The organism is Halobacillus sp. ABH2_015 (assembly GCF_056158945.1).
This window is the reverse complement of sequence record NZ_JBSWUG010000002.1, coordinates 125,001-182,671: the sequence shown is the minus strand read 5'-3', so window position 1 is coordinate 182,671 and position 57,671 is coordinate 125,001. Positions and strand designations below refer to the sequence as shown.

The window sequence follows — 57,671 nt, the reverse complement described above, 5'->3', positions numbered from 1 at the left end:
TAGGAACCTACAGCTTCAGCTCCTGGAAACTGTGAATCAATGAGTGCGGTATTCCGCGGAGAATATCGGTGAAACTTTCCCATAAAGTCTAGATATTCTTTCATTTGTTCAGGTGAATGAAAGTGATTCGAAATACTTTCTTCCATCCCCTCTGTCAGTCGATTGATCTCCTCTTTAACCTTTTCCGGTGATTTCTGTTTATAGGATCGCTTAGTCTTCGCCATGATCCCCAGCTCCCACACCCATGTTCATGAGTTCTTCCATTTCTTCCTCATCGTAATTGGGTTCTGTATTTAATATTAGCACCTTTGTTTTCTTATGAAAGGGAATGAGTAGGTTCTCTTGATTCACTAAATGCTGCTCAAGATCATCCATTTCCTCATCACTTAACGTTAAGGTATATTCCTTCTGTCCCACGTCCATCACAAGCTCATTATTTTCATCTAAACGCTTAAACACGCCTACTTCATAATTGCTATTAAACAAAAGCATTCCTTTCACTCCTTTGTTGGATCATTCCTCATGCATACCATTAGCTTGATGCTGGTTGAGTCTCTCCGGCACTTATTCTCTTCTGACGCTGATGACTGATTCTTTCATCGACCGCTTCTCTCGCATCTTTCATCGCTGGACTTTCAAAGATTGGTGTCGTAACACAATTTTCTAAGTTTTGATCCATCGCAAAACCGTTCATTAATTCAAGGAGTACCTGCGTATTTTTATCGCTTCGATTGGCTGCTAACCGCAGTCGTTTCATCTCTTCAGAAAACATGTCTTGAAAACGTTGAGCCATTAAACTCATTACATATTCCTGAGAGTTGTCCTTCGATTTTTGCGTTTCCCACTCTTCAATCATTCTATCTAAGGCTTCACCAGGATAACGAATATGATGCTGTTCCTGATACTCTTTAATTAAAGCTAAAGTTTCTTCATGAAGCGTGACATTTTGCCGCCTTCCCATATATATCCCTACCCTTCTCTTTCGATTTCTCGTTCTAACTTCTGGTGATCTAAGTCATTAATGAACTGATCATAGGTTTGTCCCATTGAGCGTTGAATGCTTCTCAAGGAACGTTGTAATTTAACTCCTGAAGGCATGGATTTATAAGGAACATTGGTGTGGGTCGTTTGTCTAGGATACTGCTGGTTATCGTACCGTTTCATTTCTTGTAAGAACGCATTGCCCATTCGTTTATAGAGATTATCCAACTTGTTTTGTTTGTAATGTTGGTATCGCTTTTTATCCTTAGGTCCATCCCCATAGGTTTGTTTTAGTTCGTTCACTTCTTGATCCAACTTATCATGCAGCTGCTTCATATCTTTGCCATGATACTTATTTAAATACCTTGTCGTTATTTCATCAATCTTGGGTCGAATAGGATTCAGCGTTTGATAGCCATAGTGCCACTGTCGCTTATCCTTAGGCAAGTGATTATATACTTCGAGAAACAAAGGTTTCATTTCTCTATTGCTCCATTTCATGCTGCTATTCTCTTTCTTTTCATTCACCATATGGTCACGAATCAACGAGTTAATTTGATTTCGTTCTTGCGTTCGATTTAACAATCCATTCACGACTTCACTTTTCATCGCGTCTAGAGTTTTCGGCTTTCGCTTTCCACGGTCACGAGTCGGGTTTGGTTCAACTGTGGCCACATGAATATGAATGTTATCAGTGTTATAGTGAATGGCCGCCGACCAAATAGCACTCTTTTGTAACCCCTCTTTTTTCATCATCGACTGCATAGATTTCCGTGTCGCTTGCTTCAAAGCATCTTCATCTAATGTGTGTGTCTTGGAATCATAAACCCCACGTTTTTGAAGCCAATCATTATCAAATGTAATGACATCTTGCCACATGATACTGTTCTTCTTTTGAGCCTGTTCGAATAATGATTTAATACCCTTTTTTCCTTCCACCGATAAACGATCCGACTGCTGAGTAAACAAGGCAGATGTTTTATCTGGATCGTCCATATAGTGATTATATAAACTAAACATGGACCGATGAGCTTCCCTTTTTCCTTTAGCTTCTTCACGGTCCACGTATTGCACATAATCTTGAAATCCTTTCTTATTCGCTGTCACGAATTTTGTTTTTAAAACCACTCCAGGTGTTACGGTTTCACTCATGCTTCTTCACCTGGTTCTTCAATCTGTAAGAGATCGTTCATTTCTCGAATGGCTGTATAACAATGAGCCATTGTTTGAATGTTACGATCGACTAATTGCTGGAGTCTTTGTTCACGATTGTTCTCTTCTCGAAAGACCGCCAACTGATGCAACTGAGCATGTAAAAACTCTTGCCGACTTAACCCTTTTTCTTCCGCAAGTTCGTCAATTCGTTGAACGGTTTTCGGATCCATATAACGAATTCTTACTTCCATTACAATCACTCCTTTTAATGAAGTCCCTAAAACTAGTGAATAAAGAGAAGAGCATAAGGGGTTTTTGTTCCCACTTGGCGTGTGAATCCCGGCAGAGCCGGGCAAAACGAGGGAACAAGAAAATCTCCAGATGTGCGGTCGCTGTGCGGCTAAAATAGGAACGTTCATTAGTGTATTCACCTTGATGTGTGGCCCCTGCACAGAAGATGTGTGGTCCGTGTGTTGACCTTTTTCACAACCTACACCCCATTTAGTTCGAAATCATCTCCCGTTTCTCTTGCAACATCTCAACTTTTTCAACGATGGTTTGGATAGTTAATTCATGTTCAGCTGCCTCTTGATTGATCTGATCATTTTCATTTTCTAGCTGATGAATTCTAGCCTCCGTTTGCGTTTTCTCCTCCTCTGTTTCGTAAAGAAGCTCTGACTCTAATTCAACGGTTTTCTGATCAATTTCTTTGATTCGTTCATTGATCGTTTGAATGCTTTCCTTCTTCTCTTTTATAGTTTCTTTCGCCTCTTCGATCTCTTCAGATACAGCAGCAACTTCATATTTCTGCTCCGTTAAAATGGTTAGTTTTTTGTCCATTTCCACTTTCCGTTGATCTGTATAAATACGTGCCAGCTCTTTCTTTTCCTCACCCCCTTTCAAGGAATTTTGAGTACTCTCTTTCGTTAAAAGCGGATTGGTATTTTCCTTATTTACATCTAAGGCCATGACATCAAAGGAAGGACTTACCTGTTGGATACTAATGACATATCTACTTTCATCGCTGTACTCTACGTGCGTTGGAAGATCACGTTTTGGATGCTCTTTTTCCTGAGCCGTGAAGCTTAATTTTTCATCTAATAAAGTGGTTGATTTATTGAGATTTAAGGTTACAACCATCAACTCTTTCCTTGGATTATAAACCCAGTTCTTAATGGTCAGTTCGCCTGATCCTTGTAAGTTTAAAGGTTCATTGATGGGTGTTTGCTGAACTTTGCTCTGCTCTTCATCACCAAAGATAAAACCAGAAGACAAGAAAAAAAGAAGCGCCATAGCCATGACGCTTAATCCCATAAGATATTTTTTTGAGGTCCCTTCCGTGATATGTTTCGTTTGTTTTTTCATGAATAGCCTCCCTCTTCTACGTCTTGGAAATCTGTTATCTTCCACTCACCTTCTTCCCTATGAACATTTATATGGAGAAATACAGGAGACACCTGTTTTTGGTCACCCTGCAAAGAAAAAAGCGTGTGTTTAAACTTTACTAATACGCTTGCTTGATTGTTTGTGAGATTACCTGTTCCAACGAATATTTCTAATTCATCTACCTCCGTTTTCCTCTCTCCTTTATAGGTAGATGCAGGAAAAAAGATGGCAGCTAAATCGTTGCTCATCACCTCTTTGGCTTTCTTTTTCATTTCTTGATAGCTTTCTTTATCCTGTTGAAAGGCTACCTCAATAAACGTAGAAACCTGCTTCACTAAAGCGTTATATCTCGCTTGAATGTCCGCAGGTTTCTGTTTTTGTAACGTCTTCTTTAATTCCTTTTTTTCTTCCATAATCGTCTCGTTTTTCTCTTCTAATTGGTGCACTTCCTTCTGTAGATCGTCATTCGCTATCGTTTGTGCAGCATATATATTCATCGATGTGAGAATGATTAACAGAGCGACAAACACACCAAAAAGAACCCGTCTTTTCATCCATGTTCTCCTTTCTTAAAGCCCCAGATAAGGAGCAGGGTCCACGTCCGAACGATACTGGTTTTTGGTCATGACTTCGAAATGAAGATGGGGGCCTGTAGAGTTTCCTGTCGTACCACACTTGCCTACCTCTGAACCTTTTTGGATCATCTCTCCGTTTTGTACACTTATCGCATACAAATGAGCGTAGTGACTATAAAGTCCCTCTTCATGTTTCACGAGAACGTTATTTCCGTAACCAGAATTTTTTCTTACCACCTCTACTACTTGACCGTTATCGACGCTTTGAATAGGCGTTACGGCATTGGTACAAGCAAAGTCAATTCCTCTATGCATATCCGGTGTTCCATCAAAGGGATCTGAGCGCATTCCGTAATCAGATGTTTGTGTGAGTGCTCCTTCAATGGGCATCACCCATTCTCCCGTTGGTTGTAAATCGGCTTCAATAATTCCGCCTTTAAGGTAACTTAAAACAGCCTCCACATAACCAATATCGCCATAACAAGCGCCCGTTTCTGCCGACTCTGGTCGAATACACGAATACATGCCTGTATGCTTCAATTCCTGGTATTTCATTCTTGAAAATTCGATGGCTAACTCTTCGCTGTACTCCCCATTGTTGTGTTCGTTGGCATAATCTATAAAGCCTCCACCAAAGTTATAAGCTTGAAGGGTTAGCTTAATATCTCCTCCGGCTTTTTCCAGCATCTCCGAGAAGTATCGGATACCCACCTTGATACTTCTTTCTGGATCTTCAATCGTGTTTGGAGGTAGACCAAGAGACTCACTTGCTTGCATGACATCATCTAAACGTCCACCTGATTCCTGCATGGTTTTGGCCAAGAGAAGCTCCACATACTTGGACACTCCATACTGTTCGGCGTACTCTTCAAACAAAGGCCGATACTCTTCTAATGCAGCTGAAACTTGCGCTGTACCATTCACTACATCCACCGACCTCACATCATCACTAGAGGAAGAATTTTGATAACCAATCACTCCTGTAATGACGGATGCATACAAAAGCATTTGTAGAAAGAAAAGAGCTACCAGAATACCTATTAACCATAGCCAGACTTTCCGAGGAACTAACCCAAGGAGAAGGGACCAAGGCATCCTTAAGCACCTCCTCCAAACAACGCTAACTCTTCGTCCGATACCTCCACCTTGAAGCGAATGTTTTCCACCGCACGAATGCTTAACATGGTCTCTCCTGTTTGGAGGTAAGGGATATCTTTTAATTCACTTTGGCTCAATTGCCCCATGAATATTTGTTGCATCATCTCTAAGTTGTTACTATCCTGCTGCATAATAATTTTGTATTGGGTCAGTTCAAAAAGCTTCTTGATCTCCTCTACCATACTTTGATCCGAACCCTCAGGAACAAAATCGCGAATCGTGTGACTGGCATAGAGAAGAGCACCAAAATACTTCCTGGCTTCTCGGCTAAACTTTGTTAGAAAATCGAGAGCACTCTCACTCTTTTTCTTTGTGTTTATAATATGGTGAGCTTCATCCATTAAAATGAGATATCGTACAGCATCTTCAAAAGCCAATTCTCCTCGATTATAAGCATCAAATTGGGGAGAACCATTCGTTAGCATGGAGTCCCATAAGAGATTGAGTACGTTAAACAATTGAGCCTGAAAAACCTCGGCTCTCATTTGAGATAGGCCCCTCAAGGTAAACGTAACGACCTGTTGCTCATCAAAAAGTTCGATGGTGGATAGGCCATTGAATAGATGCGCGTAAGTCTCTACAAGGTTACGAATGTTTAACTCGATGCTCTCTAGACGTCGTTTCCTTTCCTGACTCAACTTCTCTCTTTGTTTTCCTTCCTTGATATTTTCATAGAGTTGTTCTTCGATAAAGGTAAGAAAATCGGTAAAGATCGGGTACTCATGAACAGAAAGTTCGGTTATATTTGATTTTGAATCGTCGTTCCATAAGCCAAGATTTTCATACAGCTTTCTTAATAGATTTTCATATTCTTTCAATTCACTATCATTCGCTTCAGGGGCTAAGAATTTATAGAATGTCGTCAACTTGGATAAATGCTGAGTAAAGGAGGTATATTCATCCTCTGCCGTCCGATATACCTGCAACGGGTTGATGACCCCATCTGACCCGTCTAACGCAATTTGTTTTCCGCCTAAAGCTTCCGTTAACTCCACAAACTCTCCGGTTACATCAAACGTCCGAACCTTATATCCTTTAATCGCGTTATCCAGCATAATTTTCTTAAGCGTGGTGGACTTCCCTGCTCCCATTGCTCCGACCATGACTCCGTTGTAACTCTTACGCTGCTGATCTCTATGAAAAAGATCAAAGACCACATTTCCTCCCGTAAGTGTCGTACCATAGAAGGTCCCAAAGGGATCGTTTAAGCTAGTAAAATGAAAAGGAAAGCCACCAGCTAACCCTAAAGCGGGTATCGGATGACCTTCCCTCTTGTTTCGATAAGTCGATTGTTCGGTATAATTGGTGAGAAGTGATTTCCATTCAAATTCCTGTTCATTTAAGAAAATAGATCCTCTGAAATTCTCATCCTGTAACGTTGATAAGACGACTTTCACTTTATCTTCCAGCTCTTCTCTTGTTGGCGCACTTACATAATGTCTTAAGTGAACACGTTTAATGATTTCTCCTTCCTCAGAGACCTGGTTGTATAACTCCCTCAAATCATCGTAGTTATTTTGCGCCTCTATAATGCCAGCATTATCTTTTTCATTAATCATTCTGGAACTTTGTTCAGCCATCCCTTTGTTTAAACCATCCCGGACTTTGTAACGATCGTCCGAGACAATATCCATCGTTGTAATGACATTCTCCATATTGAAAATAGGTTCTAGCCAAAAGTCCGCAACGTTTTTAGGGAAGGCATACACATGGACACAAACTTCATAACCATCTCCTTTACGAATAAAGGATTCTTGGAACTTAACCCCTCCTTGGGGTTGGATATGAGCAAGCAAGAAAGGGTTATAGCCTTTTTCTTGAGTCTCTTCTGTATCACTTTTCTTTTTGAGAAATGAGAACAATATTTAACCCCTCTTTTCTAACTTGGAATTTTGATTATAAAGTTTATAGAGCAAATCGAGCTTCTTTTCATCGGTTAACTCCATAGTGGGAGCGACGCGTCCGAGATAGCGCCTACAATTGTTTCTGTATTCAGCAAGCTGTTTAAGGCTAGTTGCATAAATAAATAGATAAAACTCTCTATTCGTCCGGTAGGTCTCCAAAAATTGAAGTTCCTCTCGTTTTCGAATTAAAAAGCGCTCATAGAGAGGCGCTTTGTTTTGAGCAATCTTGTAATTAATCGAATCCAGTTGCTTTTTCATATTAACCGGAAAATTCATGGAGACGATCTTGATATCGGGCGCATACGATTGGAAGAACTTGGCCATCTTCATGATGTCATATTCGGTTTCCTGGGTAGATGGTGAATATATATCTTTACTCTGCAGCTGCATCACGTCCATATAGCCCATTTCCCCCTGTAGATGAAAGGATCCTTCCTCAGTCATGTCCTGAATGGGAAGAATCTCCGCTATGGATGGAATGGCCACCTCTCTTTTTTTCTTATTAGCTTTCAAACTTATTTGTTTCTTCTTTTTCTCAGCAGTTTTTCGTTCATCAAAAAGAGCCATTTTTTCGGGACTGTTTTCTTTGAAGAAAGGGTGGTGTTTCTTCTTATTTTTCATGTAAAGTCCTCCCCTCGTAACTCCTCATCTTTTGAATACTCGTTTTCTTTTTTATCGATAGCACAATAAGTCGCTCGGTCTCTCGTCACGGCTAAGAACAATGCTTTGGCCATCCGCAGCTTTGGATTGGTTTTGGGTCGGATCAACCAAGCAACCATCAATACGGTCCAGAAGATCGCATAATACCAAACGAAAGAAGAATGGACGACATACCGGAAGGTAAACCCTATGCCTCCCAGAATGAGTACTACCAGTAAATCTGTAAGGTAGAAGAGACGGTTGATCTTCAACTCACTTCCTATTTCAGAGGGAATTTTGTATTGCAATAAAATCACTCCTTCATAAACAAAACGCGAACTAAGTTATCCCTTAGGTCCGCGTTTCTTCATTTTATTTATCCAGTTCTCCGTGGTGTTTCGAGATAAGTTATACGTCCGCTTTGCACTTTGAACCTTCGGATTATGATTAAATCGTTCCCTAAATCGATCTTTCATATATCCTCCAATGGTTCGTTGCTCTGTCCTATATTGATTTGGCATAGGAATATCCTCTGTACTTTCTGGCGTTTTAACCTCAGATGTTTCTGGTTTCCTGCTTGTTGCTATTTGGTCTGTCCCCCCCTTAGGTTTATTATCGTTCGCACCTAAACGTTCGCTTCCTGTTTCACTACTACCTATATCTTTCTCTTGTTTTTTATCTTTCTTAGGTTGAGTAGATATAGGTTGCTCATTGCTTTGGTTAGAAGACGGTATGTCAAACCCTCCTGGGGAATCTTCTTTTGTAGTGTTCATAGAGGACTCTTTCTGATAAGAAGGATGGGACTGACCCTGAGTTGAACGACTTCCTGTCTCTGGACTTCTCGTTTCTTTTCCTCCCAATGAACCTTTTTGTCCTTCCTGATTGGATGTCATTGGACTTGGCTCTTGTTTTTTCTGGTTTCCTTGACTTCTATTTCCTTGGGTTGAAGATGGATCATTTTTTCCATTCGTCTTAGAATTTCCCTCATCCTTGCGCCCATAGATACCAGCGACCGCACCAGCTGTCCCGGCCCCTGTATTCATTAGGGCTGATGTTCCACCACTTGTAATAGCTCCTGCAGCTTTCTTCACCGGAGGTCCGAGGGTTTTAGAGGCTAGGTAACCACCCATCGCAACATGCCAAGCATTTTTCAATCCAGCATCAATCCCAAAGAGCTTCTGTACAATATTAGGACCATCAATAACGGCTAAACTTCCGGCGATCAAAGCAATCAAGTACCCAAGTCCTTCAAGGTTATTATCTATAAAGGTTGTGTAATACATATACACCCGTAAACTTAAGAAAATCATGATAAGAGAAGCAAAAATGCTCCCAATATTCTTAATGATCGCTTTCAAGCGCTGACCCGTGGAAATATCCGCATAGGCCATGATTAAGGCTACGATATGATTAAAGCCAAGCTCAAAACAGATTTTAGCCACTTTAATGGATATTAATATCATGGTAAAAGCCATAACAGAAAGGGTTACGATAGCCGTAAACCAATCCACATGCCACCGGTAATAATTTTCTGGAAGGAAATCAAACAGACCACTTTTTCCTAACTCCACAAGTCCTTCTTCACCATTTGATTCTAATCCCACTTTGTTCATTACGATCTCTTTCCCTTTAGATGTCAGTTGGTCTCCATTTGCTTTTTCAAATTCCTTAGTTATCGTTTCATTAATAGAAATTTTATCAATGTTACTAGGAGCAACATAGTGTCGATTTTCAACTTCTGGATCTTCCCATCCATATTCATCATAAACAGAAATATCTGTAATATAGTTTTCCATTACTCGGTCAGAAGTGGTAAAAGAATCGGTCTGTACCTTTGCTACATCCATGGCATCGCCAGTAAAGTCATTCACTTTCCCCATTCCAAATGACAATAGAGTAATCGTCATGATGGATATAAATAGGTTCATGGGTATATCAGCTCGATTCTTTTCTTTATTAAAAACTAATCGAAAGCCGATCATTCCCAATGAAATGGCTAACAGAATATAAAGAACAGGCTGGATGGTTTCGAGAAAGTTAATCACAGGATCGCTCGAAAAGAAATCCGTTAAGATTAAAACCTTATCGACCATGCCTTCCAGGCCATCGACAATCATTTTCAAGAATAGGATCGTTCCCCACCCCATGATCCTTAACCCAGAGGTGAAAATGTTATTGGTCGATAAGACGTCCGAAAACCTTAATAATATCTCTAACAACTCTTCATCGGACATTCCATCACCCCCTTTAAGATTTTTCGCTTAATCATCCCTGCTCTACTGGCGTTTCCTGTTCTTCAATTAGCTTATCTATTTGTTTGCGAATGTGACTATACACTTGTCGGTTAATTTCTTGGTGATCGCCTAAAAGCTTTAAGTTGTAGAGAAAAGCTTCCATAGGTTCATCATTCATTTCCTCCTCACTGTGTTCTAAATGAGGAGCAATTTGCTGATGAATCAGGGCAAATGTACTTTTATCAAAGAAATCTCCGACTTTTTCCTTCTGCCACCATTCCGTTGATGGTTCTGCAGCACTGAATGGCCCGTTTTGTGAGAGACTTTCCATTTCTTCTGCTACCTCGTCTGTCTTTTGTTTATAAGATTCGTCAATTTGGAAATCGATCACTAAGTCTGATGGATGAACATGGCGGTGCGGAGTCAAAATTTCTTCTTCCGTAATCGACCGCCCTGGTCGAAATTCTGCACTGAGATACGTATGGGCATATTTCATACTGTGCTTTCCTGTATTATAAATAGGAAAAGCACGAATCTTTCGCCCTCTTTTATCACGACGTAATAATACACGACGCACGACCGTATCCCCTTCCTCTAATTCCTGCAGTTCATTAGCCGTTAGTAGATCTCTTCCTTCCGTACTTTCCGTTTTCGACTTATCCAGGGAAAAAGTAGATCCAGACCGTGTTTGCGTATTCAATGTTTTCTTTCCTAACTTGGAAGAAAAATAGGAAGCTGAATCATAGTCAGCACTCAAAATATAAATTTCATTCCCACAGTTTCCACGAATGGTCGCTTGACCATCTTCTCCATACAAATCTTTTAATTGAGCATACGATTGAACCACTAAGTGAAAGCGAATGTTCCTTCCCAAACATACCGTGATTTTATTATCCATATCGGCTATCGCGGGCATATTACCAAACTCATCTAACATGAAGACCACTTCACGTAAGCATTTTTGTCCTTTCGCAATGGCTGCATTTTTGGATAGTACATAATACAGTTGGCTAACGAAAATCGACGGGATAGCATGAGTAGAGGTATCATAATCGGGTGTAACCATAAACACAGCGATAGGCTTATTTGAGTAAACAATTTCTTTTACTTCGATAGTGACGCTCTCAGAAAGATAAGTGAAGGAAACATTGCCGTTTCCCTCATTAACTTCGTCAATTCGAATGGTCGAGCTATCCTTTTGGCCTTCTTCATCTTCCGAAGAGACAGGTGTGGCTTCCTGAGACACAACGAGCTGATCTCCGACCTCTAAGGAGGTATTAAAGTTAATGGTCCATGTGCCACTTTCTCCTGATTGATTGGTCTCGGTTGTTCCATCTGGAAAGAAAACCTTTATTCTGGAAAAAGGATGACCTCGCCCCTTAATACTCTGACCGAAGCCCACTCTTTTTAAATCTAACGAGTTTTTAGATGTCATCTTTGCCGTTTCACTCATTGTAAATTTCGTCAAACCATTCATAGCTGTCGTAAAAATACTAGATCGAGTATTTCCTTTGGAAAAATTACTCGTGGCATATTGACCTTTGGCTACATGGGATTGAGGTAACTCTTGGAAAAACTGATCCAATGCGTTATATTCTTGACCATCTTCATCTACCTCATTTCTAGTTCCCAACTCAGAGAGCATATTAGCGACCGTGTACATCGTAATTTTTTCTTCTGTCTCTTCCGTTATGCTCTTCTCTGTAATGGCAAGGATCATGGCATTCACAAGGGATTTAGCTGAATCATCCCACATAGGTTCTTTAGCATTCGGATTATGGTAAAGCATATGAGTGATGGTTTCGCAAAGCGTCTGAGCTGTAGAATAATCGCCATCCTTATACGATTGTTTAACCAACTCCAGCAAATTAAAGCTCATGCTTTGCATCGGATTCATTAAGTTTAATACCTCCACTTCATATCCTCTTTTCTCTAATGTCTCCCGGCTAGAAGCGAATAACTCTCCTTTAGGGTCATTGATGACTAAAGAAGGCTGGTGTTCAGCGCGAGAGTAGGCATCGATGGTTGGAATCACATACGTTTGACCCTTACCACTTCTTGTCGTACCAATAATTAAATTATTGACAGGAGATGGATCTATAAATGCTTTGTCCCCCTTTCTCGATAATACAGGACCACCTTGACCTTCATAAGATTGCTTTCGATCAGGAATAGCTTTGTACTGTTGTTGAATTTCTTTTCTTGTGGCAAATCTCTGAGAACCCTTTTCATCCGTACCTACGGGTTTAAAGTTACTTCTAAGTTTGTAAATCATGTGAGCTATACCGACAAAACCAATTAAAGCAGCTATTCCGTAGTAGAGTGATTGCTCCTTGAAATGAAAATCTGTCCAATACGAAAATTTAAACTCTATGAGTTTACTGAATTCCGGGAAGGTCTTTAAGCTTTCCCACATGGCCTCTCCTAGATTCCATAGAAAAGTACTGACCAGCATCGTGGTTATAAAAAAACAGATGCTTAATACCATAAGCACCTGTTTCTTAGCAATGACTGATTTCAAATGAATCACCCTCTTATATACTGTTCTTTTGACTCTCCAGATCTTCTTGTTGTTCTTTAAGCGAATCGATTTTAGATTCATTTTGATCTTCTGACTTCTTCTCTGCTTCTATTTGACTGTTAATCTTCATCAACTGCTTCTCAATTTCTTGATATTCATTAATCTTTTTATTCAGTTTAACGTCTTTCGCTTCACTGGCCATTTTTTTGGCATTTTCTAATTCCTCAAGTCTCAGATAGGCGATTCCCTTTTGTTTATAAAGTTGAGGGGACATCGGCATATCTCGAATATCTACCGCCTGTTTGTATTCGCCATGATGAAAAGCTAATTTAAATTCACCTAAAGGGCTCGGATAAGATTCATTGAACGAACTCAATTCTTCCAGTCCATGAACTTCCATGACTTGGGCAGCTAGAGACGAAGTATTTTCCTTTCCTACATACTGCAAAGCTCGATCATATTTTTTAAGGTCCACTAGAAAATGAAGCACTGCTTGGCGCTCCGATTCCGATAAATTTTCCATTCCTAATAATTGTTGAACAGCTTGTTCCTGCTCACCCATCCAGTACCCTTCGTAAGCCATTTTGACATTCTCCATTTTTTCCATCTCTTGAGATGTGGCTTTTAGATCCCTGCCTTGATTGTGTAAGAGTATAAAGAGAGTGATGGATGTAATGATGGCTACCATTAACGTGGTGCTGATCACACTCACAAAAATTCTGCCACGCTTACCAAGCTGCTTCCAACTCGACTTTTGTCCTTCTTTCTCTTTCCATACTTCTGTCAGATCTATTTGATAAGATGTTGGGGTGTGAGAAGTTAATTGTTGAAGAAAAACATCCCTTTTGGTTTCTTCATTTTTATTTTTCATAGGTAAGTCTAAAAGCTTTTGACAAACATGGTCATAAATATTTGAGGTTCCCTCTCCTCCCACGTCATAGGAGCCGTTGTACAACTTATCTCCTTCTTCATTAAAAATCATAAAATCAAGCATCATTGGTTCAGCATTTTTCTTTTTTAATTTAGCATCCAAATCTGCGGTTAGCACGACAACTTCTTGAAAGGAGTAAGGGTGAAAGCTGAAAATTTCACCCTCCACTTTTGATGTGAATAATACCCTCATGGTCCTACACTCCTTTAAAAGATCACCTGACTGTCAATGTATTCAGCGATAGCCGTAGCTCCCATTAGAACGACAAGCCCAACAGCACCACCAATAAACCAAACAATAGAGCTCTGACGACCTCTCACTCCACCCCAAATAAGGTGGTAGGCTCCGATACCAAAAGCAATGGCAGCCGAAACAATACCTAATAGTTGCATGGCCGATAAAATCGAGGCCCCTGTAGATTGTAAATTACTAATGGCAGCAAGCATGGAATGATCTGCAAAGTATTTCATTAATATCTCTCCTCATTAAATATTTTGGTTCTTGTTTTCTTCACCAACCCCTTTGTAATGAAGCAATGACTTCATAACGACATCTTGGTTTTCTTGGATGTACTCTTGATGTTTTTCATGAAGCCACTCATTGTAAGAAATATCCTGGATGGTTAGCAGCGTCTGAACTAAGTCTTTGGATTGCTTAAGTTCACGATTGGTAACGCTCATTTCCATTCACCCCCTTTCAAGGTTTTTGTCCATAAAAAAAGAAGCGATCTATTAAAAGATCACTTCTTTCACGATTGATTATTTTTTATGAATTTTTCTAATGCATCTTCTTTCTCATCAGATGAGGAGTAATCAACATCCCTTAGAGAAACATACTTCTTCAAAATTCCATTTTCATAAAAACCTAGAGTCTCAAATTGAATATCCTTGAGTCCTAAGTCTTTAGGTTTCAAATCCTTATCCAACATTTCATCTGACTTAGCATTAATTTCTTTTACACTAATTTTATCAATTTCTTTCTCTACTAATGAAATATTATCTGTTCGCTCTGTTTTATCTTCAGTATTATTAAGCAATATAAAAGCTTCATCATTGCCTTCAATATATTCGCTTAGTTCCTCTGGTGATAAAGACTCAACTTGACCTGTGGCTCCTTGTGACCCGCAACCAACTAGGATTAAAACTATAACAAATCCAGTCAAACCACCGATCCAACGCTTTGCCATCAGATCAATCTCCTCTCAAGTGATTTGTATAACGATTCTAACACCTACTTAAATATAAATCCATGATTTGGTAGATCATCTTAATGGTATAATGATTGTTTTTGGCAAGATAAAATCAACCCTATGCAGCATTCACTAATAATTATAGTGTACTGCAAAGCACAACGTTTCTAGCATATACGAAGAACTTTATGTATCTAGTTCTTACTATTTAAAGTTTCATCAGTAGTCCCCTCACTTTAAATAGAAAAACCATCGTTGATACAACGCTTATCCGGTCACTAGATGCGTTTCGCGTAACACGCACCCAACACTTATCAACAGCTAGGAAAATTCTGTGACCTTTCTTTTCCTAGCATAGCTATGTAGTTTTCAAGGATCTAAGTGTGCTATTTAAGCACGTATTAAAATCGTTATCTTTACTTAACAGGTTTCAATTCACTCATAGGATTTTTACGTTTAGCAATGGTTCTAAATTGACCATCCTTTACCGTTCGAATTCGATAATAGATACTGGACAGCTTTTCAGCATTACCATGGCGATCCACCGCCCAAATGCCATGCACATTATACCTTTTTCCTTCAAAGGTTTTTACATTGTCAGCTTGTGAAGAAATATCATAATAGGCAAAATGCTTTTTATTGGATTTCAACTTACCACCTCCCATGTTTATGGCTCGCCTGCTCTAAGCTTTAATTGTTCTAATAAAACCTCTTTAGCTGAGCATTTACCTTCCTTAATAGAAGCTATTTCTTCTTCAGAAAGGTTATAACGATCATTAATAGAAGCAAGAATATTCTTCCTCGATCTTTTTAGCTTAATCGCTAACTCAATGGTTCGAGCTGTATCATCAATGCTAGGTTGTTTATTTATATCCTGCTTTTCTTGTTCTTCGCGGTCATTGAACCATTCAGGAATCACTTCCTTTTGAGAAGGGCTTTTAGTAGCTGGTCCATTTCTAATCTTTTTATTTTTATATTCAACTTCTTCTGCCTCTGCTTGTTCGATTGTTCGAATTCCTTTATTGATCCAAGACTGAAGAATACTCTTCACATACCCCCACGTTGGTTTATTACGATCCAGAGAGCGCCTCATGGCTTCCAAGATTAACGGTTCTCCAAGGTCTTCACTCCAGCTTGCTATTTCTTCTGAGATTTTAGGACGTATAGCACCAAAGTTATTTTGATAAAATTGAATGGGACAGTCTGTTCGTTCTGAAGTGGTTGTAGTAACAAATTCTTTTACATTCTTAACTTCTTTAAGTTCTCTACCATTCTTGTATGTGTCTTTCTGCTGTCTTTCTGATGGTGAATTGCTGATATTTTGCTGGTTATCTGCTGTAGATTTGTTGTCGTATTCTTCATCGTTAGATTGATAAATTGCCCAATTATCAACGGTTATGACACTATATTTGTTGGTGGAGTAAATAGAAATCGCTCCATCTTCTTCGAGTATTTTCAAGTAATCACGAACAGTTGACTCATTCATATTCAATTCAGAAGCAGCTTTCTTTCTACCAAATATAAACTGGCCAGGTTCAAGTTTTACATTTTGCCTCCCCACCCTTGATTCGGTACTTTTATGACTTGATTTTGTAAGACAATATATGAAGATTTTTAGCATCTTTTCATTTTCAAAAATCTCACTGTGAAGGATTTTTCGATGAAGCTTTAGCCACCCTTGCATTATTTCACCTTCTTCCTATACATCTAATAATCAGACGACATAGCCTTTAGATTTTAAACAGCTGTGGTGTTTTTCCCATATTTTCAACCAACTTATATTGTACTCTTCACACAAAGTTGCTAGGTACACAGTAGAGAAGTGAACTACACTAGCCATTATATCTGCAGATCTATGGATATCTTGCAAGTCCATAGAGTGAATACTATATAAGTCTTCTGTCCATTTCACTTGAGAAATGAGTTTAAGTGCTTCCTTTAACTCTTTCTCTACTATCAATTGGAGAAAATATTTATCGTTATTGGATCTAGGAGTATTATCTAACTGTGTAATCCCCCATCCGATATATTCATTGACTGCTTCCAGAGCTAGCCATGGACTATTATATTTTTCGATAAAGTATTTGGTGGTTACAGGGGGGATCTTCCGTTCTCCCCTTTCTTGCTTAGAGATATACTCCCTAGATTGAAACATATCAATTGCCAATTGCTGTTGCGTTTTATTAATACTTTTTCTCTCTTTCTTCATATAATTTGCAGACTTACTATAATTAATTGAACTCCCCCCTTGTTTTGTACCATCAGCAATATTCTGGTTAATTTATGATAGATTTATAGAGTTATATCACACCAAAACTTCTTTCTGGTGCTGTTTTTTCGGAGATCTCAACATGATCTCTAATCCAGCTCATAACTAAATCTTTAGGGTAAAGTGTTCTACCTCCAACATGAATCTTCGGAAAGTCTTCTCGCTTTAGAATATGAGCGTCTAATGACTGTACACTTACATTAAAGATATATTCGGCTAACTTAGTGCGATCCAATAAATACGGCAGCTCTGCTTCTTTTTGAACATCTTCTTGAGCCTTTTTTGCAATATCATAAAAGATATCATACACCTTATTATTAAAATCGGCTTCAGGTTGTAATTTTGCTTCAAACAATTAAACCATTTCCTTTCTTCAATTAGATTTTAATACCTTAGATTTCATTGTATAAGATTCTTGTACTTTTGACCAAATAAATAACGTATATCTTTTCCCAAAAGTTCTGATAAACAAATAGCTACTTTAAGAGTTGGTGTTGAATATCCATTTTCCCAATTAGCTACACTTTGTTTTCCCTTATACCCCAAACATTCAGAAAGTTGGGTTTGACTCATGTTAGCTTTAATCCTCGCTTCTTTCAAACGTGTATTTTTCATTATTTCACCTCCTTTGTATGAATAACTTGTACTTAAAAGTATATGTACAAGTTACTTGTATGTCAACAGATAAAAACAAGATTCTTGTACTTTAACTAAAAACATCAATAAATACCTCTAAAGATGGTACAATAATCTTGTACCTAAAAAAGTGAAAGGATTCTAAAAATGCTCTCACAAAGACTTAAATACTCCAGAAAAAACAAAGGACTAACACAAAGTGAATTAGCAAATAGAATAAAAACTACAAAGGGTACTATTAGCAACTATGAAAATGGCTATAGTACGCCCTCTAATGAAATGCTTATTAGTCTCGCAAATGCGTTGGGTGTAAGTGTTGATTACTTATTAGGCAGGTCTGATACTACGCTAAAAGAATCTGAAGAAAAAGAATTTGATACCATCAAGGAAATAAATAAGCTCATGGATAAATACGGCATAGAAGATGCTGCGTTTTTTGATTTAGAAAAATGGAAAGCTATGGGCCCCGAGCAAATACGGGAATTGGAAAGTTACTTTCAATACTTACTGAGAAGATCCAAGGAGCTCGAAAACAAGAACAAGGAATAAACCATGTCATAGTAGGTTGCACTTATATATAAACAAAAGCAGATAACTTATAAAAGTTACCTGCTTTTTGTTTGTTTAAGAATTTCTTTTACATATACCCCAATATTCTTTATTATAGATAAGCCTCCGTTAGTAAAAGTAATGATAGTTTCACCATACAAATTAAGATGGTATAAACCATTAATTTCTAATGTTCCTGTAAAGACACACATTCGCAAGTTGTGATAAATCGTCCAACGAAGAAAATGTTCTCTCAGTTATTAATTTTGTCTTAAAGTCCTAGAGACTTACTCTCCAACCATCCCATCTCCATCATTATCTCTCATGTATTGATATAACCAATGATCACTCGTAATCGGCATACTGAAACCAGCATCTTTTGCTTCCTGGATCGTCACTTGACCATTACCATTTGCATCAACGCTAGAAACATCCACTTCTTCAGTGAACCCGGTGGAACCATTGGAATCGGATGAATCGGAGGAGTCGTCACCGGTGAGTCCAAGTGATTCATTGACGTCATCCGGATTGAGATTATCGAAGGTATCGACAACCTCATTGCCTTGTATCGTATAAGTATATTCATAATGGGAAGGAATCTGTGTGTTCGTATCAGGATATGTGATAATGGCTTCAAAATTAGTAGCGCCCCCGGCGTCCCGGATGGCATCTTCCATGTAGGCTTGATCCCCGTGGCGATTCAGCGTACTTTCCTGAGGCGTAATGTTATAAGCATTGGAGACGCCTCCGAGAGAGTCCGCAATGACATGTCCTTGATCTAACTGGTCACTCTCGACCCCAGGCACTTGAGCTTCGTCCCAGTAGTATCTTCCGGATGAGACGACCGGCTCTGTATCGTCGTCCTGCAGGATGATTTCCTCCGCCACGACTTTCACTAACTGTCCGTATTCATTCGTAAAGGCCCAGTACTCCCTGTCTCCGTAACCTATATCTACTACTACATTAGAGGCTCGATCTCCACTGAGGTCCCCACCATCTACTTCCAGTCGTTCATATCCTGAGAATAGGTCTTCCTCTGTTTGTGTTTGGGTTGAGTCTTCCTCTCTGGGTTCCTCCTCAACCGCAGTGCTTTCTTCTTTTTCACTCCTAGTAGTGGTATCAGCAGATGAATTTCCTTCTTGTATATCTGTATCTACGTCTGATTCATTATCTTTCGTTGCATCATCTGTGGTCACTTCTTGTGTTTCTATTTCCACCTCTCCTTCTGAAGTGGCTGTATCTTCAGCATTGGTGCAACCAATCATAAAAAAGATCATCAAAAGTAAAGTTAAATAGTTTATTTTCTTTTTCATTTTGGACACTCCTACATAGTTTTTCCGCACTGTACCTTCATTCATTAAAATCTAATTAAACTAACATGTCCTACTTGTTCTTATTATACATTTGTAGGAAAAAAATTAAGTTAATCGCTTTTTATTTAACACAATTCTATGCCTAATATTATTTTACAGTAAATGCTTATTTTTTGGTGATTTTTTACTGAAAAATACTACCCATTAATAAAAAAGCGATTGCTCTTATTGAACAATCGCCCTCTATTCATGAAGACTCAATTTCGCGATAAAGTAAAAAATTGATGGCGTTAGAACACAAAATCCATATGTAAAATTAATGAGTGTCCAAAACTGTACTTTTACTTACCTGAAAAAACAAAAGTAAAGGAATTTGATACTTAGCGTTGTAAATCCTCATTTTCCTGACGCTACCCCTTCAGGATCGTCTTCATCATTTATGTCCGTAAAATCTATATCAATTATATCGGGGAAGTATTCTTTCATAGCCTTAAATTCATCATATAATCCTTCTTCAGACAGCACTAATGCTTCAGATAGTGCTTTATACAGCCTGTTTCCCATTGGGCGCATACTTATATAGGTTAAGGTTCCACCAACTGCTCCTCCTAGTACTGGTACAGCTTTTGCGACGCCCTTAGCAAATACATCTTTATTCACTTTTATCCCAATGTATAAAAGTGATTTCTTAATTATAGGATAGTAAAGCGTTTTTGTAAGAGCCTTTTGCGGTAACTTCTTTAGCAATTGTTTCGATAATCCGTTCGAAATAAACTTTAAGGCATTTGCTGTTCCTGCAACGCTAAACATAACTCCTAAAAACATGATTATTTCATTACGAGCTTCTTCCATATCGGTATGTTCATCAAGCCATAAGTCATCATGCCCATATAAATAAGCCAATTCTTGCGCTAAAACCATCGAATTTCCGAAAAATTGATATAAGTCTGCCGGAATTGTCCCCGCCATTGCCAATCCACCTGGAACACCTGCAGCAAATCCAAGCCCAGCACTTTTTAATGATCTTTTATGAATTACAGCTTTTGCAATATTATCGAGCTCAGATCTATTAATCCCAGCTTTGTATGGTCCTAATGCTAAAATTTGATTCAACTGTTCCTTAGATACACGATCTGCAAATCTTTTCGTTAAGAAGTCTTTTCTGTTAACTTTCACAGTCGGGACTTTTAAAGTTAGGTCAATTAGTGAGGTTAAGTCAATATGCTTCTTTTTAAGTTTATTGGCCATATGTTCACCTTCTCTCTTCAATTTGGAGTTAATACCAACTTTTTACCCCATAACTCACTTTAAGTAATTTATTTTCAATTAAAGTAGAAAAAATTACGTGAGTATTGCGTTAATATACTGGCTAGAGGTAAAAGAGCACACATAAAAAGATGCTTTTTAAATCATTGGTTTATATGCCTGCTTGAATAGATTTTCAATATCTTTTTCCCCAAAGTATAAATCACGTTGGGTATCTTTATAACGGATAAAAGAAAACCCATCATTAAAGAGAATTTCAGCAAGGATGGTCCTCTGTACCTCACTTGAAGTTTTTGATTCATCCCGTGCTACTACTCTGATAAAATGGCCTTCATCAATCAAACACAAAGCATGTTTATTGATATAAAAGTAAGTATTTCCTTTGTGATTTCTTTCAGGGAAGAGTGAGGGTTCAGATTTTCTGAAACCATCTGTTAATTCATTAAACTTACATCTAAATTCGTTTACAGTTTTATCGTAATTAGATACTTTTTTGCTAAGCACAAGTGTATTTAAAGTCTCTTGCAAATCATCTTTCCAATCTTCCATTTTAGTGCCCCTTTCGTCAATATAAGTAATTAATTCGACTAAAGGAATTATTTTCCTCCTTTTAAAGGCAATTCACCTTTATAGAAAAACTCTTATTTATTATTGGTTAACGTTATCCCTTTGATGTGCGAGAAGAAATCATTGAAGATATTACAACTAATTCATTTCAATTATCAAACATCGAGAAATCCGCAAAGGTATGCTTATTTTTAGGTGCTCAATACATAAAATAATTTATGTCGTATGAGAAATAACGCATTTCTGGAGGCGAACACTATCCTTTCCTCAAAAACAATCCGTGTAGGATGTTATTTATACTAGTCTCAGTGTTAAACTACTTATTTTACTTAGGAATACGCCTGGGTTTGATCGTTTGTAACCATCTAACTTCTTTACCATAAATTCAAAGAGCATAATACTTTTAACGGAATTTTCTACATTTCCGTATTTTATATCCCCACTATGAAGTATCGCATGCCTACTAAAAACAGAAATTTTCGTGGTTTGTCTGGTTAAATAGTTCGTTATACGATAGTTTTATAGACAAAAGGTGTTAAGTTGGCCATAACCCAGAATCATTTAACACAACCAGAAAATAGTTAATTTTATTTTAGACTAAAAAAAACAGGGTGCCTCTACTGAGGTGCCCTATTTCGTAAAATCGATTTTCCTGAAAGGATTATCTATATATTAATTCTCTAATATTTATGTATGAGCTGATGATCGAAGGACCATCAACCTTTCTAAGGTCAATAATAATTAATTAGGTGTAGAACGGTAATGTGGCTTAACAGTTTTACCACCTCTCTTATGAGCTGGAACGTAAACTTTTTTGTTGCCTTTAGTTGTTTTCGCCAATATTTTTCACCTCACTTTCTTTATATGATTATACCATATCTAGAACGATTAATTCAATATATTGCGCAGTTATCATTAATACACCACTATATATAGTATTTAGTTGGATATATATACAAGCTCTGCCATTATTCTAAAAAGATATAGTATGTGTTTATAGGGGTAACGTCAGGAAAATGGGCATTTACAACGTTGAGCAAATTAGAGCATAGAAAAATCGGTTCCTTTACAACGTTTAGAAACCGATTTTCTGATTTAGCTTATTAAACTAAAGCCCCCGATACAGGAAGACTCGGAACCGAGATAATTTTGAATCCCGGTGGTGGAATGCTCCTGTTTAGTACTACGACTCCAATATGGGTGTGATCAAGAAAAATAGCGATTAACCACTAATAAATTACGGAATGACGTGTTTTTTAGATGCTCTTTTTTTTCATATGCAAAAGCTCTAAATCTGTTTTATTTCTCTAAACCCGGCATATTGAATTTAATAATCACTTATGTAAATATTAGAAAAGAGTTTTTGATACGCGCCTAACCACTTTGTAAAATGCGAAGTTAGTTCATTTAATTCTCTAGAATTTCATTCATATAAAGGAGACTCCTTGGTGGAAAACTACAGTGTACTTTATTTAAAACAAGAAAATAGATTTAGAAGCCAAAGCAAACATTATAGGCTTGCAAGTAACGAGAAGATTGTCGGTATAATTGAAGAAGACCTATCTAGTTCAAGAGACAAAATTAATATGCTACTAAAAAGCTTAAGTCTCTATGCTTTCACTGGGGTCAATTTAAATCTAATGACAAAGAAAAACAAACTTATTGGAGAATTAATAAAAACTAGAGGTTTTTCAAATACATATACGTATAAATCTTTTAATGAAGAAATCTACTCTATTGAAGCGAAAGCAGGGTTAAAGAACCCAAAAACATCCATCACTATCTATAAAGATCATGAAGAAATTATTAAAGGCACAGGAAACTTTAGTGGTTACAGTTTTGATTTTTTGGATAATAATGAAAAATTATTAATGAGAGTCAAAAAAACAACGATTCCATCAAGCCTTAAAAACTTTTTTGATTCTTTAGATGTATTTAAATTAGACATTAAAGACCCGTCCTCGGAATATTACAATCTATTTATAGCACTGGGACTTATTATAGACTTGAATTTCCATGAATAATTTAAGGCAAGATTAGTCTTTATCATTGAGTTGTGTTTATTTCAGAAAAGCCCCCAATTGTTGAAGACTCGAATTCAAGATACTTAAACCCTGGTGGTGCTTATGATTCTTCTAGGAACCTCTAGAACCGTTATCTAACTTCACACGTACCTTCATCTACTATGTTTAAAAACTCCCCCCTCCTATGACTCCTCAAATCACACTATGCTTTCTTAAGAGCGGAATTTAATCCTATCAGAGAATCCCTTTATGTTGGCATGATCATCACAGCTAACGAAAAGACCAAGTTCACCAATAAGAAGGCAGAACTACAAATCAATAAAATCAATTTCTTACTGCTTCTTTTCAATAAGAGCGCAAAAATCAAACTCATAAAAGCGTATATCAACGGAAGGCGCTTTACTCACCTCCCGCTCGATCTTTCTCTGTATCCCACTTGCTGGAGGTACCGCTTCAGTTCCTTATAAGCTTTCAGTTCGCCCGCCTGGTAGGGGTCTAAGCGTATGGTCTCAATCACATCTTCATACTTACCCTTGAGCTGTTTGTCTTTGACTTTTTTGAAGAAATTTTGGGCCGGGTTCTAGACCCTCAATTTCGCTTTGCCATGGCTATTCGTCCTCGTCAAACAGGTCAGACACAGATTCTACGTCCTCTGCGTTTTCCTGAGCGTCCTTGATCCATGCTTCGACCGCAGGGCGCATGTTGTTCTTCCGACGGTTGAATTCCTGGAGCAGTTCATCCCCTCCGTATCCTTCGTCGATCAGGTCTTTTAGAATACACTCCGAAAAGTCATCATTATTTTCTCGAACCGGGGTGATAACGATCTTATTTCCATCCAGCTCGATATTCGCTTCGGTCTCCATTTCGAGATAATCGTAATATCCTTTCGGGACGGTGATTTGACGTTTGTTGGAGATATCTATACGGCGCGATTTTTTTCTTGGTTCGTGGGCCATATCCCCATTCCTCCTTACCGTTGCTTTTATAAAATAATCAGGACCCTCCCTCTTTCACATATACACGCTTTCCTCAAAACGAATAAATAGTTCCTTTGTTTCTAAGATTCTTTGTGGTAATTATACTACGCATAGTTGATTATGCGAAAATTCAGTCCAGCTTGAAAAGATGTATGTAGAAGACGGTCAACTATGTATCAAGGCAAATACATAGAAAAATCGGTTCCTTTGTAACGTTCAGGAACCGACTTTCTACGTTCGTTTATAAAGCAGGGGAGGCTCCCCCTTTCTTTCACTTGTAATCAAGGGACATCATCATCCCCCCATGCCCCTCTGTCCCATTGTTCGCCATATGATGAGGAGTGTGGCAATGCAGAGGCCAGTTCCCTGGGTTATTGGTTTTGACTAGTACGTCAAATGTTTCCCCAGGAGACAAGGTGACACTATTTCTTTGCATTTTCATAGCTTCCGGCAGGGGGTTTCCATCCTGATTTTCGATTTCAAATTGGTGACCGTGAAGATGCATCGGATGAGGACTATGGCCAATACTTGCAAGACGAATCCTTACCGTATCCCCCTTTGTTGTTTCAAGAGAAGGAATATCAGGGAAGCATCTTCCGTTTATCGTAAAATAATTGAAAGCATGAGAGTGAGGGTCCACTTGAAAGCTTCCTTTTTCCACACTGCCATGCTCTACATCTTTCAACGCAAATTCTTGCAACAATAAAAAATAGTCATGATCGATTGGATCATTCTCTTCTTTGATGACCAATCCACCTGCAAGCCCCATCATTTGCTGTTTCATTGAATTATAATGAGTATGGTAAAGGTGAGTTCCGGGAGCGTTAATAATGGTGAACTGATAATCATAATAGTCCCCCGGCTCTATAGGAGGGGAAGGTTGCACACTGATTCCTCCATCCACTTTTTCAGGAATATCCAACCCATGCCAATGCACGCTCGTTGATTCCGGAAGATTGTTATATACACGGATGTTCACCTCATCCCCCGGGTTTAACACAAGGGTAGGGCCCGGTATGGAACCATTGTACCCCCATCCTTCTATGAACACTCCTTCTAAAATTTCCTGCTGTACGGGCTCTGCAATTAGTTCAAAATGTTTCCTCCCATTTTTCTTCACGCCAAAAAGTTGATTTTCCTCTCCTGTTGTCATTATGACTCTCCTCCCTTTCGAAGTATGTTTTGTAGTTCGTACAAAGCACCCTCAACCTCTTTTTCTACAATGAGCAAAGTTCATTTTATTCAATGGGAAGACTCTGCTTCTTTATTTCTCTTCAAAAACCAATGTTCCCCACCGAAAGTGGCTAAGATAAATAGAAGAGACACAATAACAATTAATAGATCAGACTGAATTTTCACGTAAACAAAGGCTCCAAGTACGATGGCATCCAGCAACAATGCCGTAACCACAATTGCTAGGTTTGCTCCGGTTTCTTTTTTGAGGTGTTTCCACACTCCCCAATGGACAATCATATCCATGACCAGGTATAGTATCGCACCTACCGATGCAATTCTGCTTAAATCAAACAACACGGCAAGAGCCATGGCCAGAACGACGGTATACACGAGCGTGTGCTTCTGAATACGTCCGGGCATTCCGAAATGACGATGCGGGATAAGACTCATATCTGTCAGCATCGCAAGCATTCGTGATACAGCAAAGACGCTGGCAATTATTCCTGATATAGTCGCAATGATCGCCAGTGCAACGGTGAACCATACCCCGTATTCTCCAAACGCAGGTCTCGCGGCTTCCGCGAGGGAATAATCCTTTGCTTCGATAATACGATCGATAGGAAGATTGGATGAAACGGCCCAGGCGATCATCAGGTAGACGAACAAGCTTATCGAAATGGAGGCGACAATCGCTCGTCCTACATTTTTCTTCGGGTTCTTGATTTCCGATCCACTGTTCGTGATAGTCGTAAATCCTTTGAATGACAAAATCGTAAGGGCGACCGCTGCAATAATCGAAGCAACCCCTGTATCTGCTGCGTTAGTTCTTGCATTACCGGCAGGGTCAAGTGTAAACCCAGCCACCCATAACCCACCTGTGGCAAACACAAGAAGACCAAGAATTTTCAACAAAGAGACAATAGATGTAAAGGTCTGAATGAACTCATTCCCGGATATATTTACTATAAAAGCGAATAGTAAAAGTCCCACCGCAAGTAAAGCTACTAACCATCCCGATGACTCACTTCCAAAAATCTGTAACGTATAGGTTCCGAACGTACGTGCCACGAGACTTTGGTTGATGACCATCGAAATCGCCATCAGCATGGCAGCTGAAGCAGTGATGGTCCCTTTTCCATATGCTTTCACGAGGAACATTCCAATGCCTCCGGCAGATGGGTATTGCTGACTCATCTTCACGTAGGAATAAGCACTAAACCCGGTGACCACCCCACCTATGATGAAAATAAGTGGAAACCATATTCCCGCCAGTTGCGCGACTTGACCAAGCAGGGCAAATATCCCTGCGCTGATCATAACGCCGGTACCAAGACCGACAGCACCAGTCAGTGTCAAGCTGTTCTTTCTATATTCACTCATCGCTCTTTCCTCCTTTTTGTCTGTAAAACAGTATCCCCGGAAATATGCAGAAAGTATGCATGATTGCTACCTATCAAACTTTTTTCTCACAAAAAAACCTCTATTTCACTGAACAATTTCAGTGAAATAGAGGTTTTGGCTCTATGTTCTACTACTTCATCCACTTATACCCCACGCCCCACACTGTTTTCAAATGGTCATCCACTGGAAATCCGGAGCGCCGGATCTTCTCCCGGATATTACGCACATGGGAATCAACGGTACGCCCCCCTGTATCGGATTCGAACCCCCACACAAGATCCAAAATATCATGGCGATCATACACATGGTTTGGTCGCTTCAAGAGAAGCCCAATCAATCGGAACTCCTTAGGGGTAAGTGCGATAGCATAGTCCTGATAGGATAACTCATACGTACTCTCATCCCATTGTAATCCATTGACTTCCATGGCAGAAGGAGCATTGCGGCGGAGGAGCGTTTCAACCCGTGCAAGAAGAATGTCTTCGTCGAATGGTTTCGTTACATAATCATCCGCTCCTGTCTTCAAGCCTTTGATCACGTCTTTTTTCTGGTCTTTCGCCGTCAGCATAAGGACAGGAACATCGCTGAACGTGCGAAGGCGCTGACACGTTTCAAAACCATCCATTTCCTTCATCATAATATCAAGGATGACAAGGTCAAAAGGGGTGGTCTTCACTACTTCCAGGGCCTTTGCTCCACTCCGCACCTTCGTTGTTTGATATCCATGAGGCAGCAAATACAATTCGATCAAATCGAGCATCCGTTGCTCATCATCCACGATGAGAATGTGTGTCATTAGCATCTTCCTCCGGCAGCGTTATAAGTATCGTCAATCCATTTTCATTTAATGCTTTCACTGTACCTCCGTGCATCTCGACAATTTCCTTCACGATGGCCAGACCTAGTCCTGAACCTCCCTGTTCCCGGGACCTCGCTTTATCTACCCGATATAAGCGTTCAAATAAATGAGGAAGAGACTCTTCTGGTACTCCCGGTCCCTGATCAGAAATATACAGCCTCACTCCTTGCTCCGTTGTCTCTCCTTCGACTTGAATAGCCGGAGGTTCCCCTCCATAAAGCAGCGCGTTTTGAATAATGTTAACCAGGACTTGCTTCATGCGGATTCGATCAGCAGTCACGTATAAATCATCCGGCATATGAATGGTCAGCTGTGCCTGCTTTTCCTCGATGAACGGTTCGACCTGGGTCGCCACTTCCTCGAGCAAAGAAGAGAGATGGGTTACAGATGGCTCGAGGACAAAAGCATTCTCTTCCATTTTGGCCAATTGGAAAAGCTGCCTTACCATCGAGGTTAACTGATCCGCTTCTTCCCGGATAATAGTGAGGTATTTTTCCCGTTCCGCCTCGGATATCCCCGGTCTGGAGGCTACATCCGCATACCCCTTCACATAAGTGAGAGGAGTTCTGAGTTCATGAGCCACGGAAGACAAAAAATCATTGCGTTCCTTCTTCAACCGCTCCAGATCTTCCGATAAACGATTAATAGAAAAAGCCAGAGTACCAAGTTCATCGTTATATCGCTCATCAAGTTCCATATCCGCCGTTCCCTCGCTCAATTTCTCCGTGACCCGCTGCATACGTATGAGAGGTCTGGTGATGATTTGAGAGAGTGCAAACACAAGCACAAGCGTAATAAATGTGATCATTCCCATGACTAGGAGGAATTGTTTCGACAATTGAGACAAAATATCCCGGATGGTCTCGGAAGGCGAAAACATATATACACTCCCTCTATATTCTCCATCAATCACAATAGGAGAAACCGTGGCTACATAAGGATTCTCTCTCCAATTGTCTTCGATAATTCTACTCCCGTTCTCCGGAGCAGCAGTAGTTTGTCTCACCACTTCCTCCTGAAAAGGCTTCCCTTCCGACGAACGATGGATGATATCTCCCTCTGTATTCGCAATAATCACATCGGTAGAAGCCTCCGCTTCCATGAGAGTGACGTGTCGAAGCGTGGAAGCGTCAAAATTATTTTCCAGAACATCCCTGTGTCCCGCTCCCCTTGCAAGAAGGCCATCCATCACTTCTGTGATCCGCTGAGTGGAAATCGACGTATAAAGAATAAAAAACAAAGATAGTTCAATCAAAAGCATCAGAATGAAAAACAGAAGTCCGAGTTTCACTGAAAGTTTCCGTCTCATAGCACCCCTCCGAATTTAAAAGCCGGTCCACCCGTTAAAGAATCGATACGTGAGAAAGGAAGTAAGATCCGACATCCAGCCGAAAAACAAGAATACTCCCATTAGAATCATCATATACCCTCCGAAGGTGACAATGCGATGATTATATTTCTTCAGCCATTCCATCTTCCCGATAAAGGAAGCCATCACAAAAAACGGAATAGAGAACCCAAGGACATAACTCACCATATAAAGAACCGCTTCATCGGGCGATGAAACCCCCAGAGCAATGACAGCAGCCAGGATAGGTCCTGTACACGGGGTCCATCCTGCAGCGAATGCCATCCCTACCGCACTTGATCCTATGTATCCCGGCGGCCGGTTCTTCAATGTCACCTGTCGTTGACGAAAAAAGAGTTTCGGCTTGAAAAAACCGATAACCACGAGTCCCAAAAGCACGATGAAAATAGCGCCAAGTTGACGTAATAGGTCATCATACTTCAAAAACCAACTTCCAATCCACGAGGTCGAAAAACCGATGGCGATGAAAATGATGGAAAATCCTATTAAAAAGAATAGCGTGTGAAGCATCGGTTGTTTTTGAAAAAAGGTTCGTTTCCCTTTCAGGTCGTCCACAGACATTCCTGTAATATAAGACAGAAAAGCAGGATAAAGAGGAAGGCAGCATGGAGAAATGAACGACAGAAAGCCTGCACCGAATGCAAGCACGATATTCACATCAGCCATCTAATCGCCCTCCCCTTCTGGCACGATACGTTCCATGTATCCGTTTATCTCCTGTTCCGTCATGCCTCCAGTAATTCTGTCCACGACGTATCCGTTCTCATCAATGAGGAAAGTGACAGGAATAGGACCGATGCCATACGTGTTCAGGAGAGCTTCTCCTTTATAGTCACTCAAGCGAACCGTTTCTCCTTCGAGGGTCTCTAATTCAAAATCCGGAGCTTTATCTCCAGCTTCGACAACCACAGATTCCCCGGAAATACTCTGATAAACAACAAAACCTGCGAGTCCAACGAATAAAAGAAGCACCGCTGATCGCATCCACAGACGTCTTTTCTTAGTTTTTGACATGTTGCTCCCCCCTTACTTAGCACTAGGATGTACGTAAAATAAAGACAAAAGCTGCGCGGAATCGTTACCCTGGCTCTCCCTCCGTGAGTATGCTTTTCCACGTTTCTCCCTCATCTTCCGTCATGTAGCTGCTTCCGTTCATCGTAAAAATCGTAAGTTCTTTCTTCTCCGGATGTACAGCTGAATACAGGACGGCGTCCTGCCCGAAATCAGGAAGGCGGATATCGGTGATCGTCTCCGACTCCAGGTCATAGGTTTGGTACGATGCTTCGTTTTGAAGCAGTCCAAAATATAGTTGATTACCTGTAAAAGTAAGACCGGACGCCTGCCCCGTTTTAGAAATCCTTTCGAACGTCTCTCCGGCATCGGTGCTCAGGAACACACCGGATTCCGCGGCAGCAGCTACCATCTCCTCATCGCTCGGGTGTACAGCTAATTGGAATAATTTTTCCGGAAGATTTTCAGCCGCCATCGCTTCAAAGGTGTCCCCTCCATCGAAACTCCGGTGGAATCCTGTATCGAGATTGTCATCCGGCTGGCTATTCAGGAGATAGATGGCTTCATTTTCATATCCGACACCCATAAGGTGAAAATCACTCTCTCCTGTAAATCCGAGAGATTCGAGTTCTTGCTTTTTCACTTTTCCTTTCTGAAGACCAAGAGGATTCGGCAAATCTGAAGATTCCCCCGGGTGACCGGACACATACATCCCTTCTTCTGTTGCGTTGAATCCCATATAATCATTTTTGTGGTGCGGACTCTCCATCCACCCGTTATCCTGGTACACTTTCAGACCGTCATGGGATGCAAATGTTATCCCTTCCACATCGGTATAGCCGATGCCATGAACATGCTCGATTGTACCTTCGAATTCCTCAAGCTGGACTTTCCCTTTCCCTGTGCTTCCTTGAGCTTCTTCTGTGTTGTCTCCCCCGGTCCCTTCCGTTTCTTCTCCACTGCAAGCCGCTAAGAATAGGGCCATCCCACTGAACGCAAGCGCTGTTTTTTTATGTTTCACTATCCATTCCTCCTACATTGAGCTTCTTCCACTCTGCCAGATAATTGTCGAGATTTTCTGCAGATATCCTTCCTAATTTCAGATTATCGTTACAACCAATACGTAATCGTATCCATGATACCAATCAGCAAAAGAAGTGCTCCGGCTATTTTTTGGATACGGCCACCTATTTTTCTTCCATTCTTCATCAATGACTTCTTATCGATACCGAACCAAGTAAATAGAAACAGAAAAAACAAAAGAGGCATGGAAGTACCTATCGCAAAAATCGGCGGTAGCGCTGCCCCATAAGAAGTTGTGAGCACCATGGGCATCAATGTCATGAAGAAGAGAACAAACATCGTCGGACAGAAGGCAAGCGTAATGCTAACGCCGAGAAGAAAACTTCCTGTTTTGCTGTTCCTTATAGACGGAAGGAGTTTGCTTCCGAGCGATAGCGTCCATTTCATAGAAAAGACTCCTATCATAAACAGTCCGATTCCAATAAGCATCGGGCCGATAGCTTTGCGGAGATAAGGAAACCATGAGGATAGTTCCCCCTGGACCTCCTTTCCAAATAGCCATACGGCCAGGCCAAGAACAGAGAAGACAAGCACCTTTCCAAGCATAAAATAAGTGACATGCCCCCACGGAACTTTATCCTTGAACGTCTGATTTCCATAAATGGTCATCGCCCCTACGTTCCCCGTCATTTGACACGGAGCCACGGCTCCGACAAGTCCCAGAAAAAAAGCTCCCAGTAATGGAACCCCTTCCTGTTGGGCTGCCAGTTCCATGAAAGGTTGACTAAAAAATCTGCTTACTTCATTAAACAATTGATACATACCTCTCCCCCCTATCTCTATTTGTTAGTGTACAAGGGAATTATGCAGATTTTGTGTATACGAGGTGGTGGGAGTCCGACTTTTGTAATTATGCGTCTCTTGGTTCTGGTCATCCTTTACAGTAACAGCTAATGTCTTTTCATTATGAGTGCCCATATACGCTGAGCTGGACAAAAAAAGAGAGAGGGATTCCCCTCTCTCTTACGAAGCCTTCAATAATTTAGCATTGACTGCAACAACTACAGTACTTAAACTCATCAGCACTGCTCCCACTGCCGGACTGAGCAGAATACCGATAGGTGCCAGAACACCAGCTGCGAGTGGGATGGCGAAGATGTTGTAGCCAGCCGCCCACCATAGGTTCTGCACCATTTTTTTGTACGTGTTCTCGGATAACTTCACCACGGAAACGATATCTTTCGGATCACTTTTCACGAGAACGATATCAGCCGTCTCGACCGCAACATCCGTTCCGCTCCCGATAGCGATTCCGACATCTGCAGTAGCAAGGGCAGGCGCATCATTGATTCCATCCCCGGTCATCCCCACCTTCAGTCCTTCTCCCTGCACTTTCTTCACCTGATCCGCCTTGTGATCCGGCATAACTTCTGCATATACTTCATCGATACCGATCTGTTTGGCCACCCAGTCGGCGACTTTCTTATTGTCACCGGTAAGCATGACAGATCGGATTCCTTGTGCTTTCAACTCCGCCACAGCTTCTTTGGCGGAGTCACGTATCATGTCAGCGAGGGCAATCATTCCGATGTATTCATCATTCACGAGTACGAATACCACCGTTTTCCCTTCCTCGGACATACGTCCGAAAGCTTCGGAATCATACGCGATGTCATTTTCTTTCATATAGCCAGGGCTCATGACCTGAACGTTCTTCTCATCCACATTGCCGCGCAGGCCACGTCCTGTGACTGATTCGAAATCTTCTACTTGACCAAGGGTTATCCCTCGTTCTTCCGCTTGTTCCAGGATCCCGTGTGCCAACGGGTGTTCGGACTTTTGTTCCAGGCTCGCTGCCCAATAAAGAACTTCCGTCTCCTCCACGTTTTCCGGGACAATATCCGTGACACCGAATTCTCCTTTGGTGAGGGTACCTGTTTTATCGAAGATGACGGCATCGACATTCCGCGCGTTCTCGAACTGGGTACGATTCCGGATAAGCAGCCCCTGCTTCGCAGATAAAGAGGTTGAGACAGCGACGACAAGCGGTGCTGCGAGCCCGAGTGCGTGAGGGCAGGTGATGACCATCACGGTAACCATCCGTTCCACCGCCATATCCACCGGATATCCGAGTGCAAGCCAAGTAATGAACGTAATGACACCAGCACTGAGAGCCAGGTAGAAAAGCCACTTCGCTGCACGGTTCGCAAAATCCTGCGCCCGTGATTTGGAATTCTGCGCTTTTTCGACGAGCGTGATGACTTGAGATAAGTAGGAATCTTCCCCGAGTTTCTTCACCTCAATCGTCAAGCTTCCTTCTTTGTTGATGGAACCTCCAATCACTTCTTCTTCCGTTCCTTTTTCTACAGGGACCGACTCGCCGGTCAGCATCGATTCGTCGATGGCAGATTTCCCTTCCGTGATTATTCCGTCCACCGGAATCTTTTCCCCGGGCTTCACGAGTACTTTATCCCCCGTTTGCAGATCATCCACTTTCACTTCTTCCGTCGATCCATCTTCGTTTACTTTATGTGCCTTATCCGGCATCAGTTTCACAAGCTCCTCAAGCGCATTGGATGCTCCCATCACCGAGCGCATTTCGATCCAGTGGCCGAGTAGCATGATGTCGATCAGCGTCGCCAGCTCCCAGAAGAAATTACGGCCTTCCCAGCCGAACACGACCAGGGAACTATATACATACGCAACGACGATGGCGAGACCAATCAGCATCATCATGCCTGGATTTTTGTTCTTCCCTTCGTCGATGGCTCCTGTAAGAAACGGCCATCCGCCGTAGAAGAATATGAGTGTCGCCAGACCGAAGAGGACGTATTTATCGAAAGGAAACGTAATACTGAATGCTAATAGATCCTGGATCATCGGTGACAATAGAAGAACCGGAAGAGTGATGATCAGGGAAATATAAAATCGCTTTTTGAAATCATCTACCATCGCTCCGTGGTCATGCCCCCCATGATCGTGGCCCTCGTGCCCGTCATGGTCGTGATGTTCCTGTTCTTCATGCTCATGATTATGGTGTTCATGTGCCATAGCTGCACTCCTTTCTATGGATTATTGACATCATTTAATTCGAACGGGGAGTAGACCCCTTGATAGTCGACAAACGTCACCATTCCTCTATCCGCATGGTTGTTGTCGTGACAATGGAACAGCCATTCTCCCTGGTTGTTCGCCTCAAAATAAATAGTGTAGGACTCCCCGGGCTTCACGTTGATCAGATCTTTGACGACGCCACCGCCAGACTCCGACTGGACCTGGAATCGGTGCCCATGAAGGTGCATCGGATGGTTGAGTCGTCCCTCATTCGTTATCTCCACTTTGACGACATCTCCTTCTTCCACCTGAATCGGAGGGGTATCCGGGAAAACTTCTTCATTGATCTGCCAGGTCATTCCTTCTCCCATATTCATGCCCATACTCAAATCCATGTCGTAGGAAACGTCCGCTTTCGGTACATCTTCAAAAAGCAGTTCTTCACTTGCATAAGATGTCCCTTTCACAGCTTCTGTATCCGTCTCCGGAGTAGAGGATATTGCCTGCTTCCCGCCCGGGGAAAGGACGGGGATTTTCATATCCGCTGCATGTTCCACGTCTGTGGTATGAGCGATCTGGTCTGCCCCCTCTCCTTTCGTGAATAAGATATCAATCCTTTCTCCGGAGGCAATTTCCAACACGTTTCGTTCAGAGGAACTTTCCACCTTTTCTGCATCTACCGCAAGCATTTCCATTGAACCCTCGGGAAAAACGAGGCGGTGCAGCTGATATCCCGCATTCACAAAACGCAGTCTCGCTGTTTCTCCCTCTTTCATCTCGAGGGGATCAATGGCCGATCCAGCTTTTCCATTGACGGTGAACGTGTCATACATCTGTTTCGTATCCGCTTCTCCGTCCCCGTTCATGGAGCCCATCATCATTCCGGCCATGTTCGTCCAGTTTTCCCGGTCCTGATTCACGGCCCATTCATCAAGAATGAACGTTTGATCCTCATCAACCGATGGACCGTCTCCTTCAACGACAAGAGGGCCATACAGACCTTTGTCTACCTGAAGAGAACTGTGCTGGTGGGAGTGATACCAATACGTCCCCGGGTTACCTGCCACAAATTCATACGTGAAGGACTCACCGGGTTCCACCGCGTCCTGTGTCACACCCGGGACTCCATCCATCCTGTTCTGAAGAACCACTCCGTGCCAGTGAATCGTCACCGGCACATCCAGCTCATTCGTCAATTCCACCCGGACGAAATCCCCTTTTTCTACTCGGATTGGCTCTCCTGGAACCGTTCCGTTGTACGTCCAGGCTTGGACAGACTCTTCTCCTTCTATCGTCCATGAGGTCTCTTCTGCCGTCAGATCAAATTCCTTCACCGGACGCTCGCCCGCTTCGACAGCCGGCAAATCCAAGATGCTCGTCCCATTTTCATCTGTATTGATTTCTCCATCTCCGGACTCCTGCATGAAAGGGGACTGGACAAATACCCATCCCCCGATTCCAAGCAGAAGAAGAATCATGATGGAACCTGTTATATACCGTTTCATATTCTTCGCCTCCACTACTTTTCCTTCAGTTTCTTTTTTAATCGGTCGTACTCTTCTTCAGAAATTTCTCCCCGGGCCAGCCGGTTTTTCAGTGTGTCTTCGTGATTCTCTGGAGAGGAGGTGTTCGTGTTCCTATTGTTCGAGTTCCCTCCCCCGGGTTTCACCATCCAGATCACGATGACGACAATCGCTGCGATAAGTAGCAGAAAAATCAGACCGAATCCGAAAAAATTTCCGAAGAATCCGCCTCCCATGCCACTTCCGTTCATCATTCCACCCATGGTTTTCATCTCCTTTTACCCATACCAGGTATGGTTTTCATTGCCTTAAAATTTTTTCTGCACTATTCCTGTTCCCCGAATTGTGCAGAAATTATGAATATCTGTGGAAAAAAGAAAAAAGATCGGCTTTTGCCGACCTTTTCCTTATTAAGCAATTTTACGGCATGCATCTGCACACTTGCGGCATGCATCTGCACATTCCTGGCAGTGGTCATGGTCATGTTTAGCACATTCTTCTGCGCAGTCATCGCAGATTTTCGCACAAACGGAAGCGAGTTCAGATACATAAGCACTACCTCGTGTAATCGCCGCTTCAAGATACCCACAGATATCTGCACATTCACGGTCGAGGCGGATACAGCCTGCCATCATTTTCACGTCGTCTTCTTTCAGACAGGAATCGAAACAGTGGTTACAAGCCTCCATGCATTCGTGCAATACGTTCAATGTTTCCTGATGTTGTTGATGAGCCATCTTTCATACCTCCTGAAAAATAGTATGTCGTCCGTGCAGTTCTTACGATAAGTGGAAAATCATAACGGACGCTTATGCAGTAGAGTGCCCAGCAAATGTGCAGAAATTGTGAAGAAAAGATTTCTTAAACGAAAGATAGTGATATTTTCTACCATAATATCATCTGAGTTTATTCAACAGGTGACAATTCTCTTTCTATTACCCATTTATGATTCTCCACTGAGTCTCCACCAGTTGTTGTTGTGAAGTCAATCATATATACAGTTGTTTCTACAGCAGATTCTATCTCGGCAGTAGCCCCATCCATGCCTTTCATGTGCTCCGCATCTAAGGTCACTTCAGTTCCGGGCTCCAGTGGTGCTTTTCCTGAACCTTCCAACTCTTCGTGGATGACCCATTTATGATTCTCCACCGGGTCTCCACCAGTTGTAGGGTTATAAGTGACACTATAAGCGACAGTATCAAAGGCACCTGCAATTGTTGCTTCGGCACCATACATACCTGGCATATGATTTGCTTCGATAATGGCTTGGCTGCCCACTTCATAAGTTGGATCTTCTGCCTCTTCCAGACTATCAGGGACTTCACCAGTACTGGACATCTGTTCAGCAAAAATGGAATGAATCGTTTCCTTCACCTCTAAAACACTGGCGCGGATATCACTGATTTCTGCTTCAGTTTCTTCAATGGATGCATCCTGGCTTTCTGATTTTTTAGCTGCAGCATCCAAATTGTTTCCAGTAGCGTCTAAGCGATTCAACAAAGAGTCCAGCTTGTCCAGATACTCTTTATAGAGCTGTACTTCATCCACCGTTATAGGGGCACCTTCGATAGATCCTTCGATCGCCTCCAGTTCCATTTGGATAGCGTTAGTTTTCTTTTCAATCTTATCTAGTCTCTTTTCAACTTTTGCTTCCCCTTGTGCTTGTCCATTGGCTTGGGGAGCTGCATTGATAGAATTTGCCGAGACTTGTCCCGCTGAGAAACTGATTCCGGTAACGGTGGCGAGTGTAACGACTATTTTTGTAAATCTGTTATTCATTTTATATTCCTCCTTAATATTTTTCTGAAAGATATTTACCTTAAACAGAGAAGGTGATTCAATCTCTTAGTGTCTTCTACTCATTCTGAATTTCTGTTACTCTCTCTTCGTGGAAAAGCATGGTTCCTTTTTACAACCATGACACCCTCCTCTCTCCCGAGATGGATCTAATCAGTCAGAGATGAGCTGGCTTTTTTATATTCGCTCATTATAATCACCTCATAAATAATAGCCTTTAAAAATGTGCCCATGGTTTGTGCAATTAATGTGCAGTTTTTATAATAGTTCCACTTAATTTTTACAACGTATTGATTCTCCCTAAACAAGGGTAATCCTATCTAGATATTGCTGAGAGGCTTTTGTCTAGAAACCTTCATAAGTTGTGTGCTTTTAACATTAAAAGTCCCCCAGAACTATAGTCTGAGGGTAAAGGCACTAATGGGAATGGTCGTGATAGTCCTTCTTATGAGCTGAGAATAGAATTCTCATGCGAATGTTCACTCGATTCTATTTACATTGTCATGTGATCCCTGGCTTCGTTTCTAATTCAAACCAAGTGGCTACATATTTAGCTATAATAGGGGTAGCGTCAGGAAAATGCAGATATACAACGTTAAGCAAATTAGAAAATCGGTTCCTTTACAACGTTTAGGAACCGATTTTCTGATTTAGTTTATTAAGCTAAAGTTAGCAATAGGTAAGCGTTTGAGATTATCTCCAGCTTTTCCCCTGCTCCACACCGAACGTGCTAGTTTCCCAGCATTCGGCGCTCCATCTAAAGGTATGTACTACATTATAAGTTCCTATGTTACTCTTCAAGACTGGACGCAACGATCCCTTCCACCCCACATACCTTTCGGTATTGATTGATTTTATCTAAGATCAATCGATTCTGTGGTAATTGGTTGAGATAAACCTTTATCTTCTCTATATCTTTTACATGAATCAGTCGATGAATATCCTTATGAAGAATACGCAGGTTTTGAAATTGATCACTTCCTCCAAGATTCTTTGGCACATAGTGGTGACAATGAACATCTGAAGCGTGAAGATATTCGCCTGTAATTTCGCATTTACCCATCTTCATACTATACCGACTAATACGATTATCCAGGTATTCAACACTTCGATTCGGTAAAGAAGACTTCATTAAATGTCCAATCTCTTTCTGGATATCAGGGCGAAGATTTTTGTGTATCTGTTCTCTGCCTTTCTTCGTCTAAAGCGAAAGTTTTGGACTGAAGCTCATCGCATGAAATGTTTTCACATTTCCGATGGGAAATAGATACGTACCATTGATATAGATCGTTTTTGTTCCTAAACTAAAGGTTCTCTTATAAAAAGGCGGTGGTTGAAAAGGATGTTTTAGCGTTCCAACCGGTCGAAGGCGGTTCACTAAAAATGGTTTAAGATCGTAAGCAAGACGTGAAAACACAAGATTTACATGAGTCGCTCGCTTGTAGTATTGGTGAAGTCCTAGAACAAAACTATTGTAACGATGAATATTCTCAGCAGAAGGTGAAGCTTTCATTCTTCGAATGAGTTTCTTCGCTTCCTGTTTGATTTTCTCGCTTTTTGAAGGAATGACCCCAGTATGGGCCACTCGTTTCTTCCCCTTTTTATTCGCACGAATGGTAAACCCTAAGAACTCAGATTCTCGTTTTCTTAAGTTCACAATTTGAGATTTCTCTGGAGAGATGTCCAGCTTCAAACGCTCTTTGAGGTAAAGACGTACCGCATGGTACCACCTTTGCGCTGTCTTTCCATCCCGACATAGAATTTTAAAATCATCCGCATATCGGACTAAGTACCCCTTTTTCAGGTTCGTTTGTTTTCTCGCTCGCCTTCTTGCATCATCTGAACTGTAGGATTTCGTCAGGGGAAATACTTCCCACTGGTCGGCAACCCATTGGTCTAGATCATTTAAGACGATATTGGAGAGTAATGGTGACAAGATACCACCCTGAGGCGAACCTTTTTCTGGCACACCTTCACCATCAATTTCCGATGTAATCATTTTAGAAATACAAGCTAGTACCTTGCGGTCTTGGATGCCGATATTCCAAAGTTGCTTCTTCAGTAGACGATGATTCACATTATCAAAGAAACTTTTAATGTCTACATCAACGACGTAATGAAGTTGACTATGGTTAATCAAAAACTGTATCCTTGCCATAGCATGATGAGCAGACCGCAAGGGTCTGAATCCGTAGCTATGTTTGAAGAATTGAGATTCTACAATCGGTTCGAGAACTTGTTTAAAGCATTGTTGGATCACTCGATCCAAGATGCATGGAATCCCAAGAGGTCTCCATTTTCCGTTCTCTTTTTCAATCCATTCTCTTCGAACTTTCTTCGGGCGATAGTTTTGAAGTTTATCTCGGACTTCATTTACCAGATCTTTTTCAGTTAGCTCTTTCATGTCATCGATGGTTCTTCCATCAGTTCCTGGTGTTTTAGAACCTTTATTGGTTTTAATCATGCGAAAAGCGAGCAGGATGTTTTCTCTCGATATGATGGTTTCATATAGATGAGAGAATGTACTTCCCTGGCTCGCTTTTTCATAAAGATCCGTAAAGGTCCCCGTCATATTATAGTAATCCCAGTTTCGCAGCGTTGACACTGTGGCATCCCTCCTTTGGAGTGATGTTCCCACGTTCCTACCCGATCGGTGCCATTCACGTTAGGAAAATAATCGTTTCATACTCTAGACTTGGGGCTATTCCTTCACTTCCATTACAGAAGTTTCATCAGTCATTCCCCTACCCTCACAAGGATAAATGCTTTTCAGCATGGCTTTATAGCAAACGTTTCGGGTGACAGTCCTTGATTCAACGTTCCTTGCTTTCCAAGTACCATACAACATAGCTATCCATACTAGACGTAGATGCTTCCTTTAAGCCTGTGAGCTGGATACCGCCATGGTTCGGTATAGCGTCTTTCAGAGGGGGCAGTTTTACTCCACACCACTCACGTCATCGTAAGATGACACGTAAGTTTCCTTACGTTTGAAACTATAGACCCTTACCTTCGGAAGTTCGTCAGTTCCTATCTCAAAGAACCATTCTCATCCTATCTAGTTTTTCAGCCGTGGGGCATATTCGTCGGCATACCTTTATGGCTTCAGCCTTCGTTCTGCCTAATCTACCTGTGCTTCACACCTTAAGACCTGTCCATCTTAACGCATGCAGGAGTGTTGACGGGATGGTTTCGGGAAACATGGATCCTTCATTCCCATCCTCCGTTGTACAGTTAAAATTTAGTTAAATAAACTTCCTGCTTTTCACGCTAAAATACGCTTATAGCAGAACTTGTCGCGCGCCCCCGTTTATGTAAGACTCAGATTCGAGATATTTCTTACTGTTTTTTTACTTTAGCACCCTATACATGAAGACTCGAATTCAAGGTGTGTTGGAGAAGGTGTAGACTTCGTCCGTTTAGCTTTGCTTGTATAAGCTATGTCTCTTCCCTTGAATTATTAAATATATAATTGTACTTACAAGCATTAAACAATATGTTGTGTTTTGAGCAATCCCAACCATGTTGTTCCAACTACTTTCCCCATTTATGATTATCTGCACCATTAACCCTATAGTTAGAATTAGGATGATATAATGGTTCTTTTTCAATAAAAATCCTGCACTTCCACCTAACAGTCCCCCAACAGCAGAAACTATGTACCACACCAAATACATGAGTACTCTTTCTACAAATGAACTAGTTACTGTGTTGCTTCCATAGAAATTGCTAATTACAAAGTAAAACGTTATAGCTGCTAGCGTATAGATTACTCCTACAATTACTGATCCTTTCAATTCCCTTGCAAATAAAAAACCAGCAACCATCGCTAGTGAAAACCACACTGACAAAGAATTGATCATGACTGCTAAATAGGATACGACAAATTCAATCATCGTTATCTTTTCACCAAAGTATGGTAAATTATCTGATATAACTGAAAATATACCAACCAGCAATCCTATAGTACACGAAAAAACGGTAAAGCTTCTCCACCGAATCATGTGCTTTTTGTTCTCTTTCAATAAAACCACCCTTCTCCAGTTACTTATAAAAAGTCTTGTTATTATCAAGACGTATTTAGGAAGGTATTAGTTTCTAAATATTGATAAAATATGTATTAGAGGCTGACCCAAATTAAGAATATCCTTCAATAAAAGGTGCACCATTAGGTTTAGGATTTGCCCCGTTTCCGAAAGACTTGATTTTGAGTCGTCGTACTAACTTTCAACAAAGATACCTGTTATTTAAAAGGAATTAATTTTCACATCTTACTTAATCCAGATATTAAAAACCATATGAAAACAATAATTAAAGATAAAGCTATAGTCAGTGTGCCTAGAACGGTAAAACGTTTCTCAAATAAGAATTTCAATGAAACAAAAATACCGATTATCGGTATTCCTAACCATACGATGTCCTGTACTATCTCATTTCTAGAACCTATGTATCCAAGCAAATTAGTTAAAAACATAACAAACCATATGATTTGCAGAACTAATACACTTTGAATTAATAATTTGCTTTTTACCAATTAGTTCACCACTACTTTCTAATTTACCTTTTATCTTTGAGACTTTTAACTTCACTTTCCAGACGCTCCACTTTTCGCTTCAAATCTCTATTAGGTTCAGTAATTTTTCTCCCTAATATGACCAAAAGCCCAATTAGTGCAATTATTCCACCCCCAACGGCAACTGCAACAAATACCACAAGGTCTAAGATAACTACCACTCCTAAAAAGTGTTTTAATCCATATACGAATGAGTATATAAATCGTTTCAAAACTGGGTATTATCTCGAAACTGAGTCTTATAGAAAACTGCCCGTTTCTGGAAGACTCAGTTTCGAGATATTCAAGATGTTACTTAATACCAATTATTTCAAATCCTTCTCTTATCTACAAGCCTCTCTTACAACATTAGAAGGCGCACCATTTGGAATAGGCACGCCTTCTAGAAATATTTACTGTAGAAATCCTGTCTTAATTTACCACTTAATTGTGCATATATTTTAGTTGTTTCACTTTTCTCATGCCCTAACAAGCTTTGGATTACTTCAATTGGCGCTCCATTATTAAGCATGTGGGTAGCATAACTGTGTCTTAATTGATGAGGATGTATTTCTTTATTAATAGCAGCGCGAATGGAGATCCGTTTAATAATATATCGGATAATTTCAATGCTCATTCTCTTTTTTGGTCTTCTCTCGGTAATAAATAAACATTCATCATGATCCTTGCGCTCCTCTATATATCTTTGTAGCCATAGAGAACAACGAATACTAAAGTAGACTTCTCTTTCTTTATCTCCTTTTCCTTTTACAATAACCGATCTTGCAGAGAAATTGACATCCTCTCTATTCAGATTCACTACCTCTCCGATACGACACCCAGTTGAATAAAAAAATTCGAAAAGTGCCTTTTCCATGGAAGTTAAGCATGAGTCTCTAAGTTGTTCAATTTCCATCTCCGTTAGAAATTTTGGGATTCTCTTGCCAACTTTAGGTTCTTTTAATTTTTTAGCTGGATTTTCGTTGATAACACCCTCTTCATGTAGCCACTTGAAAAAGGATCGAAGGAACCGAACCTTGTTTCCAAGACTGGAAGGCTTCAAATGTCCACCCACCTCAACCAGGTAGCTCTTTAAATGATCAATAACTACCTCTTCTGTATTAACGTCTCCAAAGTATTTCACCAACATATTGAACTGTAAGCAATAGGTTTTTAAAGTTAGCAACGAATAACCTTCAATCTTTTTATCGACATAATACTTTTCCCAAGCTTCTGATAAGAACATCTTCTATCACTCTCCAAAACTATGAATCTTAATTTCATTATGGTTCTGAAGATGAATTACTATACTTTAGACTTTTACAGAAAAAGAATTCCAAATGTCCTTTACAGTAAGCCTGCATTTATATCCAATTAATGTAATTAAATATTGATTAATAGAACACATGTTCGTATAATGCTTGTAAGGATGGTGATTAGTTTGAGGTTTCCTTACTACACAACCACATTTCTAGAAGACCTAATAACTCAATGGTATAAAAGCCACAAATTTACAGATCCGGACGATTTAAATGTTTACACCATTGGATCTGAGTCCCAAATATTTGTGACTTGTAGACCTACTCAAGCTAGTTACATGAGGGTAGGGAAGTTTCAAGAAATCGTATTAGATAGTCGCCTCCCTTATATACACCAACGAGAGCAATTCTTCCACGAGCTTTGTCATGCTTTGAGGCATGCAGGTCGACAATCTTTCATGCCTTATTCTTTTTATGAACTTCAGGAAAGGGATGCCAGGCACTTCACTCTATACGCGTCGCTCCCCACTCATATGATTAATGATTATAACCTTTCAAATCCAGCTATTATTGATCAGTTGTCACATGACTTTATGATTCCAAGAAAAGTTTGTATTGAGCGTTTAGAAAAAATTAAGAGTCGAATTGTACCGTCGGATAAGTCTAATTTGATTAATCTAAGGAAGGAGGGATAAATATGGCTAATTACCGGAAAAGAGGTAACAAATGGTATTTCCAAATATATACGGGAGTAGATTCGTCTACTGGAAAAAAGAAATTTACATCTAAAGGAGGGTTCAAGACAAAAAAAGAAGCTCAGATGGCCGCAGCTGAAGTAGAAAAGGAAGTATTTGAAAACACATATGTTCAAGAACAAAATATTACCTTTCAGGAATTTACTTTAGAGTGGCTTAAGACTTATCGTGATACCGCTAAAATTAGTTCTGTGAGAAATCGACAGCATAACTTGGATCACTTAAATAGGTTCTTCGGAAATAAAAAAATAAAAGATATCACGCGTAAACAGTATCAAGCCATGCTTGCTTCGCTTCATAATGCAGGCTATGCGTTTAATACTCTAGATGGTATTCATGCAACAGGTAGAATGGTTTTCAGGAAAGCTGTGGAGTTTAACATCATTAAGGAGAGTCCTTGCGACTTTGCAAAAATTCCACGCAAAGTGGAAACCGTTGAGGAGGTAGAAAGAAGTAAAGGTGAAATTAAATTTATGGAAAAAGAAGAACTTATTCGTTTTCTTAATGCTGCTAAGGAAAGTGGCATTGATAAAGACTATCCCATGTTTTTGACACTTGCTTATAGTGGGTTAAGGGTAGGTGAGTTAATCGCCTTAAAATGGTCGGATATAGATATGTATAAAAAAACCTTAAGAGTAACAAAAACGTATTACAACCCCAATAATAGAACAAAAGAGTATCAACTACTGACACCCAAAACTAAAGGATCGATCAGAACGCTAAAAATGGACGCTGGAGTTATTGAGGTCCTTAAAAGACACAAAGAACACCAAGATGATCTCATTAAGAAAATGAAGAACGAATATACTCAATTGGATTTTGTCTTTGCTAAGGAAGTTCAGAACCTTGGATACCCTGAGTTTTTAAAGACCGTAAACACCCATATGAGACGTTTATTAAAAATTAGTGGTATCCATAAGGAACTTACCCCACATTCCTTGCGACACACCCACACATCTCTATTAATTGAAGCAGGTGTAGGAGTTAAAGAAATTCAACAACGATTAGGTCATGGAGATATAAACACAACCATGAATATATACGCGCACATTACTGAAAACATGGAAGAAAAAGCCTCCCAAAAGTTCAGTGAACTTATGAGAGGCTCGTTAGATTTATAGTGTTTTCTCCGCCAGGTATGTCAAAAGTATGTCATTTTGACTTATGGGGTGAAGCTAAACCCTTGATATCAAGGGTCATGGGGGCATGATTACATCATTCCACCCATACCGCCCATGCCACCCATATCCGGCATACCGCCACCGGAGTTATCTTCTTCTGGGTGATCCGCTACAACCGCTTCAGTCGTCAAGAACATAGCGGCTACGGATGCTGCGTTTTGAAGCGCTGAACGAGTTACTTTGGTTGGGTCAACGATACCCTGCTCAACCATGTTTACCCATTCGCCTGTGGCTGCGTTGAAGCCTACGCCGACTTCTTCGCCTTTCAGACGCTCAACGATGATGGATCCTTCAAGACCCGCGTTGTGAACGATCTGGCGGACCGGCTCTTCAAGCGCACGGAGAACGATGCTTGCACCTGTCGCTTCGTCGTCGACAAGGCCAAGGCCTTCGACAGAGTTGATGATGTTGACAAGCGCTGTACCACCACCGGCAACGATGCCTTCTTCTACAGCTGCTCGAGTAGAGTTCAAGGCGTCTTCGATGCGTAGTTTACGCTCTTTCAATTCTGTTTCTGTAGCAGCGCCGACTTTGATGACAGCTACGCCGCCGGAAAGTTTTGCAAGGCGCTCCTGCAGTTTTTCCTTGTCGAATTCAGAAGTCGTTTCTTCTGCCTGGGCACGGATTTGAGCGACACGGGAAGAGATCTGCTCAGGGTTTCCGGCACCTTCGACGATGGTTGTGTTTTCTTTTGTGATGACCGCTTTGGATGCGCGTCCAAGCTGATCGATGGTTGTATTCTTCAATTCAAGACCAAGATCTTCTGTGATGACCTGGCCGCCCGTAAGTGTCGCAATGTCTTCAAGCATCGCTTTACGACGATCACCGAAGCCTGGAGCCTTAACAGCTACCGCGTTGAATGTACCGCGCAGCTTGTTCACTACAAGTGTAGCAAGTGCTTCGCCTTCAACGTCTTCAGAGATCAATAGAAGCGGCTTGGACTGCTGAACCACTTGCTCAAGGACAGGAAGAACTTCCTGGATGTTGTTGATCTTCTTATCTGTAATTAAGATGTAAGGATCTTCAAGAACCGCTTCCATCTTATCCTGGTCAGTGACCATGTAAGGAGAAGCATAGCCGCGGTCGAACTGCATACCTTCAACCACTTCAAGCTCGGTGTTGAAGCCTTTGGATTCTTCAATCGTGATAACACCGTCGTTACCTACGCGCTCCATAGCTTCAGCAATCAACTGGCCGACTTCGTTGTCAGCAGCAGAGATGCTTGCGACCTGCGCGATGGAATCGCGGCCTTCGATCGGCTTGGATATTTTGCGAAGCTCTTCCGTTGCTACAGCTGTCGCTTTCTCGATTCCTTTACGGATACCGACAGGGTTCGCACCGGATGTTACGTTTTTAAGACCTTCACGGATCATCGCCTGAGCAAGAACCGTTGCTGTCGTCGTACCGTCACCGGCAACGTCGTTGGTTTTGGAAGCAACTTCAGATACAAGCTGAGCACCCATGTTTTCGAAGTGGTCTTCCAGCTCGATCTCTTTTGCGATCGTTACACCATCATTAGTAATGAGTGGAGAACCGAATTTTTTATCAAGAACGACGTTACGTCCTTTTGGTCCGAGTGTAACTTTAACAGCATTTGCTAATGTATCTACACCACGCAGCATAGAGCGGCGTGCGTCTTCACTAAATTTGATTTCTTTAGCCATTTAAAATGCCCTCCTCATTAATATCGTATGTTTAAGTATTTTGAAGAATTTACTGAATGACAGCAAGTACGTCGGATTCGCGGAGAATCAAGTATTCACTGCCTTCATACTTCACTTCGGTACCTGCGAATTTGGAGTAGATCACGCGGTCGCCGGTTGCGACTTCAAGTGCTACTTTCTCGCCGTGTTCGGTTACGCGGCCGTTACCGACAGCAACAACTTTACCTTCCAGCGGCTTTTCCTTCGCAGAATCCGGAAGTACGATTCCGCTTGCAGTAGTCTGCTCTTCTTCAACAAGTTCAATGACAATACGATCACCAAGTGGCTTTAACAATTAGGACACCCTCCTTGATATGGTTGTTCAGATTTTAGTCGTTTATTAGCACTCGACATAGGTGAGTGCTAACACAATTCTTATCATAATCAATTCACTACTGTTTTTCAAGTAGAAACTCTAGAAATTTATCCAAGTTTTTCGACAAAAATCGCACGTTCCTGCGTATCGCTTACGTGTGGTTTTGAAACTGTGATAAAATACATAAAGTATGTAGTGCAGGAAGTGTTCCTGCTGCTGAATAAAAGGAGTCGTAAACGTATGCCCAAACGATATTGGTATATCATTTTAACTTATGTAGTGACACAGCTTTCCACAGTTGTATTCGCTCCGCTTCTGATGGCTGCGGGACTTGAGCAGTTTGACGCGATTGCCATCTGGTCTGTTGTCAGCTTTACGATCGCGACATTGATCATTCTGCTGCTGCTCCGTCCGGAAAGACAGAATACGTACGCACGCGATGAAAAAGCCGGTGCCGGAAAAGTCATTCTCTGGTCGATCGCCGGGGTGTTTCTCGCTTTATTCGCACAGGCGATTGCCGCCACCATTGAACGTGAGGTGTTCGGTGTGCCGGCCGGTTCGGAAAATACGATGGGCTTGATGGAAATTGCCCGGGAAGCCCCGCTTTTCATTTTACTCCCTGTTGTATTCGCTCCGATTACAGAAGAGATTATTTTTCGTAAAATTATTTTTGGAGAAATTTACAAACGCACGAACTTCCTGCTTGCGGTTCTTGTTTCCGCGCTTGTATTCGGTGCGTTCCACTTCGACTTTAAGCACATGTTAGTCTACTTCTCCATGGGTGTGGTATTCGCCTTCCTTTACGTCAAAACAAAACGAATTATTACACCAATCGTGGCTCATATGGCGATGAACTCGTTTGTTGTCGCAACCCAGTACTTTTTGACAGAGGAAGATATCCGCCGGATGCAGGAGCAGATCGAGACGATCTTCATTGGAGGGTTATTCTAAACTTATGAAAACATCTCCATTATTCATGGCGCTGCTGTATTTTTCCTTAGGGATTGCCTTTACGTATATTGCCGCTCAGGCAGCGGCTGAAACGATCTGGAATGCAACGACGATCATTTTGTCGCTTGTCGCCACCTTTAACATTGCCGTGGCCGTTCGTTTATACAACCTTCATAACAAAATTAAGAATACGAAGAAATAAGAAAAACGCAGGCGTGATGCCTGCGTTTTTTTATGTTTATTAAGGTGGCCGTGCCTGCGGGCAGGCATCCACCGATAAGCGGAACACGACCATCCACATACGTTCCAAGTGAGAACAAGCCCTTTATTTATGCTTCCTTTTCATCCTCATCCGGAACGCCCTTCAGAATAAAGGAAAACGGCAGCGCAATCAGCAGCACAACCGCCGACACGAGGAAAGCTTCATTTAATGTCTGCAGGGTGGCCGCCTGCATATCAATATCTCCTCCTGCGGAAATCTGCGCCCGGCGGACTTCATAATAAATAGAGAAAAAGACGATACCGAGCGAGGAGGAAATCTGCCGGATGATGTTGTTCATCGCACTTCCCTGTGCGACCAGATGCTCAGGAATGGCGTTCATTCCGGACGTTGTCGCCGGCATGTTCCCCATCCCCATGCCGAGACCGCGAACCGTGTTCAAGGCGAGAATCATCCAGTATGGGGTGGAAAGCTTCAGCATCCCAAGACCCAGTGTCGCCAGGGCCATAATCGCAAGACCCGGCGGAACGACGTACTTCGGTCCCTTTTTATCAAGTATCCGTCCGCCGATCGACATGAACACCCCGCTCGCCGCGGCTGCCGGCAGGAACAACAGTCCTGTCATGACTTCATTCAAGCCGTAGACATTTTGAATGAGCAGCGGCAGCAGGAAAATTCCTGAGAATAATCCAATCGATGCAGCCGAGGTGACAAGGATGGACACGGAATAGGTCGGCACCTTGAAGACCGATAAATTGAGAAGCGGGTCGTCCTGACGGTTTTCGTAAAAAACAAACAGGACGATTGCCAGTAAGCCGACCACCACGAGCGTCAGGTTCAGCGGATCCATCAATTTATCCAGTGTCCGCCCCCGTCCGAGCGCAAACAACACGGATCCGATACCTAAGGTAATGATAAGAAACCCGACAAGGTCGAACTTTTTCTCCGGATGCGTTTCCGTCCGCTCCAGAAACTTCGCGGATAGAATCAGCCCCGTCAGTCCGAATGGAATGTTAAAGGCAAACAGCCACGGCCAGTCCACATACTGGATCAGCAGCCCCCCGACGGTCGGGCCGATCGCCGGAGCGACCATCGCCGCAACCCCGTATACACCGACGGCCAGTCCGCGCTCATGTCTCGGAAACGAGTTGAAAATGAGCGCCATGGCGATCGGCAGCATCAAGCCCCCGGCCATTCCTTGAATCGCCCGGGAGATGATCACCATACTGAGCGTGGAGGAAAAGAATCCGGATAACGACCCAAGGATGAAAATAAACAAACCGGTCAGGTAGACTTTCTTTTTCCCGAACCGGTCTCCGAAATAGCCCGTCAGCGGCATCGTCATCCCCATGGCGACCATGAAGATCGTTAAAATCCACCCGACGGCTACGGCGTTGGAATCAAAGATTTCAATGAACCGCGGTAAAATCGGGTTCAGCATACTATTATTTAAGATGACGGTAAACGTTCCAAACAAAACCGATATGACGACAAGCCATTTATTCGGCAGTTTACTCATAGATGTCCCTCACTTTCTGTCGATTCGTACACTATTATCTACTATACCACCTCGCAGCCGGATTAACCCTTCCATCGGCCGTTCCAGTTTGTTTTTCATCAAATAAGCGGTGTAAGCGTTCCCTTATGTTTCCAGTCTTTAACCCCTGGGTACCATACAACCAGACGAATAAAGGAGGAAGATCATATGGGACGTTTAAACAATAAAACGGCAGTCGTTACAGGAGCCGCGACAGGAATCGGGAAAGCTACCGTGAAGCTTTTTGCCCAGGAGGGCGCCCGCGTCATCTGTGCTGACGTCGATGAAGAGGATGTCCGCAAAACTGTGGAGGAAATCAACATCCATGGCGGGCAGGCGGAATCCTACGCCCTGGATGTATCCGAGCAGGAAAGTGTCCGCGTCTTTGCCAATTATGTAGAGGAAACGTACGGAACGATTGATGTGCTTTTCAACAACGCCGGTGTCGATGAAGAAGGCGGCAAGGTGCACGAATATCCGGTCGATTTGTTCGACCAGATCATTTCTGTCGACCTCCGCGGCACCTTTTTAGTCAGTAAATATCTACTTCCGCTTATGTTCGAAAATGGTGGCTCGATCATCAATACATCATCCATGTCGGGACAGGCGGCTGACCTGGATCGTTCCGGCTACAACGCAGCCAAGGGCGGAATCACCAATTTCACCCGGGCCATGGCGATTGATTACGCACGTCAGGGCATCCGCGTGAATGCCGTATCCCCCGGAACGATTGAAACGCCGCTCGTTGATGAACTTGCCGGTACGAAAAAAGAAGAGGAAGGTCGTGAGTTCCGGGAGGCGCAGAAATGGGTAACACCGATGGGCCGGTTAGGAAAGCCGGAGGAAATCGCCTCCGCCGCCCTTTTCCTCGCTTCTGAGGAAAGCTCGTTCATTACCGGTGAGGATCTTACTGTGGACGGCGGACTGACCGCCTACACGTGGCCGGGTAAAATGCTGATGGACAACAGCTGGAAAGAAACGACGAAGTAATAAAAAAGACTTAGAGCAGACGACGCTCTAAGTCTTTTTTATGCTTCATCCAGCGGCTCATCCTCCATCAGCGGATAATGCTTCAGGAAGTAAACGAGTGCCTGCAGTTCAATCGCAAGGTCGATATGATGCACCCGCACGCGCGATGGAACGCTGATCCGCGCCGGCGTGAAATTGAGAATTCCGCTCACACCCGCTTCTACAAGGCGTTCGGCAATGCCCTGGGCGGCAGATGCCGGTACTGTTAAGATGGCCACCTCAAGGTCACCGAGCTGGTTTTCCAAGTCGTCGATGTGGTGCACTTCGACACCGCCGACTTCCGTACCGACCCGCTCCTCGTTGGCATCAAAAGCCATTTCGATTTTCGTATTGTTGTTTTTCGTAAAATTATAATTCAGAAAAGCCGTTCCCAGATTCCCTACACCAATCAGGGCGACCTTCGTCGTTTCATCCTGATCGAGCGTCTTTCTGAAGAAGGACAGCAGGTATTCCACGTTGTAGCCGTAGCCCTTCTTCCCGAGTGCTCCGAAGTAGGAAAAGTCCCGGCGGATCGTAGCGGAGTCGACTTTCACCGCCTCACTCAGCTCTTTCGATGATACACGCAGCTTTCCCTGACTGTGCAGGTTATTCAAGAAGCGGTAATACAGCGGCAGCCGCTTGGCTGTCGCCTGTGGAATTTTTGCTTGTTCCATATCCATGGCTCCGACCTCCTTTACCGATCCGTTCGTTTATAGTCGCCATTTTTGCCACCGGTCTTCTCCGACAAATACGTCGGTCCGATGACCATCCCTTTATCAACGGCTTTACACATGTCATAAACTGTAAGAGCAGCAGCAGATGCAGCCGTGAGCGCTTCCATTTCCACACCCGTGCTTCCCTTCGTCCTGGCGGAAACCTCGATGATCAAACGCGGTTTCTCTCCATCAAGCTCCCAGTCAAAGGAGATATCGACACCCTTCAACGGCAGAGGGTGACACATCGGAATCCAATCCGGGGTTTTTTTGGCTGCCATGATCCCGGCTACCTGGGCTACAGACAGAACGTCCCCTTTTTCCATCGTCCGCTCTGTAATTTTATGATAAATCTCTTTGTTCACTTCTACACTTGTGAAGGCGACCGCTGTCCTTACGGTATCTTCCTTGCCGGATATATCCACCATCCGGGCACGGCCCTCTTCATTGAAATGACTAAATTCCGCCATTGGCACGTTCCCCTTTTTCTACATGGTTCTGATTGAAACACTACTCTTATTCTACCAAAAAATCAATCCGGAGTCGTCAACGATCGCTTTTCACACGGGGCATTCTGTTGCTAGCAGGTATCCGTATAAGATACACTTAGTTCATCGAGGTGAAACGACATGATTCTCATGCAGCTGAATCAACTGACGAAGCGTTTCGGCGCCGAGTTGATTTTAACGAATATTAAATTGGAAGTACAAAAGAATGACCGGCTTGCCATCGTCGGCCGGAACGGGGCAGGAAAATCGACCCTGTTGAAGATTATGGCCGGAGAGATGAGCTACGATTCCGGAGATATGTTCAAACCGAAAGATGCATCGGTCGGATACCTGGAGCAGCATACAGGTCTGCAGTCCGAAAAGTCGATCTGGGACGAGATGGAGCAGGTTTTTGACCACTTGAAATCACTGGAGAAAGAACTCCGTTCCATGGAAGTGCAGATGGCCGATCCCGCCCTGGTGGAAGATCAGACCCGCTATCAGCAGCTGCTGAAGGACTACGACCGGAAGCAGGAGCAGTTCAAGACTGCCGGCGGCTACCACTATGAAGCCGATATCCGGGCTGTATTGAACGGACTTAACTTCAAGGATTTTGACTGGACTACACCGATTTCTACATTAAGTGGCGGTCAGAAAACACGGCTGGCACTCGGGAAACTGCTGTTGACCAGTCCCGATCTTTTGATTCTTGATGAGCCGACCAACCACCTGGACATTGATACGCTGAGCTGGCTGGAAAACTACCTTCAGGGCTATCCCGGTGCTGTGGTCATCGTCTCGCACGACCGCTACTTCCTGGATAAAATCGTCGATACCGTATACGAGATCGCTTTTCAATCATCGAAAAAATATCATGGCAACTACAGCGATTATTTAAAGAAAAAGGAAGCCGACTTCGAACAGGAAATGAAACGCTTTGAAAAGCAGCAGGAAGAAATCAAACGGATGGAGGACTTCATCCAGAAGAACCTTGTCCGGGCCACAACGAGTAAACGGGCGCAGAGCCGCCGCAAGCAGCTCGAGAAAATGGATAAGCTCGACAAACCAAAAGAAGACAACCTGTCAGCGAAGTTCAGTTTCCAGGCTGCGAGAAGAAGCGGCAATGATGTGCTGAAGCTGAGAGACTATGCCTTCCGCTATTCGGACAGCTCGTCCTATTTATTCGATAACCTGACGCTTGATCTGAACCGCGGGGACTCTGTAGCACTCGTCGGACCGAACGGGGTCGGAAAAACGACCCTTCTGAAGACGCTTGTCGGTGAACTGGAAGGGACGAAAGGGAAAAAACTCCTTGGCACAAACGTCCAGATCGGCTATTATGACCAGGAACAGCTCAAACTTCAGTCTAAGAAAACGGTGCTGAATGAGCTGTGGGACGATTACCCGATGAAAAATGAAAGAGATATCCGGACGATTCTCGGCAACTTCCTGTTTTCCGGGGAGGACGTGCTGAAGCCGGTCTCCGCATTGAGTGGTGGGGAAAAAGCACGATTGTCCCTCGCCAAGCTGATGATGCAGGAAGCCAATTTCCTCATTCTCGACGAGCCGACCAACCATCTGGACCTGGACAGTAAAGAAGTCCTGGAAGCGGCACTCGTCGATTATCCAGGCACTCTGCTGTTCGTTTCCCACGACCGTTATTTCATCAACAAGATTGCCGATCAAATCGTAGAAATGAAGCCGGAGAACACACGCCTGTTCCTCGGGGACTATGACTATTATGTGGAGAAGAAGCAGGAAGAATACGAACTGCAGCAGTTGGAAGAAGCCGAACGTGCCCAGGAAAAACCGGCGGAAAAGCAGGCGCCTCCGAAAAACAGCTTTGAAGAGGATAAAGCTGCGAAGCGTGAGGAACGCCGGAAAAACCGCCGGATTGCTGAAATCGAAAAGGAAATCGAAGAAGTAGAAGCTGTATTGGAAGAAAACGAAGAACTGCTCTGTGATCCGGATATTTACCAGGACCACGAACGCTCTCTTGAGATTACGGAAGACAATAAAGAAAAGAATGCTCGTTTAGAAGCTTTAATGGAAGAATGGGAAGCTCTTCATGAGTAAACAAGAAAGCCGGCGCTTAAGCGCCGGCTTTTTTTTAGACTATAAAAAAGGAACGGTCTTTTTTATGAACTGCCGAGAAAATTCCCGACAACCTGCGATCCTTCTCATAACCCTGTGAACCACTATTCAATATCCACAAAGTTTTCAACAGATCCACACGCGTAATTACAGTTCTCAACAGGGTTATTCACATTATCCACAGAAAAACCCGTACTTATCCACGTATAATGGTAACGTTTTCTTTCCAATATCTACTTGCCCACAGCCTTTTACTGGAAAAAGAACTTATACACATGTGGATAACTGAACAAAAGAAGGCTCCCCTTTAGGAAGGAGAGCCTGTTTTCCTTGCTCCGTACCTTTCAAGATCGAGCCCGGGGTTGGCATTCAAATCCCAGCCGGAACGATGGCCTTGATTGAAAGCTACGGCACCAGCTGCTGCAATCATTGCTGCATTATCCGTACACAAATGAAGGGGCGGAATCAGCAGTTCTGCCTCACTGTTCTGGAATTTTTCCTCCAACGCTTTTCTTAACCCTTTGTTGGCGGCCACCCCACCAGCAACGATCATCTGTTTCACACCGTATTCCTCCGCAGCCCGGAGAGCTTTCGTAGATAAAACATCGACAACACTTGCCTGGAAGCTGGCCGCAACGTCCTCGGCCTTTAACTCTTCCCCACGCTGCTTCGCCTTATGAAGACGGTTGATGACAGCTGACTTCAATCCACTGAAGCTGAAGTCGTAGGAACTCTCCTCGAGCCATGCCCGTGGAAAATCAATCGTTTCTTCCCCTTCATGAGCGAGACGGTCGATATGCGGCCCACCTGGATAGGGAAGTTTCAGCGTCCGGGCCACTTTGTCATAGGCTTCTCCTGCGGCATCATCGCGCGTTTCCCCAATAATCTCAAACGAACCGTGCTCGCGCATCAGTACGAGCTCTGTGTGTCCACCGGAAACGACGAGCGCCAGCAGTGGAAACTGAAATTCTTTTTCCAGACGGTTCGCATAGATATGGCCGGCGATATGATGCACACCAACGAGTGGCTTCTGCTTGGCAAAAGCTATCGACTTCGCGGCGTTCACACCGACTAATAACGCGCCGACCAGCCCCGGTCCTTCTGTCACAGCAATCGCATCCATATCATCAATCGTCATACCCGACTCATCCAGTGCCTGCTGAAGCGTGAGGGTCATCTGCTCAATATGATGCCTTGACGCGATTTCCGGGACGACGCCGCCAAAGCGCTTATGACTTTCTATTTGTGAGGCAACGACGTTTGTAATCAGTTCGGTTTCATTTTTCACGACAGCGACGGCTGTTTCATCACAACTCGTTTCAATTGCAAGAATGTATTGATCTTCGTTCATTTTAATCCCACCCACATAACGAGCGCATCTTCTCCATTGTCTGTATAATACCTCTTCCGTACACCACCGGGAACAAGACCGAATTTCCGGTATAGATGCTGGGCAGCCATGTTGGAGACACGGACTTCAAGGGAAAGCTGTACAGCTCCCCGCTCGACGGCTTCCCGGCACGTATGCCCGAAGAGCAGTTCCCCGTACTTGTATCCACGGTACTCAGGAAGAATGGCAATGTTGGTTATATGCGCTTCATCGATAATTAACCACAATCCACAATATCCGATGATTTTCTCATCCTCTTCCACAACATAGTAGAAGGAGTATGGATTGTCGGTCATTTCTTTTTCAAATGTTTCCTGTGACCACGGCACAGCAAAAGATGCTTTCTCCACCTGCATCACAGCTTCGACATCGTCAATGGTCATTCGCCGGACGGACGCCATTTTACTTGTTCTCCTGCTGGGCCAGCCATTTGGCCTCTGCTTCAGGAAGGCGGAGATAATTCGGGACAAGGTCATGCAGCGGCCCCGGTTCCTTGTCAGCTCCAGCAGCTGCGACCAGGGAAGGTCTCGCGAACTGGTAAGGTGCGGCCGGAATGACAGCCTGGTCACCGAGCACTTCAAGGATCCGTTCCTTATGCACAGCTGTATCCTGGCTGATAAACAGCACCTTTTCTCCCTGCTCTTTCAGCTCCTGAAGCCAGTCCTCCATCAGCAGGTTGCGCTCCTCTTTCACTAGGTTCATCTCTCTGTCATACAACCCGGCATACACTAAACCGCGCCGGGCATCGAAAAACGGGCTGATATATCCTTGGAAAAAGGCTCCCTGACGTGCAGCCGCCTCCAGGCTGGATACACCGACAACAGGAATTCCAAGAGACCATGCCATCGTTTTCGCCGTCGTCAGTCCGATGCGGACACCTGTATAGGATCCAGGTCCGTGAGCGACAGCGATCCTGTCCAGTTCTTCCGGTTTCATTCCTGTGTCCTTCATCACCTGGTCAATCGCAGGCATCAGACGGATGGAATGGTTCTTTTTCATATGGGTCACGTATTCCCCGGCGACTTCACCGTCTCTAAGAACCGCGACTCCCATTACGTAATTCGAAGTATCGATCGCTAAAATATTCATGACAAAATCTCCTTACATACCTGTTCCAATCGAGGAGAGGCTGTTTCAAAGTGAAAGACGCGGACGGTATCATCCAGGTACCGGATTGTGATATCCAGTCGCTCTTCTGGAAGGTATTCCTCAATGAACTGGGCCCACTCCACAACGGTAACCCCGCCGCCGTCCAAATATTCATCGAAGCCGAGATCCTCATCACTGTCCTCCAGACGATAAACGTCCATATGGTAAAAAGGCACGCGCCCCTCATATTCCTTAATAATCGTAAAAGTCGGGCTGTTAATGGTCCGTTTCACACCGAGACCCTTTCCAAGTCCCTTCGTAAACGTCGTCTTCCCCGCCCCGAGGTCTCCTTCAAGGGTGAGTACATCACCCGCAGTCAGCTTCTCTCCAAGCCGGACAGCCATATCGTTCGTTTCTTCTACTGAACTGCTTTTCCATTCGAATGCAGTCATTTACTCACCCTCTTCCTTTAAGTGTGTATACCCGGAGGCGTCAAGTCTCTCCCGCCTTCCGTCTTTGGTGAGCCATACAGAGGGACTGTCAGACCTCATAGGCTCCACATTTCCAATCCTGGTCAAACGGACACCTACGGACTGTGCTGCTTTTTCAACGACATCCCAATCCTTCTCCGGTACTGTGCCTAGCAGCTCAAAATCTTCTCCACCGGAAAACATCCATGCTTGATAATGACCAGGATAACACCTCGCTAGAGCTTCGGAATAAGGAACCGCCTCCGGATCAATGATAAGATCCATGCGTGAAGCGGCTGCGATTTCATTGGCTTCACTGGCAATCCCATCACTCACATCATTGAGCGCCATGCGCTGTAAAGAAGCCAGAGAGGAAGCGAAGGTGATTCTCGGCTCCGGCTTACGGTGACGCTGGATCAAATAATCAAGTCCCTCGGACGATGCTGTACGTCCTGTGA

60 protein-coding genes and 1 pseudogene (2 of these 61 cut by a window edge) are annotated in these 57,671 nt (G+C 42.5%); 8 read left to right on the top strand and 53 right to left on the bottom strand.

What is annotated here, in order from left to right; all coding sequences use genetic code 11:
* The 22 genes from ACXAD6_RS01070 to ACXAD6_RS00965 form a co-directional block, all read right to left on the bottom strand.
* A protein-coding gene (locus ACXAD6_RS01070) for an ImmA/IrrE family metallo-endopeptidase (RefSeq protein WP_474967251.1) crosses the window boundary here: on the bottom strand, nucleotides 1-224 show its 5' end (the start). The gene continues 1,270 nt to the left of window position 1, outside the view; only the first 224 of its 1,494 coding nucleotides appear in the window; the start codon lies at nucleotides 222-224; its stop codon lies beyond the left edge, outside the window.
* Nucleotides 211-492, bottom strand: coding sequence for a hypothetical protein (locus tag ACXAD6_RS01065; RefSeq protein ID WP_474967250.1), 282 nt, complete (start codon nucleotides 490-492; stop codon nucleotides 211-213). The genes ACXAD6_RS01070 and ACXAD6_RS01065 overlap by 14 nt, the downstream gene beginning before the upstream one ends.
* Nucleotides 493-532: 40 nt before the next feature.
* Entirely contained in the window at nucleotides 533-961 is a 429-nt protein-coding gene (locus tag ACXAD6_RS01060) for a hypothetical protein (protein WP_474967249.1), read from the bottom strand.
* 8 nt (nucleotides 962-969) lie between these two features.
* A complete protein-coding gene (gene mobP2, locus ACXAD6_RS01055; RefSeq protein ID WP_474967248.1) occupies nucleotides 970-2,133 on the bottom strand; it encodes a MobP2 family relaxase in 1,164 nt (387 codons plus the stop codon).
* A complete protein-coding gene (locus tag ACXAD6_RS01050; protein WP_014644921.1) occupies nucleotides 2,130-2,387 on the bottom strand; it encodes a hypothetical protein in 258 nt (85 codons plus the stop codon). The genes mobP2 and ACXAD6_RS01050 overlap by 4 nt, the downstream gene beginning before the upstream one ends.
* A 250-nt stretch (nucleotides 2,388-2,637) precedes the next feature.
* Complete coding sequence (locus ACXAD6_RS01045) at nucleotides 2,638-3,501, bottom strand: hypothetical protein (protein WP_474967247.1); 864 nt, start codon at nucleotides 3,499-3,501, stop codon at nucleotides 2,638-2,640.
* Nucleotides 3,498-4,076, bottom strand: coding sequence for a hypothetical protein (locus ACXAD6_RS01040; protein ID WP_474967246.1), 579 nt, complete (start codon nucleotides 4,074-4,076; stop codon nucleotides 3,498-3,500). The genes ACXAD6_RS01045 and ACXAD6_RS01040 overlap by 4 nt, the downstream gene beginning before the upstream one ends.
* A 15-nt stretch (nucleotides 4,077-4,091) precedes the next feature.
* Nucleotides 4,092-5,192: a lysozyme family protein gene (locus tag ACXAD6_RS01035; RefSeq protein ID WP_474967245.1), complete on the bottom strand. Its 1,101-nt coding sequence runs from the start codon at nucleotides 5,190-5,192 to the stop codon at nucleotides 4,092-4,094.
* Nucleotides 5,193-5,194: 2 nt separating this feature from the next.
* The gene (locus ACXAD6_RS01030; protein WP_474967244.1) at nucleotides 5,195-7,117 is read right to left on the bottom strand and encodes a VirB4 family type IV secretion system protein; all 1,923 of its coding nucleotides are present in this window, start codon (nucleotides 7,115-7,117) and stop codon (nucleotides 5,195-5,197) included.
* 3 nt (nucleotides 7,118-7,120) lie between these two features.
* On the bottom strand, nucleotides 7,121-7,780 hold the full coding sequence (locus tag ACXAD6_RS01025; RefSeq protein WP_474967243.1) for a hypothetical protein: 660 nt from the start codon (nucleotides 7,778-7,780) through the stop codon (nucleotides 7,121-7,123).
* Nucleotides 7,777-8,115 carry a DUF5592 family protein gene (locus ACXAD6_RS01020; RefSeq protein ID WP_474967242.1) on the bottom strand — a complete coding sequence of 113 codons (339 nt, stop codon included), beginning with the start codon at nucleotides 8,113-8,115 and terminating at the stop codon, nucleotides 7,777-7,779. The genes ACXAD6_RS01025 and ACXAD6_RS01020 overlap by 4 nt, the downstream gene beginning before the upstream one ends.
* 27 nt (nucleotides 8,116-8,142) lie before the next feature.
* Complete coding sequence (locus ACXAD6_RS01015) at nucleotides 8,143-10,032, bottom strand: pLS20_p028 family conjugation system transmembrane protein (protein ID WP_474967241.1); 1,890 nt, start codon at nucleotides 10,030-10,032, stop codon at nucleotides 8,143-8,145.
* 31 nt (nucleotides 10,033-10,063) lie between these two features.
* The gene (locus tag ACXAD6_RS01010; RefSeq protein ID WP_474967240.1) at nucleotides 10,064-12,553 is read right to left on the bottom strand and encodes a VirD4-like conjugal transfer protein, CD1115 family; all 2,490 of its coding nucleotides are present in this window, start codon (nucleotides 12,551-12,553) and stop codon (nucleotides 10,064-10,066) included.
* A gap of 13 nt (nucleotides 12,554-12,566) precedes the next feature.
* On the bottom strand, nucleotides 12,567-13,676 hold the full coding sequence (locus ACXAD6_RS01005; RefSeq protein WP_474967239.1) for a hypothetical protein: 1,110 nt from the start codon (nucleotides 13,674-13,676) through the stop codon (nucleotides 12,567-12,569).
* 14 nt (nucleotides 13,677-13,690) lie between these two features.
* The gene (locus ACXAD6_RS01000) at nucleotides 13,691-13,954 is read right to left on the bottom strand and encodes a hypothetical protein (protein ID WP_008637146.1); all 264 of its coding nucleotides are present in this window, start codon (nucleotides 13,952-13,954) and stop codon (nucleotides 13,691-13,693) included.
* Between the two features lie 15 nt (nucleotides 13,955-13,969).
* Nucleotides 13,970-14,170, bottom strand: a complete 201-nt coding sequence (locus ACXAD6_RS00995; RefSeq protein ID WP_474967238.1) for a hypothetical protein — start codon at nucleotides 14,168-14,170, stop codon at nucleotides 13,970-13,972.
* Nucleotides 14,171-14,232: 62 nt separating this feature from the next.
* Nucleotides 14,233-14,670: a hypothetical protein gene (locus tag ACXAD6_RS00990; RefSeq protein ID WP_474967237.1), complete on the bottom strand. Its 438-nt coding sequence runs from the start codon at nucleotides 14,668-14,670 to the stop codon at nucleotides 14,233-14,235.
* A 419-nt stretch (nucleotides 14,671-15,089) separates the two neighbouring features.
* On the bottom strand, nucleotides 15,090-15,323 hold the full coding sequence (locus ACXAD6_RS00985; RefSeq protein WP_474967236.1) for a hypothetical protein: 234 nt from the start codon (nucleotides 15,321-15,323) through the stop codon (nucleotides 15,090-15,092).
* Between the two features lie 17 nt (nucleotides 15,324-15,340).
* Complete coding sequence (locus ACXAD6_RS00980) at nucleotides 15,341-16,357, bottom strand: DnaD domain-containing protein (RefSeq protein ID WP_474967235.1); 1,017 nt, start codon at nucleotides 16,355-16,357, stop codon at nucleotides 15,341-15,343.
* 30 nt (nucleotides 16,358-16,387) lie between these two features.
* Entirely contained in the window at nucleotides 16,388-16,882 is a 495-nt protein-coding gene (locus ACXAD6_RS00975; protein ID WP_474967234.1) for a helix-turn-helix domain-containing protein, read from the bottom strand.
* A 91-nt stretch (nucleotides 16,883-16,973) separates the two neighbouring features.
* Nucleotides 16,974-17,297, bottom strand: coding sequence for a DNA-binding protein (locus ACXAD6_RS00970; protein ID WP_474967233.1), 324 nt, complete (start codon nucleotides 17,295-17,297; stop codon nucleotides 16,974-16,976).
* A 44-nt stretch (nucleotides 17,298-17,341) separates the two neighbouring features.
* Complete coding sequence (locus ACXAD6_RS00965) at nucleotides 17,342-17,557, bottom strand: helix-turn-helix transcriptional regulator (RefSeq protein ID WP_474967232.1); 216 nt, start codon at nucleotides 17,555-17,557, stop codon at nucleotides 17,342-17,344.
* A 168-nt stretch (nucleotides 17,558-17,725) separates the two neighbouring features.
* Here ACXAD6_RS00965 and ACXAD6_RS00960 point away from each other — a divergent pair, with 168 nt between their 5' ends.
* Nucleotides 17,726-18,127, top strand: a complete 402-nt coding sequence (locus ACXAD6_RS00960; RefSeq protein WP_474967231.1) for a helix-turn-helix domain-containing protein — start codon at nucleotides 17,726-17,728, stop codon at nucleotides 18,125-18,127.
* 287 nt (nucleotides 18,128-18,414) lie between these two features.
* Here ACXAD6_RS00960 and ACXAD6_RS00955 read toward each other — a convergent pair whose 3' ends face one another.
* The 3 genes from ACXAD6_RS00955 to ACXAD6_RS00945 form a co-directional block, all read right to left on the bottom strand.
* On the bottom strand, nucleotides 18,415-19,440 hold the full coding sequence (locus ACXAD6_RS00955; RefSeq protein WP_474967230.1) for a DNA/RNA non-specific endonuclease: 1,026 nt from the start codon (nucleotides 19,438-19,440) through the stop codon (nucleotides 18,415-18,417).
* A gap of 396 nt (nucleotides 19,441-19,836) precedes the next feature.
* Nucleotides 19,837-20,688 carry a bacteriochlorophyll 4-vinyl reductase gene (locus ACXAD6_RS00950; protein ID WP_474967229.1) on the bottom strand — a complete coding sequence of 284 codons (852 nt, stop codon included), beginning with the start codon at nucleotides 20,686-20,688 and terminating at the stop codon, nucleotides 19,837-19,839.
* Between the two features lie 156 nt (nucleotides 20,689-20,844).
* Nucleotides 20,845-21,255 (bottom strand): hypothetical protein, encoded by a 411-nt coding sequence (locus ACXAD6_RS00945; protein WP_474967228.1) that lies wholly within the window; start codon nucleotides 21,253-21,255, stop codon nucleotides 20,845-20,847.
* A 1,466-nt stretch (nucleotides 21,256-22,721) separates the two neighbouring features.
* Here ACXAD6_RS00945 and ACXAD6_RS00940 point away from each other — a divergent pair.
* Nucleotides 22,722-23,297: an LURP-one-related family protein gene (locus tag ACXAD6_RS00940; protein ID WP_160841535.1), complete on the top strand. Its 576-nt coding sequence runs from the start codon at nucleotides 22,722-22,724 to the stop codon at nucleotides 23,295-23,297.
* 608 nt (nucleotides 23,298-23,905) lie between these two features.
* Here ACXAD6_RS00940 and ACXAD6_RS00935 read toward each other — a convergent pair.
* The 18 genes and pseudogenes from ACXAD6_RS00935 to xerA form a co-directional block, all read right to left on the bottom strand.
* Complete coding sequence (locus tag ACXAD6_RS00935) at nucleotides 23,906-24,253, bottom strand: AbrB/MazE/SpoVT family DNA-binding domain-containing protein (protein ID WP_474967227.1); 348 nt, start codon at nucleotides 24,251-24,253, stop codon at nucleotides 23,906-23,908.
* Nucleotides 24,254-24,545: 292 nt separating this feature from the next.
* Nucleotides 24,546-25,427, bottom strand: a complete 882-nt coding sequence (locus tag ACXAD6_RS00930) for a multicopper oxidase family protein (RefSeq protein ID WP_474967226.1) — start codon at nucleotides 25,425-25,427, stop codon at nucleotides 24,546-24,548.
* Between the two features lie 89 nt (nucleotides 25,428-25,516).
* Nucleotides 25,517-26,830, bottom strand: a complete 1,314-nt coding sequence (locus ACXAD6_RS00925; protein ID WP_474967225.1) for an APC family permease — start codon at nucleotides 26,828-26,830, stop codon at nucleotides 25,517-25,519.
* A 151-nt stretch (nucleotides 26,831-26,981) separates the two neighbouring features.
* Nucleotides 26,982-27,647 (bottom strand): response regulator transcription factor, encoded by a 666-nt coding sequence (locus ACXAD6_RS00920; RefSeq protein ID WP_474967224.1) that lies wholly within the window; start codon nucleotides 27,645-27,647, stop codon nucleotides 26,982-26,984.
* Nucleotides 27,622-29,019 (bottom strand): sensor histidine kinase, encoded by a 1,398-nt coding sequence (locus tag ACXAD6_RS00915; RefSeq protein ID WP_474967223.1) that lies wholly within the window; start codon nucleotides 29,017-29,019, stop codon nucleotides 27,622-27,624. Before ACXAD6_RS00915 ends, ACXAD6_RS00920 begins: the two co-directional genes overlap by 26 nt.
* Before the next feature lie 15 nt (nucleotides 29,020-29,034).
* On the bottom strand, nucleotides 29,035-29,745 hold the full coding sequence (locus tag ACXAD6_RS00910; RefSeq protein ID WP_474967222.1) for a cytochrome c biogenesis CcdA family protein: 711 nt from the start codon (nucleotides 29,743-29,745) through the stop codon (nucleotides 29,035-29,037).
* Nucleotides 29,746-30,093, bottom strand: a complete 348-nt coding sequence (locus ACXAD6_RS00905) for a redoxin domain-containing protein (protein ID WP_474967221.1) — start codon at nucleotides 30,091-30,093, stop codon at nucleotides 29,746-29,748.
* A gap of 64 nt (nucleotides 30,094-30,157) precedes the next feature.
* Nucleotides 30,158-31,111 carry a F510_1955 family glycosylhydrolase gene (locus tag ACXAD6_RS00900; protein WP_474967220.1) on the bottom strand — a complete coding sequence of 318 codons (954 nt, stop codon included), beginning with the start codon at nucleotides 31,109-31,111 and terminating at the stop codon, nucleotides 30,158-30,160.
* 89 nt (nucleotides 31,112-31,200) lie between these two features.
* Nucleotides 31,201-31,935, bottom strand: a complete 735-nt coding sequence (locus ACXAD6_RS00895; protein ID WP_474967219.1) for an urease accessory protein UreH domain-containing protein — start codon at nucleotides 31,933-31,935, stop codon at nucleotides 31,201-31,203.
* 201 nt (nucleotides 31,936-32,136) lie between these two features.
* Entirely contained in the window at nucleotides 32,137-34,164 is a 2,028-nt protein-coding gene (locus tag ACXAD6_RS00890) for a heavy metal translocating P-type ATPase (RefSeq protein WP_474967218.1), read from the bottom strand.
* Between the two features lie 14 nt (nucleotides 34,165-34,178).
* On the bottom strand, nucleotides 34,179-35,672 hold the full coding sequence (locus tag ACXAD6_RS00885) for a multicopper oxidase family protein (protein WP_474967217.1): 1,494 nt from the start codon (nucleotides 35,670-35,672) through the stop codon (nucleotides 34,179-34,181).
* Between the two features lie 14 nt (nucleotides 35,673-35,686).
* Complete coding sequence (locus ACXAD6_RS00880) at nucleotides 35,687-35,953, bottom strand: SHOCT domain-containing protein (protein ID WP_076570559.1); 267 nt, start codon at nucleotides 35,951-35,953, stop codon at nucleotides 35,687-35,689.
* A 147-nt stretch (nucleotides 35,954-36,100) separates the two neighbouring features.
* Nucleotides 36,101-36,427, bottom strand: a complete 327-nt coding sequence (locus tag ACXAD6_RS00875) for a four-helix bundle copper-binding protein (RefSeq protein WP_474967216.1) — start codon at nucleotides 36,425-36,427, stop codon at nucleotides 36,101-36,103.
* A gap of 169 nt (nucleotides 36,428-36,596) precedes the next feature.
* On the bottom strand, nucleotides 36,597-37,085 hold the full coding sequence (locus ACXAD6_RS00870; RefSeq protein WP_474970332.1) for a YdhK family protein: 489 nt from the start codon (nucleotides 37,083-37,085) through the stop codon (nucleotides 36,597-36,599).
* A 1,192-nt stretch (nucleotides 37,086-38,277) separates the two neighbouring features.
* A pseudogene (gene ltrA, locus ACXAD6_RS00865) lies at nucleotides 38,278-40,092 on the bottom strand (group II intron reverse transcriptase/maturase).
* An 814-nt stretch (nucleotides 40,093-40,906) separates the two neighbouring features.
* Complete coding sequence (locus tag ACXAD6_RS00860; protein WP_474967215.1) at nucleotides 40,907-41,314, bottom strand: hypothetical protein; 408 nt, start codon at nucleotides 41,312-41,314, stop codon at nucleotides 40,907-40,909.
* A gap of 730 nt (nucleotides 41,315-42,044) precedes the next feature.
* Nucleotides 42,045-42,272 carry a hypothetical protein gene (locus tag ACXAD6_RS00855; RefSeq protein ID WP_474967214.1) on the bottom strand — a complete coding sequence of 76 codons (228 nt, stop codon included), beginning with the start codon at nucleotides 42,270-42,272 and terminating at the stop codon, nucleotides 42,045-42,047.
* Nucleotides 42,273-42,442: 170 nt separating this feature from the next.
* Nucleotides 42,443-43,285, bottom strand: coding sequence for a site-specific tyrosine recombinase/integron integrase (xerA, locus tag ACXAD6_RS00850; RefSeq protein ID WP_474967213.1), 843 nt, complete (start codon nucleotides 43,283-43,285; stop codon nucleotides 42,443-42,445).
* A gap of 171 nt (nucleotides 43,286-43,456) precedes the next feature.
* Here xerA and ACXAD6_RS00845 point away from each other — a divergent pair, with 171 nt between their 5' ends.
* Both ACXAD6_RS00845 and ACXAD6_RS00840 read left to right on the top strand, forming a co-directional pair.
* A complete protein-coding gene (locus ACXAD6_RS00845; RefSeq protein WP_474970331.1) occupies nucleotides 43,457-43,993 on the top strand; it encodes an ImmA/IrrE family metallo-endopeptidase in 537 nt (178 codons plus the stop codon).
* 2 nt (nucleotides 43,994-43,995) lie between these two features.
* Nucleotides 43,996-45,174 (top strand): site-specific integrase, encoded by a 1,179-nt coding sequence (locus ACXAD6_RS00840; protein ID WP_474967212.1) that lies wholly within the window; start codon nucleotides 43,996-43,998, stop codon nucleotides 45,172-45,174.
* 89 nt (nucleotides 45,175-45,263) lie between these two features.
* On the opposite strand, the gene groL is transcribed toward ACXAD6_RS00840, so the two are convergent.
* Nucleotides 45,264-46,898: a chaperonin GroEL gene (groL, locus tag ACXAD6_RS00835; RefSeq protein WP_160839536.1), complete on the bottom strand. Its 1,635-nt coding sequence runs from the start codon at nucleotides 46,896-46,898 to the stop codon at nucleotides 45,264-45,266.
* 49 nt (nucleotides 46,899-46,947) lie between these two features.
* A complete protein-coding gene (gene groES, locus ACXAD6_RS00830) occupies nucleotides 46,948-47,232 on the bottom strand; it encodes a co-chaperone GroES (RefSeq protein WP_027955522.1) in 285 nt (94 codons plus the stop codon).
* Between the two features lie 261 nt (nucleotides 47,233-47,493).
* Between groES and ACXAD6_RS00825 the strand changes: the two genes are divergently transcribed.
* Entirely contained in the window at nucleotides 47,494-48,204 is a 711-nt protein-coding gene (locus tag ACXAD6_RS00825) for a lysostaphin resistance A-like protein (RefSeq protein ID WP_474967211.1), read from the top strand.
* 4 nt (nucleotides 48,205-48,208) lie between these two features.
* Nucleotides 48,209-48,406 (top strand): YdiK family protein, encoded by a 198-nt coding sequence (locus ACXAD6_RS00820; protein WP_474967210.1) that lies wholly within the window; start codon nucleotides 48,209-48,211, stop codon nucleotides 48,404-48,406.
* 127 nt (nucleotides 48,407-48,533) lie between these two features.
* Here the strand turns inward: ACXAD6_RS00820 and ACXAD6_RS00815 are convergent, their stop codons facing one another.
* A complete protein-coding gene (locus ACXAD6_RS00815) occupies nucleotides 48,534-49,943 on the bottom strand; it encodes an MDR family MFS transporter (protein WP_474967209.1) in 1,410 nt (469 codons plus the stop codon).
* 186 nt (nucleotides 49,944-50,129) lie between these two features.
* On the opposite strand from ACXAD6_RS00815, the gene ACXAD6_RS00810 reads away from it, so the two are divergent.
* Nucleotides 50,130-50,951 (top strand): SDR family oxidoreductase, encoded by an 822-nt coding sequence (locus ACXAD6_RS00810; RefSeq protein WP_474967208.1) that lies wholly within the window; start codon nucleotides 50,130-50,132, stop codon nucleotides 50,949-50,951.
* A 38-nt stretch (nucleotides 50,952-50,989) separates the two neighbouring features.
* On the opposite strand, the gene ACXAD6_RS00805 is transcribed toward ACXAD6_RS00810, so the two are convergent.
* Together ACXAD6_RS00805 and moaC are read right to left on the bottom strand one after the other, a co-directional pair.
* Nucleotides 50,990-51,649: a redox-sensing transcriptional repressor Rex gene (locus tag ACXAD6_RS00805; protein WP_474967207.1), complete on the bottom strand. Its 660-nt coding sequence runs from the start codon at nucleotides 51,647-51,649 to the stop codon at nucleotides 50,990-50,992.
* Between the two features lie 14 nt (nucleotides 51,650-51,663).
* Complete coding sequence (gene moaC / locus ACXAD6_RS00800; RefSeq protein WP_474967206.1) at nucleotides 51,664-52,152, bottom strand: cyclic pyranopterin monophosphate synthase MoaC; 489 nt, start codon at nucleotides 52,150-52,152, stop codon at nucleotides 51,664-51,666.
* A 159-nt stretch (nucleotides 52,153-52,311) separates the two neighbouring features.
* On the opposite strand from moaC, the gene ACXAD6_RS00795 reads away from it, so the two are divergent.
* Nucleotides 52,312-54,246 carry an ABC-F family ATP-binding cassette domain-containing protein gene (locus ACXAD6_RS00795; RefSeq protein ID WP_474967205.1) on the top strand — a complete coding sequence of 645 codons (1,935 nt, stop codon included), beginning with the start codon at nucleotides 52,312-52,314 and terminating at the stop codon, nucleotides 54,244-54,246.
* A gap of 325 nt (nucleotides 54,247-54,571) precedes the next feature.
* Here the strand turns inward: ACXAD6_RS00795 and tsaD are convergent, their stop codons facing one another.
* The 5 genes in view from tsaD to thiL are tightly spaced (at most 1 nt apart) and all read right to left on the bottom strand, a layout consistent with a single transcriptional unit that may run on beyond the window.
* Nucleotides 54,572-55,615: a tRNA (adenosine(37)-N6)-threonylcarbamoyltransferase complex transferase subunit TsaD gene (gene tsaD / locus ACXAD6_RS00790; RefSeq protein WP_474967204.1), complete on the bottom strand. Its 1,044-nt coding sequence runs from the start codon at nucleotides 55,613-55,615 to the stop codon at nucleotides 54,572-54,574.
* Nucleotides 55,612-56,055: a ribosomal protein S18-alanine N-acetyltransferase gene (rimI, locus tag ACXAD6_RS00785; RefSeq protein WP_027955823.1), complete on the bottom strand. Its 444-nt coding sequence runs from the start codon at nucleotides 56,053-56,055 to the stop codon at nucleotides 55,612-55,614. The genes tsaD and rimI overlap by 4 nt, the downstream gene beginning before the upstream one ends.
* A gap of 1 nt (nucleotide 56,056) precedes the next feature.
* The gene (gene tsaB, locus ACXAD6_RS00780; protein ID WP_474967203.1) at nucleotides 56,057-56,743 is read right to left on the bottom strand and encodes a tRNA (adenosine(37)-N6)-threonylcarbamoyltransferase complex dimerization subunit type 1 TsaB; all 687 of its coding nucleotides are present in this window, start codon (nucleotides 56,741-56,743) and stop codon (nucleotides 56,057-56,059) included.
* Nucleotides 56,740-57,195: a tRNA (adenosine(37)-N6)-threonylcarbamoyltransferase complex ATPase subunit type 1 TsaE gene (gene tsaE, locus ACXAD6_RS00775; RefSeq protein ID WP_474967202.1), complete on the bottom strand. Its 456-nt coding sequence runs from the start codon at nucleotides 57,193-57,195 to the stop codon at nucleotides 56,740-56,742. Before tsaE ends, tsaB begins: the two co-directional genes overlap by 4 nt.
* Nucleotides 57,196-57,671, bottom strand: the 3' portion of a protein-coding gene (thiL, locus tag ACXAD6_RS00770) for a thiamine-phosphate kinase (protein ID WP_474967201.1). The gene runs 511 nt beyond the window's last position; 476 of the gene's 987 nt are visible here — the last part of the coding sequence; the start codon falls outside the window, past its right edge; it ends in the stop codon at nucleotides 57,196-57,198. It abuts the gene before it with no gap.

Coding starts and splice junctions, on each gene's coding strand:
- ACXAD6_RS01005 (WP_474967239.1), bottom strand. CDS start 13,676: ATGAGGGTATTATTCACATCAAAAGTGGAGGGTGAAATTTTCAGCTTT.
- ACXAD6_RS00965 (WP_474967232.1), bottom strand. CDS start 17,557: ATGAAAAATACACGTTTGAAAGAAGCGAGGATTAAAGCTAACATGAGT.
- rimI (WP_027955823.1), bottom strand. CDS start 56,055: ATGGCGTCCGTCCGGCGAATGACCATTGACGATGTCGAAGCTGTGATG.
- tsaD (WP_474967204.1), bottom strand. CDS start 55,615: ATGAACGAAGATCAATACATTCTTGCAATTGAAACGAGTTGTGATGAA.
- ACXAD6_RS00895 (WP_474967219.1), bottom strand. CDS start 31,935: ATGTATCAATTGTTTAATGAAGTAAGCAGATTTTTTAGTCAACCTTTC.
- ACXAD6_RS01035 (WP_474967245.1), bottom strand. CDS start 5,192: ATGCCTTGGTCCCTTCTCCTTGGGTTAGTTCCTCGGAAAGTCTGGCTA.
- ACXAD6_RS01040 (WP_474967246.1), bottom strand. CDS start 4,076: ATGAAAAGACGGGTTCTTTTTGGTGTGTTTGTCGCTCTGTTAATCATT.
- ACXAD6_RS00885 (WP_474967217.1), bottom strand. CDS start 35,672: ATGAAACGGTATATAACAGGTTCCATCATGATTCTTCTTCTGCTTGGA.
- moaC (WP_474967206.1), bottom strand. CDS start 52,152: ATGGCGGAATTTAGTCATTTCAATGAAGAGGGCCGTGCCCGGATGGTG.
- ACXAD6_RS00875 (WP_474967216.1), bottom strand. CDS start 36,427: ATGGCTCATCAACAACATCAGGAAACATTGAACGTATTGCACGAATGC.
- ACXAD6_RS00925 (WP_474967225.1), bottom strand. CDS start 26,830: ATGAGTGAATATAGAAAGAACAGCTTGACACTGACTGGTGCTGTCGGT.
- tsaB (WP_474967203.1), bottom strand. CDS start 56,743: ATGAATATTTTAGCGATCGATACTTCGAATTACGTAATGGGAGTCGCG.
- ACXAD6_RS00935 (WP_474967227.1), bottom strand. CDS start 24,253: ATGGCCCACGAACCAAGAAAAAAATCGCGCCGTATAGATATCTCCAAC.
- ACXAD6_RS01015 (WP_474967241.1), bottom strand. CDS start 10,032: ATGTCCGATGAAGAGTTGTTAGAGATATTATTAAGGTTTTCGGACGTC.
- ACXAD6_RS01060 (WP_474967249.1), bottom strand. CDS start 961: ATGGGAAGGCGGCAAAATGTCACGCTTCATGAAGAAACTTTAGCTTTA.
- xerA (WP_474967213.1), bottom strand. CDS start 43,285: ATGTTCTTATCAGAAGCTTGGGAAAAGTATTATGTCGATAAAAAGATT.
- groL (WP_160839536.1), bottom strand. CDS start 46,898: ATGGCTAAAGAAATCAAATTTAGTGAAGACGCACGCCGCTCTATGCTG.
- ACXAD6_RS00805 (WP_474967207.1), bottom strand. CDS start 51,649: ATGGATATGGAACAAGCAAAAATTCCACAGGCGACAGCCAAGCGGCTG.
- ACXAD6_RS00890 (WP_474967218.1), bottom strand. CDS start 34,164: ATGGCACATGAACACCATAATCATGAGCATGAAGAACAGGAACATCAC.
- ACXAD6_RS00795 (WP_474967205.1), top strand. CDS start 52,312: ATGATTCTCATGCAGCTGAATCAACTGACGAAGCGTTTCGGCGCCGAG.
- tsaE (WP_474967202.1), bottom strand. CDS start 57,195: ATGACTGCATTCGAATGGAAAAGCAGTTCAGTAGAAGAAACGAACGAT.
- ACXAD6_RS01065 (WP_474967250.1), bottom strand. CDS start 492: ATGCTTTTGTTTAATAGCAATTATGAAGTAGGCGTGTTTAAGCGTTTA.
- ACXAD6_RS00975 (WP_474967234.1), bottom strand. CDS start 16,882: ATGAAGAAAGAGAGAAAAAGTATTAATAAAACGCAACAGCAATTGGCA.
- ACXAD6_RS01045 (WP_474967247.1), bottom strand. CDS start 3,501: ATGAAAAAACAAACGAAACATATCACGGAAGGGACCTCAAAAAAATAT.
- ACXAD6_RS00950 (WP_474967229.1), bottom strand. CDS start 20,688: ATGGCCAATAAACTTAAAAAGAAGCATATTGACTTAACCTCACTAATT.
- ACXAD6_RS01000 (WP_008637146.1), bottom strand. CDS start 13,954: ATGAAATACTTTGCAGATCATTCCATGCTTGCTGCCATTAGTAATTTA.
- ACXAD6_RS00920 (WP_474967224.1), bottom strand. CDS start 27,647: ATGACACACATTCTCATCGTGGATGATGAGCAACGGATGCTCGATTTG.
- mobP2 (WP_474967248.1), bottom strand. CDS start 2,133: ATGAGTGAAACCGTAACACCTGGAGTGGTTTTAAAAACAAAATTCGTG.
- ACXAD6_RS00910 (WP_474967222.1), bottom strand. CDS start 29,745: ATGGCTGATGTGAATATCGTGCTTGCATTCGGTGCAGGCTTTCTGTCG.
- ACXAD6_RS00820 (WP_474967210.1), top strand. CDS start 48,209: ATGAAAACATCTCCATTATTCATGGCGCTGCTGTATTTTTCCTTAGGG.
- ACXAD6_RS00845 (WP_474970331.1), top strand. CDS start 43,457: ATGCTTGTAAGGATGGTGATTAGTTTGAGGTTTCCTTACTACACAACC.
- ACXAD6_RS00995 (WP_474967238.1), bottom strand. CDS start 14,170: ATGGAAATGAGCGTTACCAATCGTGAACTTAAGCAATCCAAAGACTTA.
- ACXAD6_RS00960 (WP_474967231.1), top strand. CDS start 17,726: ATGCTCTCACAAAGACTTAAATACTCCAGAAAAAACAAAGGACTAACA.
- ACXAD6_RS00945 (WP_474967228.1), bottom strand. CDS start 21,255: ATGGAAGATTGGAAAGATGATTTGCAAGAGACTTTAAATACACTTGTG.
- ACXAD6_RS00905 (WP_474967221.1), bottom strand. CDS start 30,093: ATGTCAAAAACTAAGAAAAGACGTCTGTGGATGCGATCAGCGGTGCTT.
- ACXAD6_RS00990 (WP_474967237.1), bottom strand. CDS start 14,670: ATGGCAAAGCGTTGGATCGGTGGTTTGACTGGATTTGTTATAGTTTTA.
- ACXAD6_RS00810 (WP_474967208.1), top strand. CDS start 50,130: ATGGGACGTTTAAACAATAAAACGGCAGTCGTTACAGGAGCCGCGACA.
- ACXAD6_RS00825 (WP_474967211.1), top strand. CDS start 47,494: ATGCCCAAACGATATTGGTATATCATTTTAACTTATGTAGTGACACAG.
- ACXAD6_RS00980 (WP_474967235.1), bottom strand. CDS start 16,357: ATGCAAGGGTGGCTAAAGCTTCATCGAAAAATCCTTCACAGTGAGATT.
- ACXAD6_RS00930 (WP_474967226.1), bottom strand. CDS start 25,427: ATGACAACAGGAGAGGAAAATCAACTTTTTGGCGTGAAGAAAAATGGG.
- ACXAD6_RS01025 (WP_474967243.1), bottom strand. CDS start 7,780: ATGAAAAATAAGAAGAAACACCACCCTTTCTTCAAAGAAAACAGTCCC.
- ACXAD6_RS00860 (WP_474967215.1), bottom strand. CDS start 41,314: ATGGTTGCTGGTTTTTTATTTGCAAGGGAATTGAAAGGATCAGTAATT.
- ACXAD6_RS00880 (WP_076570559.1), bottom strand. CDS start 35,953: ATGGGTGGAATGATGAACGGAAGTGGCATGGGAGGCGGATTCTTCGGA.
- ACXAD6_RS01050 (WP_014644921.1), bottom strand. CDS start 2,387: ATGGAAGTAAGAATTCGTTATATGGATCCGAAAACCGTTCAACGAATT.
- ACXAD6_RS00955 (WP_474967230.1), bottom strand. CDS start 19,440: ATGAAAAAGAAAATAAACTATTTAACTTTACTTTTGATGATCTTTTTT.
- ACXAD6_RS00815 (WP_474967209.1), bottom strand. CDS start 49,943: ATGAGTAAACTGCCGAATAAATGGCTTGTCGTCATATCGGTTTTGTTT.
- ACXAD6_RS00915 (WP_474967223.1), bottom strand. CDS start 29,019: ATGAGACGGAAACTTTCAGTGAAACTCGGACTTCTGTTTTTCATTCTG.
- ACXAD6_RS00840 (WP_474967212.1), top strand. CDS start 43,996: ATGGCTAATTACCGGAAAAGAGGTAACAAATGGTATTTCCAAATATAT.